The following is a 56142-nucleotide window of genomic DNA, read 5'->3' on the forward strand; positions in this document are numbered from 1 at the left end:
CGGAACAATAAGCCCGCGACCAACGCAGCGAGGCGGCCATCCTCCCAAATCAAAGCGACTTCTTCAACAAAATAGGCTCATTGCCGACCTCTGGGCAAGCCCAGCATTTTGTTAGAAAGCCGGTCGCGCTGAGATGAGGACGGCCTAAAGCTGCCACTCAGCTAATCAACCATTGCTGCGAAGGGGCGTCGAAAAAGCGGACGTTAGTCGGTCACCCAGAATTCTTGCTCAAGCAATTGCTGGGTCGCGAGAAGGAAGGGCCATGCCATGGAGCTGCTCGCGAGGTCCAGTTGTGCTCCTCCAACACTGCGTCCAATGCAGATATTGTCGACTGCCTTTATATACTGCTGACGTGAGGTTGTATCGGCGTGATCGCGTCACTCAATATGAAGAACGAAAGTAGGAGTGTTCCGCATGCCAAAGACTACGCCGGATGATCTCCATAGCTAGTTGCTTATCTTAAGCCAGACTCTGACGTTCAGAATTTCCGAATAATCCGCTGTCGAATGCCCTTTCTGAAACGACGTTAGTCCCTTGAACGATTAAGCCGCAACAAACGGCAGTCGCCTTGGGGTCTCTCCGGTCAGTGTCCGCAGAGCGTTACCGACAGCGGGGCGCGATGGGCGGCGTACCAGGCTCCCCGATGCTGGTCGGTTCGATTTGGCTCTCTATGATAGCGATCTCGACTTCCGGCATCTCAGCATTCCGCATAATCCGGTAGGCGTCATAAATCCCCTGATCGACCTCACCGCCTTCCAGCAGTGTGATTTCCTCGAACATCGCGGCGGACAGGCCAAAGCCGAGACCGCCAGTCATCTGGGTTTCGACGATAGACGGGTTAATCGCGATGCCACAATCGACGGTCGCCCAGACCTTGTGCACACGCGGAGTGTCGCGCTCGATCGAGACATCAGCGATCATGGCGACATACTCGGTCGTGGATTTCGAAACTGTGCGGTAGCTGAACTTTAGCGTGCAAATTCTCGTAAAGGGTAAGGTTTTGAAATATAGCCGTTTTCGGCATTCATCAAGTTTACACCTCAGTCTGGCAGGTGTTTCTGAGCTAATGGTGTTAGCATGACACGTGAGGTTAAAAAAAGCCCCGCTTAACAAATAGTTAAGCGGGGCCTGTCGAGCACTTCGTGTTGGTGAAGTTTTACTCTCTGTTTCCGAAGAGCTGCAGCAGCATCATGAACATGTTGATGAAGTTCAGATACAGGCTCAATGCGCCCATGATACCCGACTTTTGCAGCCACTCCTGATCACCGTGATGAGCATGGGCCAGATAGGTGTTCTTGATGTTCTGCGTGTCGTAGGCGGTCAGACCTGCGAAGATCAGAACACCGATTGCAGAGATGGCAAACATGATCGCAGGGCTACCGAGGAAGAGGTTTACGATGGATGCCACAATCAGACCGATCACGCCCATGATCAGGAAACTGCCCCAACCGGAGATGTCTTTCTTGGTGGTGTAGCCCCAGAGCGACAGACCGGCAAAGGCAATCGATGTGATCAGGAAGATCTGCGCAATCGAGAAACCGGTGAAGGCAACAAAGATCCAGGCGAGGGACAGGCCCATCACGCCAGCAAAGGCGTAGAAGAACAGCTGCGCACCAGCTGCCGACAACCGATTGATGGCTGCACCAAAGGCAAAGACCATGCCCAACGGTGCGAACATCACAATCCAGCCCAGAATATTGGGTTGCAAGGTGATTGGATCACGGAAAACTGACAGCAGCGCGGGCGCGGTACCCACGGCCCAAGCCACGGCAAATGTGATCAACATGCCCACGGACATCGTGCCGTAGACTTTGTTCATATGGGCGCGCAGACCCTCATCAATCTGGGCGGCGCGGGATCCGGCCGTTGACCGGATTGTATTCACGTCAGCCATTGAGACCTCCAAATAATACTTCTTTGATCGCGCGGCAGACCTTCTGCGCGCTCTGTCAAGAATATCGGTCCCTAACGGGTGTATTTCAAGGTTTTTCGGTCGGGAATGTGCCGGTTTGAGCGGAATTGGATAATAAAGTGTTACCAATTCGCTCAAACCATCGCAAAATGCTGCGAAATCACTGGTTTTTCCATGTGTGCGGCACATCCCACAGGTTGCGGTTGGCCTCGAGATCGGCGGCATCGCGGGTTACGCCGATGTCTTCGAGCGCTCTTGCGTCAAGCCGCGCAAGAGCCCGGCGGGATCGCCAGAGTGCCAGATACATCATCAGGCCGGTGCGGCGGGAGCGGTTTGCACCCCGTGAGGTGGTGAAGAAGTGATCAATCAGTGCCATCGTCAGTTCCTTTCGTGATGCATTGGATCTCTTTTATCAATTCTCTTGATGTATATGGCAGGGCGTGTATCATTGTTAAAGCGAATGTTTGTGAAGCTATGCATCAGGATTGTTGATATGAGAAATCTGGACGTCACCACGCTGCGCTCGTTTGTTGCTGTTGCGGATGCCGGGGGGGTGACCCGTGCGGCCGGGTTCCTGCATCTGACGCAATCCGCAGTTTCCATGCAGCTCAAGCGGCTTGAGGAGCTGCTGGGCCTCGAATTGCTGGACCGGTCAGGGCGCACCATCGCGTTGACGGCCTCCGGCGAACAGCTGCTTGTCTACGCGCGCAGGATGGTGGCCTTGAACGATGAGGTGATCAGCCGTCTTACCGATCAGGCCTACGAGGGCGAGATTGTTCTGGGGGTGCCGCATGACATCGTCTACCCCGCCATTCCACAGGTGCTGAAGCAGTTTCACGCCGCGTTTCCCCGCGTGAAGGTGCATCTGGTCTCGTCATATACGCGCGCGCTCAAAGAGCAGTTTGGCCGGGGTGAATGCGATCTCATCCTCACAACCGAAAACAATGTGGAGCCCGGTTCAGAGACGCTCTGCCGCAAGCCCTTGCGGTGGATTGGGGCGCCGGGGGGCGCTGCCTGGCGGCAAAAACCACTCAAACTCGCCTTTGGGCGATTGTGCACTTTCCGTCCCCGTGTGGTTGAAGCCTTGGATGCAGCGGGGATTCCGTGGGACGTGATCGTGGAAACAGAAAGTGACCGGACCATCGAGGCAACGGTGAGCGCTGATTTGGCAGTGCACACGATGATCGAAGGCACCGAACCGCCGCACTTGGAAAGGATTGAGCACGGCGGCGCCTTGCCCGACCTGCCCATGCAGTTGATCAATCTTTATGGCGCTCAATCCAAAAAAGGGGTGGTTCAGGATACGCTTGGCGACTTCCTGCGCCGGGCGTTCGCCGGCGCAGATCCGGTGCGGCTCAAAGCTGTGTGATTTGAGCAAGGGTTTCCCTCGAACAGCGGAATTTCAGAAGTCTCCGACCGACAGATGCGATGCAAATAACCGTTGGTTCGGCGGGTATCCGCCGGATTGCGACTCGGATGGGCGTTTTTTGCCGATGCCTGCGCCTAGGGAATTGGTCGGAACAAGTGGCACTAAAGTGCATTTTTTGGCTCGATTTTCCAAATTTCAAAATGCGTCCTGCAACCTATGGTGGTTATCAATGCGCTAAATTTTGGTGTTTAGTAAAATTTTTTATATAATAGACGCCGAAAGGCCTGAATTGGCAAAGCGTCTGAAAACCTTGAAGAAGACGGCCTGAAACTGTTTCGACGCTGTTTACGCTCACGTCAATGAGATGGGTTTGTTATTGATTGCAACCCGATTTTGATTATTGTTTGACCTCGTAACGGTTTTGTGGTGATCGCGGCTAGGTTGTGCCAAGAAGCAGTCCGGTCGATTGACCACCTTTTGACAAGGTAAATGCGAGGAATAATCAGATGGTACATGTCGTAGACGTTCATGTTGGAAAGCGCATCCGCCAGCGCCGCTGGCTGGTTGGCATGACACAGCAGAAGCTTGCGGAGTGTGTGGGCATCAAGTTCCAGCAGATCCAGAAATATGAAACAGGCGCGAACCGGGTCAGCGCTTCTCGCTTGTGGGATATTGCGGATGCGCTTGAAGTTGATGTGGCCTTTTTCTTCGAGGGCCTCAAATCCGAGACGGATGTCGAAGCAGCAAGCGAGTCCATCCCAGCCGATATGATGGGCGACAAGGAAGCGATGGATCTGGTGCGCTCCTATTACGCAATTCCGGAAAACCAGCGTCGCCGGCTGTTTGAATTGGCGCGCGTCCTCAGCGACGTCGCTTGAACAGCAAAAACATATAATACGCTAAATTTTGGGGGCGGCGCTTTGGAATAAGGAGCGCGGCCCTTGCCTCTTTTGGATGGGGCTGGCACGTCTTGTGAATGACCAATATGCCCCGAAATCACACCCACGATACCGCAGCGCTGGATGCGACGGCACAGCGTATGGCGGATGCCGCCCGGAACGTGATCCTGCCGTATTTTCGGCGCCCGGACCTCTCCGAGCACAACAAGCTTGCTGGCGGCTATGATCCGGTCACCGAAGCCGACCGCGCCGCGGAGCGGGCGATGCGAGATATTCTGGCCCAGGAGCGCCCGGAGGATGCGATCCTGGGTGAGGAATACGGGTTAAAAGCGGGAACCAGCGGGCTGACATGGGTGCTTGATCCCATCGACGGAACACGCGGGTTTGTCAGCGGCACGCCGACCTGGGGGGTGCTTATCGCCATCTCGAATGATCTGGGGCCATTCTACGGGCTGGTCGATCAACCCTACATCGGCGAGCGATTCATTGGCCATCACGGGCATGCACAGATGACTGGGCCAAATGGGCAGGCGGCGCTGCGTACCCGGGCAACCAGCATGCTGGGCGATGCCGTCGTGTTCACCACTTTTCCTGAAGTTGGCACGACACAGGAGGGGGCCGCCTTTCACGCGGTTGCGAAACACGCGAAGCTGACGCGTTATGGGATGGATTGCTACGCCTACGCTTTGCTGGCCGCCGGGCAGGTGGATCTGGTGATCGAGGCCGGGTTGCAAGCCTATGATATTCAGGCGCCCCTTGCATTGGTCGAGGCGGCGGGCGGCATCGTCACCGATTGGCAAGGTGGACCTGCGCATCGGGGTGGGCGCGCGATTGCAGCGGCTAATACCGAAATTCACGCGCAGGCGCTTGCGATTTTGAAAGACGCGATGTCATGACAAAGCTGCTGCTTAGGGGCGCTGCGCATATCTTGACAATGGATGATACGCGGCGCGAGCTTGAGGTCGCGGATATCCTGATTGCGGATGGGCAGATCGGCGCGGTTGGCGCCTCTTTGCAAAGTGATGCGCCCGTGTTGGATGTGAGCGGCTGCGTCGTCACGCCGGGTCTCGTAAACACGCATCATCATCTTTATCAGTCGCTGACCCGCGCGGTGCCGGGGGGGCAGGACGCGCTGCTCTTTGGCTGGTTGCAGACGCTCTATCCGATCTGGGCGCGGTTCACGCCGGATCATGTCTTCACCTCGGCGCAGGTTGGGCTGGCGGAACTGGCGCTTTCAGGCTGCACGCTCAGCAGCGATCACCTCTATCTCTATCCGAACGGAACGCGGTTGGAGGATACAATTCACGCCGCAGCCGAGATCGGTGTGCGGTTTCAGCCCACCCGGGGCGCCATGAGCATCGGGATATCGGATGGGGGGCTGCCGCCCGACAGTCTGGTCGAAACCGAAGAGGCGATCCTGCAAGACTGCATCCGGGTGATCGACGCTTTCCACGATGCTTCGCCGGAGTCGATGTGTCGGGTGGGGGTCGCGCCTTGTTCGCCTTTTTCCGTCAGCCGGGATCTGATGCGCGAGGCGGCACATCTCGCGCGGGACAAAGCGGTGATGATGCACACGCATCTGGCGGAGAACGACGAAGACATCGCCTACTCGCTGGAGACATTCGGCTGTCGGCCTGGGCAATACGCGCAGGATCTGGGCTGGGTTGGCCCGGATGTCTGGCATGCGCATTGTGTGAAGCTCGACGCCTCGGAAATTGCCCTTTTTGCCGAGACGCAGACCGGCGTGGCGCATTGCCCCTGTTCCAATTGCCGTCTTGGCAGTGGCATCGCGCCGGTCAAAGCGATGCGCGCGGCGGGGGTGCCGGTTGGGCTGGGCGTGGATGGCTCGGCGAGCAATGATGCGGGCAATCTGGTGGCCGAGGCGCGGCAGGCGATGCTGTTGCAGCGCGTGGCGCAGGGGGCCGATGCGATGAGTGCACGGGCGGCGCTGGAGATCGCCACACGCGGCGGCGCGGATGTGCTGGGGCGACCGGAATGCGGGCGGATCGCGGTGGGGTGTCGGGCCGATATTGCGGTCTGGGATGTCTCCGGCATTGAAAGCGCGGGCAGTTGGGACCCTGCGGCGGTTTTGCTGGCGGGGCCGACGACGGTTCGGGATTTGATCGTGGAGGGGCGTAGGATTGTACAGGACGGTCAGGTGACATCGGTGGATATGGGCGCACTTTTGACGCGGCAAAACCAGATGGCGCGCGACCTTAGGGGCGCGCTGTGAGGCGGTTTCTTTGCGCCCTGTGCGTCATGGTCATTGCCGGGAGCGTGTCGGCCAACGAAGCAGCGGTTCAGGCGTTGAACGATTACCGCGCGGGCCAAGGTCGTGCTGCTCTGGGCTACTCACCGGCGCTCGAAGCTGCGGCGCGCGCGCATGCGCAGGACATGGCTCGCGTTGGGTTCTTCGATCACACCGGCAGCGATGGCTCGACCGTCGGCCAGCGCGTCACGCGACAGGGCTACGGGTGGTGTTTTGTGGCAGAGAATATCGCGCAGGGGCAGCGATCTTTGGCAGAGGTCATGCAAGGCTGGGCGGCTTCACGCGGGCATCGGCGCAATATGCTGTCGCGCCAGGCAACGGAGTTCGCTTTGGTTGAAGGGCCTGCGCGTATTTGGGTGATGGTTTTGGCGGCCCCGGGCTGCTGATGCGGTTTCCCATGCCGAAATCGGCCCTCCGGGGGGATATTTTTAGCCAGAAGAAACAGGGCCGCGTTTTGATCCGGCGATCCAGACATCTGCAATGGCGCGGTCGTCCCCCATCATGATGGTGGGAAAGAGGGCTTCCCAGATCGTCTCCGCTTCGTCGGTACGTTGCGCAATTGCCGGGGTGGCGGCCAGATCGAGCACGGTGATGTCCGCCTCCATGCCGGGTGCGAGGGTACCGATCCGATTTTCTAGATGCAGGCTGCGCGCGGAGCCGGCCGTGGCGAGCCACAGCAATTGCGCGGGGTGCAGGGCGGTCCCCCGCAGCTGCGCGATTTCATAGGCTGCGGCCATGGTGCGCAGCATCGAAAAAGAGGATCCACCGCCCGTATCGGTCGCCAGCCCCAGTGGAATGGCGCGGGCAGCAAGGCCCGCCAGATCCATCAGGCCTGACCCGATGAAGCTGTTGGAGGTCGGGCAGTGTATCAGCGCGGCACCTGTCTCCGCGATCCGGTCAATCTCGCGGGGCTCCAGGTGGATGGCATGACCGAAGACCGCGCGCGCGCCGATCAGCCCGTGGCTTTCATAGGTATCCAGATAGTCGCGCGCCGCCGGGTAAAGCTCTTGCACCCAGGCGATCTCGGGCAATTGCTCGCTGATATGTGTCTGCATCAGGCAGTTGGGGTGCTCCGCCCAGAGAGCGCCGAGCGCACTCAGTTGTTCCGGTGTTGATGTCGGCGAAAACCTCGGGGTGATCGCGTAGTGCGCGCGCCCCTTGCCATGCCACTTCCGCAGCAGTGCCTTGCTATCATCGTAGGCGGCTTGAGGTGTGTCGCGCAGCCCATCGGGTGCGTTACGGTCCATGCAGGTTTTTCCCGCCACGGTGCGCATATTGCGCAACGCGGCCTGCTCGAAAAACGCATCCACGCTGGTGGGGTGGATCGTGGCGTAGGAACACATGGTCGTGGTGCCATGATCCAGCGCCAGATCAAGGTAGCGTGCGGCAATGGTTCGGGCGTAGTCTGGATCGCTCAGGCGCATTTCCTCTGGGAAGGTATAGGTGTTCAGCCAGTCGATCAGCTGCTTGCCCCAGCTGGCAATGATGGCCGTCTGCGGGTAATGCACATGGGCATCGACAAAGCCCGGGCAGATCAGATGCTGGCCGTAATCTTGGACCTCTGCGTCGGGATGGTTTCTGCGCAGAATGCTTGCGTCGCCCACCTCGGTGATCTTGGTGCCCTGGATCAAAACGCCCCCCGATGAATTGACGGAAGTGACGTCCTGCCGGGGGCGCGTAAAAGGGTTGCCACGGGCCTCAAAGGTCTGACCCAACAGAAGTGTTTTGGTGTTCATGCCTTCTGTCTAGGCGCTTGCGCGCGCGGCGACAACTGGCAGACGTGTGAGGGTCTGGCGCAGCATTGTATCCAATCCGGTGCCCGCTTATGGTCCGCGCCAGAGCAGGGGAGGCGCGCCAATGTCAGATCAGACCGCAGAGCTGGAGACAGAGACCGACGACGACGCCTATGTGCTGGGTCCCAAGGCGATTGCCGCTATCCTTTATGCGGTTGATATTGACGATGCCGTAAAGCTCACCGAGCTGATGGATCCGCTGCACCCGGCGGATATTGCGGACCTGCTGGAACAGATCAACGCCTTTGACCGCTCACGGTTGATCCGCCTTTACGGTCGTGAGTTCGATGGCGAAATACTGTCTGAACTGGACGAATCCCTGCGCGAAGAGGTGATCGGTGTCCTGACCCCACACGTGCTGACCCAGGCCGTGCGCGACATGGACAGCGACGATGTTGTCGATCTGGTCGAGGATCTGGAGGACCACCAGCAGGAGGCCATTCTAGAGGCGCTAGAAGACGCGGACCGTGTCGCCGTACAGCAGGCGCTGGGATATCCGGAATATTCCGCGGGCCGTCTGATGCAGCGCGAAGTGGTCATGGCCCCGGAGCATTGGACGGTGGGGCAGGCGATTGATCATCTGCGCGGCACGCCCGAAGAAGAGCTGCCCGCGCAATTCTATCATATCGTCATCGTCGATCCGCGCCTGCACCCGATTGGCAACGTGACGCTGGGCAAGCTGATGCGGTCCAAACGGGAAACCCGGCTGCTCGACATCAAGGAGGAGACCTTCCAGGTCATTCCGGCGCTACAGGACGAATCCGATGTGGCCTATGCGTTCAACCAGTACCATTTGATCTCTGCCCCGGTGGTGGATGACGAGGATCGTCTGATCGGCGTGATCACCATCGATGACGCCATGGCGGTGCTGGACGAGGAACACGAAGAGGATATTCTGCGCCTCGCGGGCGTGGGCGAAGGATCGCTGTCCGACCGGGTGATCGAGACCACGAAACAACGCCTGCCATGGTTGGCGGTCAATCTCGTCACGGCCATTGCCGCCAGCCTGGTGATTGCGCAGTTCGAGATGGCGATTGCGCAGATCGTGGCGCTGGCCGTGCTGATGCCCATCGTCGCGTCGATGGGGGGCAATGCCGGCACGCAATCCCTGACCGTGGCGGTGCGCGCCATTGCCACCAAGGATCTGACCGGTGCCAACGTCTGGCGCGTGATCCGGCGCGAGGTATTGGTGGGCCTGGTGAATGGCCTGATTTTCGCGGTGGTGATGGGTATTGTCGGCGTGATCTGGTTTGGATCGCCCGCGCTGGGCTATGTGATCGCCGCGGCGATGGTGATCAACCTCGTGGTGGCGGGGCTTGCTGGCACGGCGATCCCGGTTGTGCTGGAACGTGTGGGTGTTGACCCGGCGCTGGCCTCCGGGGCCTTTGTCACAACGGTGACCGATGTGGTTGGCTTTTTCGCCTTTCTCGGACTGGCCGCTCTGGTGCTGCTGTGAGCGATCTGGCCGAGATCAAGGCCGCAGCGCGCAAGGCCGGGTTTGCACGACGTAAACAGGCCCATGCCGCCGACCCGGGTACTGGGGCGGGGGTGTTGTCAGAAGTACTTGCGGGCTACCGCGGCGTCCCTTTGTCGGGCTACATGCCTATCCGCACCGAAATCGACCCCCTGCCTGCCATGGCCGAAGCCGCCGCGCATGGCCCTGTTGGCATCCCGGTCATCATCGGGGCAGGGCAGCCGTTGAAATTCGCGCAATGGGAGCCGGATATGCCGCTTGTTGAGGGGGCCTTCGGCGCGCGCATCCCCGAAACCCCCAGTTTTTTCGAACCGGAGATCCTGATCGTGCCCCTGGTTGCCTTTGATGCTGCGGGCGGAAGACTGGGGTATGGCGGCGGCTTTTATGATCGCACGCTGGAACGGCTGCGCGCCAGGCGTCCGACACTTGCCATTGGCTTTGCCTACCGTGCGCAAATGGCTGACCGTTTGCCGCTTGAAGAGACCGATCAAAAACTGGACATCATCGTGAATGAGCATGAGGTGATCGATCTGCGCGCCTTGCCGATCTGAACATTTTGAAGTGTTTCGCACAGGAATTTCGCGCGCCGTAAGGCTTCTGTTGAGGAAATGCGCGTAGCTACGCATTCTACGAAACTGATGCGTGGAAACCGTCATGACTGATACCAACGACTTGATTGCCGCCGCAATGATTGAGGATGACGCTGGGGACGTTATTCAGGAAGCGCTTGAATTCGTGCGCAGTCATATGGACATGGAGGTTGCCTATCTGTCCGAGTTCGTTGGCGACAATCTGACCTTTCGAAGAGTTAGTGCCCCGGGTCTGGAAGAGATGATCGCGGTGGGTGACAGCATGCCGCTCGATCAGGTCTATTGCCCGCATATTCTGGCGGGCCGCCTGCCGGAACTGATCCCGGACACCGATCAGGAGCCCTTCGCGCAGACCATCCCGCTCACCCAGGCATTGCCCATCAGGTCGCACGTCAGCATCCCGATCCGCAAACGCGACGGTTCGCCCTACGGCATGTTTTGCTGTCTGAGCCGTGAAGCAAGACCGACGCTGAACGGACGCGATCTGGATGTCATGCGCGCCTTTGCGACGCTGTCGAGCGAAACGATCAACAGCGGCCTGACCGAGCAGGCATTCAAGGACGAACTGCGCCAAAAACTGACAAAAGTGATGGACGAGGCGGGTTTTGACATTGCCTATCAGCCGATCATGGTGGGTGAGGCGCGCAAGCCAGCGGGTTTCGAAGCGCTATGCCGTTTCAAAAGCGAGCCTTACCGCTCGCCGGATCTGTGGTTTGCCGAGGCCCATAGCGTTGGCCTGCAGGCAGAGCTGGAAGTCTGCGTTATCGAAAAAGCACTGCAGGCTCTGGAGGTTCTCCCGCCACATCTCTACCTCTCCGTGAACGCGTCACCTGAAACGGTCGCTGAAGGCAAGCTGCGGGATGTATTTGCCAAGTTTGCCCCGGAGCGTATTGTGCTCGAGATTACCGAGCATTCGATTATCGGCAATTATGACGCGCTGCTTAAGGAAGTGGAGCGGCTGCGCTATATCGGGGTGCGGATTGCCATTGATGACGCTGGCGCTGGCTATGCCGGTCTGCAACATATTGTCAAACTCTGTGCGGATATCATCAAGCTCGATATGTCGCTGACATCAGGCATCGATCAGGACGTGGTGAAGCGCTCGCTGGCCTCCGCAATGGTGGGGTTTGCCGAGGAAACGGGCGCGAAAATCGTGGCAGAGGGTGTCGAAACCGAAGGCGAACTGGGTATCCTGCTGGATCTCGGGGTGGAGCTGATCCAAGGGTATCTTCTGGGGCGGCCTGCGGATCTCGATAGCGCATTGGCGCTTTGCCAAACGAGCGCGGCGCCGCGGCGGCGCGCCTAAGGACCGGTTTTGCCTTTTTCAAAAGCCGCGAAAGCATCCGTCCAGTCAGGATGCCAGCGCGACAGGGCCGGGCGGTTTTCTGCAATATCGCCCGCCGCCCACAGCACGCGGCGCGCATCGACCGCTTCATCGACCATGTTATCCGGGCACAGGATATAAAAATCACCCTGCGCCACACGGCCAAAAAGATAGTCAACGCATTCTTCGCTCGTCCAGGCACCCGCTGGCTTTTCCGGCATGACGGCGGCAATCATGCCAGTATAGGTGAAGCCAGGGACAAAGAGATGGGCGTCGATGGGCGCACCGGCTTGCCGCAATTCATGGGCCAATTGCTCGGTCAACACCTTCACGGCGGCTTTGGATGCATTGTAGGCCGGGTTGCCGGGGGGCGTCGTGATCCCCTGTTTCGAGCCGGTGTTGATCACCGCCGCAGGTCGTCCGGCGTCGATCAGGCCCGGTACAAAGGCCTGCACGCCATTCAGAACCCCAAAGAAATTCACATCGAATGTTTTGCGCCAGACCGCTGGCGCCTCCCAGGTCGAGGAGCCGATCCCGACGCCTGCGTTGTTCATCACCACGGCCACAGGTCCGATGGCGAATGCCGTCTCCGCCAGCGACGTGACAACATCGGCATCCGACACATCGGTGACCATCGTGTGCACAGCTGCGCCCAGGGCGTGCAGGTCATCGGCGGCTTTTGCCAAATCTTCTTCGGCGACATCCGCCAGCAGGATCTCGAACCCGTCACGCGCCAGGTGATGGGCGGCCGCCAAGCCGACACCACTGGCCGCCCCTGTGATCACGGCAAGGCCGCCTGCTGATCTGATCTCTTCCCACGCCATGATGCCACCCTCGCTGTTGCATCTGGCCAGAATAGCCCGACATTGCGGATCGGGCTATTGCAATGCGCGCCAAATTTATTGGTGCTGCCCCTTGCCCTGAACGGTCCTGCGCCCTACCCAAAGAACATGAAAATCTTGTTCCTCGGCGATGTCATGGGGCGGGCCGGACGGCGCGCCATCACGGAAAACCTCTCTCGCTTGCGCGAAGCGTGGAAACTGGATTTCGTGGTGGTCAACGGCGAAAATGCAACCTCTGGGGCGGGGCTGTCCGGGGCCCATGCCAGGACCCTCCTTGAGGCTGGCGTCGATTGTCTGACCCTCGGCGATCATGCGTTTGATCAAAAGGATATGCTTCAGTTCATCGAGCAGGAGCCCCGCGTCATCCGCCCGCTGAACTTTTCCAAATCCGCACCCGGCAAGGGCGCGCGGCTCTTTACCTCCAAAAGCGGGCGTAAGGTGCTGGTGGCGCAGGCGCTGGGTCAGGTCTTTATGAAGCGCCCGTTTGATGACCCGTTTTCGGCCATTGACCCAGTGTTGAAAACACATCCGCTGGGCGGCATGGCCCAGGCGGTGATCGTGGACATGCATTGTGAGGCGACGTCGGAGAAAATGGCCATGGGTCATTTCTGTGATGGGCGTGCCAGTCTGGTTGTCGGCACCCACACCCATGTGCCCACAGCGGACGCCATGGTGCTGGCGGGGGGCACGGCCTATCTGACGGACGCAGGCATGTGCGGTGACTACAATTCCGTCATCGGGATGGATAAGGCAGAACCCCTGCGGCGTTTCATCACCGGTATGCCGCGCGAACGCTTCACGCCCGCCAATGGGGAGGCGACGCTGTCGGGCGTGTATATCGAAACCGATGACCGCACAGGGCGCGCGACCAAAGTGGCAATGGTGCGCAACGGGGGGCTGTTGCAGGCCGCTGCACCGTGAGCCCCCTGTCACGCCGCGAGGTGTTCTTCTTGACCGCCATGCTGGTAGTCATGGGCGCGGGGTGGGGCATGACCCAGCCGCTGACCAAAATCGCCGTTTCCACCGGGTACAAACACTTTGGTTTGATCTTCTGGCAGCTCTTCATCGGCGCGGCCTTGATGGCCCTATTTTGCTGGGCGCGGGGCACGAGGCTGCCCCGGGGACGCCGCCAGATCGGCATTTGCCTGATGGTTGCGATGATTGGCACAATGATCCCCAACTCGACCTCCTATCAGGCGGCGGTGCACCTGCCCGCCGGGATCTTGTCGATCTTGTTGTCAATGGTGCCGATGTGGGCCTTTCCCATCGCGCTGCTGATGGGGTTGGATCGCTTCTCTTGGCGGCGCATCACGGGCCTGGCGCTTGGGCTTTTCGGCGTCTTGCTGATTGCAGCGCCTGGCGCGTCCGCCATGGACCTGGCCGTTTTCTGGGTGCTGGTCGCGCTGGTCAGCGGCATTTGCTATGGGTTGGAAGGCAACCTGGTGGCCAAATTCGGCACCGCTGGCATGGATCCGTTTCAGGTGCTTTATGGGGCCTCGCTGATGGGTGGGATCATCATGCTGCCCGTGGCTCTCCTGTCTGGGCAATGGATCGCAGTTGATGCTGCTCTCACAACCGAAGGGCAGGCCCTGATACTGGCCTCCATCATCCATGTGCTGGTTTACACCGGGTACGTCTGGCTTGTCGGGCGCGCCGGTTCGGTCTTTGCGGTGCAGGTCAGCTATCTGGTCACCGGCTTTGGTGTGCTTTGGGCGAAACTCATTCTGGACGAATCCTATCCGGCGGGGATTTGGGCGGCGTTGCTGTTGATGTTTGCAGGCATGTATCTGGTGCAGCCGCGCCCCAAAGCGGCGCTTGCCCCGGCCTGAGCAATCGGCGACACTCACCTCTGGTTGAATGCAAGGAACAGGCTGCCGTCCCGTGATACCTTTCATAGAATTTTCACCAACCGTCGGCGCCCTGCTGACCCTCGGGGTGGTCGCCGTGATGTTCATCCTCTTTGTGCGGGAGGTTTTCCCGACAGAGGTTGTGGCCATCGCCGGTGCGGCGCTCATGCTTTTGCTGGGCGTATTGCCCTACGATAACGCCCTCGCGGTGCTGTCCAACCCGGCGCCCTGGACCATTGCGGCGATGTTCATCGTGATGGGGGCGCTGGTGCGCACCGGCGCGCTTGAGGTGCTGACTCAACTGGCCGAGCGCTATGCCAAAACCCACCCCAAATCTGCTGTCGTGGGGGTGATCCTGTCGGTGATGGGGGCATCGGCGATTATGAACAACACGCCTGTTGTCGTCGTGATGATCCCGGTGGTGGTGCAATTGAGCAAGACGCTCGGGGCAAAAGCGTCCAAATTCCTGATCCCGCTGAGTTACGCCGCGATTATGGGCGGGTCGCTGACACTGATCGGGACCTCGACCAACCTGCTCGTCGATGGTGTGGCACGCGGGCAGGGGCTGGCCCCCTTCACGATCTTCGAAATCATGCCCATTGGACTTGTCGTTTGCGTCTGGGGCCTTTTGTACATGGCCGTCCTTGCGCCCCGGCTACTGCCGGAACGCGACAGCATGGCGAATATGCTCTCGGATCGCTCCAAGATGAAATTCTTCACCGAAGCCGTGATCCCGCCCGAGAGCAACCTGATCGGGCGCGAGGTGCTGAGCGTGCAGTTGTTCAAACGCGAGGGCGTGCGGCTGGTTGATGTGATCCGCGGCGATGCCTCATTGCGCCGCAACCTGCAGGGTGTGACCCTGCAGCTGGGCGACCGGGTTGTCCTGCGCACGCAGATGACCGAACTCCTCAGCCTGCAGGCGACTAAAGAGCTGAAACGGGTCGATCAGGTTTCTGCCGTGGAAACCACGACCGTGGAGGTGTTGATCACGCCCGGTTGCCGCATGGTGGGGCGGCTGCTGGGTGCCATGCGGTTGCGGCGGCGGTATGGGGTCTATCCCCTGGCGGTGCACCGGCGCAATCAGAACATCGGGCGGCAACTCGATGATCTGGAAGTGAAAATCGGCGATACCCTGCTGCTTGAAGGCGCGCCTGAGGACATTCAACGCCTCGCGGCGGATATGGATATGGTCGACGTCTCGACCCCCTCTGCACGGGCCTTCCGGCGCAGCCATGCCCCGATCGCCATTCTGGCGCTTGTGGGCATCGTGGTGCTGGCGGCGTTCAACGTGGCCCCGATCCTGCTCTTGGCAGTGCTGGCCGTCGCCTTGGTTCTTGTCACGGGCTGCATTGACGCGGATGAGGCGTTTTCCTTTGTCGAAGGGCGCCTGCTTGCGCTCATCTTTGCCATGTTGGCGGTGGGCGCAGCCTTGCAGAACTCCGGCGCTGTGGCGCTGATCGTCGATGCGGTGTCGCCAACGCTGATGACGCTGCCGCCAACGCTGGTGGTGCTGGTGGTCTTTGTAATGACCTCCACCCTGACGGAGGTTGTGTCCAACAACGCGGTGGCCGTGATCATGACACCGTTGGCCATCGGGTTGGGCGCGGCGCTGGGGCTCGACCCGCGCCCGCTTGTCGTGGCGGTGATGATCGCGGCCTCCTGCGCTTTTGCCACGCCCATCGGCTATCAGACCAATACGCTGGTCTATGGTCCCGGCGGGTATCGCTTCACGGATTTCATGCGGCTTGGCATTCCATTGAACCTGTCCACCGCCGTGATCGTGTCGATGATGATCCCGCTGATCTGGCCGCTTTGAGGCTCATGCTGCTATGCAGCATTTGCAGGTCTGCTTTTCACTTTTGAACGTTGTCCGTTAAGCTTTTCGATATCATGTTGGCGCTATCAGAACATCTGGTTTTGATGAATGGAGAGTCATATGAACAGTATCATGACACAACTGAAAAACGCGGCCGCGAAACGTGCCGAGTTCAACCGCACCTATCACGAGCTGCGGTATATGCCACGCGCAACAGCGATTGATCTGGGGATGTTCCCGGAAGACGCATATCAAGTGGCCTATTCTCACGTCTACGGACGCTGAGGCAAACGGGCGTCACCCCGGCGCCCTCGAAATTCCCGAACCCGCGCCGTCGTCCATTTTGGGCATGACGGGCGCGGGTTTTTCATGTGGTGGGCTAGAGCGGCCAAACAATCAGGATGACCGGGATTGAGACGGCAATCACAATGATTTCCAGGGGCAGACCCATACGCCAGTAGTCGCCGAATTTATACCCACCGGGGCCCAGGATCAGCGTGTTGTTCTTATGTCCGATCGGGGTCAGAAACGCGCTGGAGGCGGCAACGGCCACGGCCATCAGGAAGGGGTCGGGCGAGACGTCAAGGGATTGTGCCATCTGGATGCCCACCGGCGCTGCGACGATTGTCGTGGCGGTGTTGTTAAGGACATCTGACAAGGTCATGGTCACCACCATCAGCACGGTCAGTACCGCCCAGGCGGGCAGTCCACCGGTCCAGGACACCAGCGCCCCCGCAATCAACTCCGTGCCGCCCGAGCTTTCCAGCGCGGCACCCAGCGGGATCATCGAGCCCAGTAAGACAACCACGGGCCAGTTGATGTGATCGTAAAGCTCACTCAGAGGCACGATGCGGGTCAGGACATAGGCCACAACCACGAGCCCCAAGGCGATGGGCAGATAGAGCAGCCCAACACTTGCCGCCGCGACCGCACCAGCAAAAAGACCGATGGCCAACCAAACCTTGCCGTTTTCCGTGACCGCCAGGCCGCGATCCGCAAGCGGCAGACACCCCAGCCAGTCGGTGACATCCGGCCCGGTATCGCGCGGCACCAGCAACAACAGGATGTCGCCGGTTTTGATCTCTGTCTTGCGCAGATGTTTCGTGATCCGCTTGCCTTGTCGTGACACGCCGAGCAACACTGAGCGCTGCCGCCATGCCAAGCCAATCGATTGCGCGGTTTTGCCGTTGATGCGTGCGCCATCCGGCACCACCACTTCGATGATTTCGACGCCTTCTCCGTCGGCGCGCAGGGCTTCTTCGCGTTGGGTGTCGGCGACAGCCAGATTGAGACTGGTGCGAAATTCGTCCAACGCCTCGGGCGAGGCTTCGATCACGAGGGCGTCCCCGGCTTTCAGCGGGGTATTGCGAGCCTGTCCGTAGCGCCGTTTGCCATCCCGGATCAGGCCAAGAATTGCCACATCGGCCTTGTCTGCGGCGTCATCCAACTCCGCGACCCGTTTGCCGATCTGCTTGCTGTCATCGGGGATGATCAATTCCGCGATGTATTGAGAGATGTCTTGCGAGGTCGCGCCCGCCTCGGCGCTTTGGGGGATCAGTCGCCAGCCGATCAGCGCGACAAAGACCATCCCCGCCAGCGCCGCCGCACCACCCACCGGTGCGAAATCGAACATCGCAAAGGGGGCGCCCAGCGCATCCTCCCGGATCGAGGCGATGATGATATTGGGCGGTGTGCCGATCAGCGTGGCCATGCCGCCAAGGATGGTTGCAAAGCTGAGCGGCATCAGGCTGAGCCCCGGTGGCCGCCCGGCCTTTCGGGCGGTTTGGATGTCCACGGGCATCAGCAGGGCGAGAGCCGCGACATTGTTCATGAAGGCAGACAGCACGCCACCAATCGCCCCCATCAGCGCGATATGCGCGCCCAAGGAGCGCGAGGCATCCACCAGCGTGCGGGTGATCAGGAAAACCGCCCCCGACCGCACCAGCCCGGCAGAAACGACCAGAACCAGCGCCACAACAAGGGTGGCGGGGTGCCCAAATCCGGAGAAGGCCTCTTCGGTCGGTACCACGCCCAGCACAACCCCGATCATCAGAGCGGTGAAGGCCACGATGTCATAGCGAAAACGTCCCCAGAGCAGCAGCCCGAAGACCGCGCCAAAGAGCGTGAAAAGAATGATTTGATCTGTTGTCACCGGGGCCTGCTCCGCGCTCTTGATTTTGCGAGTTGTTTTACCTCAACTGCCGTTATGTCTGATTTGAAGTTTTTTACCACCAATGTATTTCTGGACGCATTGGACCGGGCCGGCAAGCTGGCACCGCGCGCGGCAGCAAAGTCCAAATCCCGGATTTTTGGTCTGAAGAAGTATCTCGATGGGATCGAGTACAGCTGGCGTGACCCGGATCATCTGCGTTGGAGCCATGTGGATGAAGCGCGTCACATCAAAAAGGCATATCCGCCCCCCGAATTCGGCGCGTTTCTCTGCGAGATTGAGAAACCGCTGGTTTTTCAGTCGATTGAAGGGTTGAAGGACCCGGATCCGGAGGGGTATTTCGCACGGTTTCGATCCCGGAAGTTTGAATTGGCCTGCGTGGTTCTCTATACAGAAAAGCCGGATCGCCGGTTGGCTTTTGTGTTGGTGGGTACCCTGGCGGAGTGCAACAAGAAGTTGGCGGCGCTGAAGGAGGCAACCCAGGCAAGGCGGGTCATTTCCGACCTGCGCGCCTTGCCAAAGCCCAAGCGCACCGCGCGGTGAAATCTTGACAGAAGGGGTTTTATCACCTAAGTGTTGCTTTGCAAGACAACAGTTTTCTTAACCGCTAACCCTGAACGGTGACCCATGACTGATGTACAGATCAACGCAGGCGCGGAGGCCAAAACATCCAAGCGGGCTGTTTCGCGGCAGGCTGCGCGGACTTCGCCCACTCCTGAAGCACCGCTGGCGGCGCTTGACGAAACCGCATTTGACGCTGCATTCGATGGGCTGGACCCGGCGGAGAAACACGCGGTGTTCCGGAATGTGGGGGAGGAGTTGGCCCGCACGCTGGGGGCGCAGGTGATTGCGCAGATGCTAAATGGATCAGAGCTCAGCATGCGGGAAATTGGCGCGCAATCCGGGTTCGATCACACGGCATTGTCGCGCATTGCGCGGGGGTCGTCCAAAACCGGCCCCACCTTGTGGAAGGTTTTTGCCCTTGCCGAGGCGCTTGGGTACCGGATTGAGCTGAACGCCGTTAAAAAGTGACGAAGGCGGGTCTGGTTTCCGATGCGCTGATCCTGGCCCCGGCCATCTGGGCGTGCTCCTTCCTGTTGCGGTCACGCTGGTATGAACGCGAGGCGGACCGCCTGCTTGAGCAAGGCGTCGACGATCACACCGTTCAGTTGAAACGCGAAGAGGCGCGGTATTATCAGGATTTTGCCCGTGTCATGCCCAACTACATGCTTGCGGCTCTGACCCTCGGCCTCGCGATCCGGGCTTTTCTGATCCTGAGTGCAATGCTTACGGGCTAGGCAGAGGGGTTGAGCGTCCCGCGCGTCGCGGATACACATCGCCAAAATCAAAGAATGGAGGGTGCCAATGGCCGGACACTCAAAATGGGCAAACATCCAGCACCGCAAAGGGCGCCAGGACGCCGTGCGGGCAAAGCTGTTCTCCAAGCTGAGCAAGGAGATCACGGTGGCCGCCAAGATGGGCGACCCCGATCCCGATAAGAACCCGCGGTTGCGGCTGGCGGTCAAGGAAGCCAAGTCGCAATCCATGCCCAAGGACAATATCGACCGCGCGATCAAGAAATCGCAGGCCGGGGAGGGCGATGAATACGAGGAAATCCGCTACGAAGGCTATGGCCCCAACGGCGTTGCGGTCATCGTCGAGGCGATGACGGACAACCGGAACCGGACGGCATCGACTGTGCGCTCAACCTTCACCAAGAACGGCGGCAATCTGGGCGAGACGGGCAGTGTCGGGTTCATGTTCGACCGCAAGGGCGAGGTCACGTACCCTGCGGAGGTCGGCGATGCCGATACAGTCATGATGGCGGCCATCGAGGCGGGCGCAGAGGACGTTGAAAGCACCGAGGACGGGCATGTGATCTGGTGTGCGGACACTGACCTCAATGAAGTTGCGACGTCTCTGGAGGCGGAACTGGGCGAATCCGAGAGCACCAAGCTGGTGTGGCGGCCCACAACCACGACCGAAATGGACCTCGACAGCATGCAAAAGCTGATGAAGCTGATCGATGCGCTGGAAGACGATGATGACGTGCAGCGCGTGACCACCAATTTCGAGGCAACCGACGAGGTTATGGCAGAACTGTAATCGCAGACTTGGCGATAGCGGTTTCAAAAAATCTTGCTCATCTGACGCTGCCGGAAATCATAGGCTTCAGCGCGTTAAGCGATAAAATACGTAGCAGGCAATTCCGGATATGCCTAAAATGCAAAAGCCGCCCCGGATGCGCGGGCGGCTTTTGGGTGTGTCAGAGGACGGGCGCTTAACGGGTCTGATTACACTCGGTGCAAAACAACATGCGGAGGAAGTTCGACCAGCTTTGTGACGGCTCCGCAGGTTTGCGTATCGTACTGCGATTGATGCGTTTGATCAGGTGCTTGAGATCTACCAATTTCTGGTGCGCGCCACTGCCGCCCGCTTCACTTTGAACCGACAGAATTTTCTTTTGTGTGTGCAGGGCGGACTCGATCAACTCGATGTCTTTTTCCGAGAGCCCCAATTTGTGCAAGTTATCCAACATTCGAAACGCATCCTTTTTACCATTCCCATCATATGGGGTGTAAAACGGTATACGCCAATCATCCCGGATAAGATTTCTGTGAATTAAATTTCTTTCGTAACAGTTGCGTGAGAATTTTTAACAAGATGTTTCGCCGCCGCCGCTCGGATGCCGTGGCTGAGGGGCGCAAGAGCGTCTGACATCAGCCGGCTGGTTTGCCAAAAAAGATCTACATCCAAAGGTTTATCCGGCAGCAAGGGGCAAAGCGTGCCATGATCGAGCTGCTGTTGTACGAGGGGGAGCGGGTTGAGCCCCCACCCGAGCCCCGCACGGGCCGCATCGATGAACGCATGGGTGGAGGGCAGCTGATGCGCGGGCGGTGTCAGCCTTTCCCCGGTGATTTGCGTGATCCACCGATGTTGCAGCGCGTCCTTGGCGTTGAAGGTCAGCACCGGTGCGCGCGCCAATGTGTCGGCATTGACGCCCTGCCCAAACCACGTTGCCATAAACGCGGGGCTGGCGGTTGCGATGTACCGCAATGCGCCCAAGGGCTGACAATTGCACCCGGACACCGCCTGCGCCTGGCCTGTCACGGCAGCGCTGACCGCCCCCCGCAACAGCCAGTCGGTTGACGTGTCCTGATCATCTATCACCAGGTCAAAGAGCATGTCGCCAGCGCCCATCAGGCCCGGCACGAACCATGTTGCAAGGCTGTCGGCATTCACCGCAAGGCGCACACGCGGCGCGGCCTTGGCCGATCCGGGCGCGATGTCGGCCAGGACATGGGACTCCAGCAACGCGATATCCTCCGCATGCCGGGCAAGCTTGGTTCCTGCAGCGGTCGGGGTGCAGGGCTGGCCACGGTTAACAAGTGCGGTACCCATTCGTTCTTCCAGCGCCTTGATGCGTTGCGAAATGGCAGATGGTGTCACGTTCAGATGTGCCGCCGCCGCATCAAAGCTGCCGTGACGCACGATTGCCGACAAAGCGGCCAGCTGACTGGGGTCAATCGACATTAGCTATACTTAATCATCCTCAATTTATTTAATTTGAGTAATCATCTGACCCTCGCTAGTCAATGCGTCACCCTTGGCGGAGATACGGCGTGCTTGATACTTTTCTTCCCGGCTACTTTCTGAGCCTCTCGCTGATCGTGGCCATTGGCGCGCAAAATGCCTTTGTGCTGCGGCAGGGGCTGCGGCGTGAGCATGTCTTCTGGGTCTGCCTGACCTGCGGGGTCTCAGACGCTATCCTGATTGCGGCGGGTGTTGCGGGTTTCGGCACATTGGCCGAGCGTGTCCCGTGGTTCGAGACCGCGATGCGCTATGGCGGGGCCCTGTTCCTGTTATGGTACGGATGGCGCAATGCGCGCTCTGCCTGGGCGGGCGGGCATGCCCTGCAGGCGGATGCGGGCGCGCGCAGACCGCTGCTGACCACGTTGCTGACCTTGCTGGCGCTCACCTGGCTCAACCCGCATGTCTATCTGGACACGGTTGTGCTGATCGGGTCGATCTCCGCGCAATATGACAATCGTCTGGTTTTCGGTACAGGCGCGGTTCTGGCCAGCATCAGCTTTTTCTTTGCCCTGGGATATGGCGCACGTGTCCTCGCCCCGCTCTTTGCGCGACCTTCCAGCTGGCGCGTGTTGGACGGGTTGATCGCCTGCACCATGTGGGCCATTGCGGCGGGATTATTGTGGGCATAACCCCTTGCGGTTTGGGGTGAAACGCGGTGTCTATGGCGCATGGTCACCCGCACCCCCCATCGTCCGGTTGTTGGCATCTTCTGGATGTTGGTGACGGGCCTGTGTTTTGTCGCGGTCACCGCCCTCGTCAAATATATGGGGCCACGGTTGCCTCCGGTAGAGATGGCCTTTCTGCGCTATCTGCTGGGGCTTGTGTTTCTGATCCCGGCGATTGGTGCGCTGCGCGACGCCCGGCTGACAAAGCGCCAGTGGGGGCTCTTTGGGGTGCGCGGGCTGGTGCACGGCTGCGGTGTCATGCTGTGGTTTTACGCGATGGTGCGCATTCCCATCGCCGATGTGACGGCGATGAACTACCTCGCGCCGGTCTATGTGACCATCGGGGCGGCGCTGTTTTTGGGTGAAAAGCTGGCATTCCGACGGATCCTCGCGGTGATCGCTGCTCTGATCGGCGCGTTGATCATCCTGCGCCCGGGGTTTCGCGAGGTCAGCAGCGGCCATCTGGCGATGCTCTTTGCGGCCATCGTCTTTGGCGGATCCTACCTGACGGCAAAGGTGATGGCAGATGAGGTCAAACCTTCGGTCGTTGTCGCCATGCTGTCGATTTTTGTGACCCTCGTCCTGGCGCCCTTCGCGATCATGCAGTGGGTGACACCTACGCCCGGTGATCTGGTTTTGCTGTTCTGTGTGGCCTGCTTTGCCGTCGCTGGGCATTACACGATGACGCTTGCCTTTGCAGCGGCCCCGCTGACGGTGACCCAGCCTGTGACCTTCACCCAACTCGTTTGGGCGGTGCTGCTGGGCTATCTGATCTTTGATGAAGCCGTCGACATCTGGGTGGTTCTGGGCGGCATTGTCATCCTGAGTTCGGTTGTCTTTATCACCTGGCGCGAGGCTGCGCTGAAACGCGGCGAAACCACCCCAACCGTGCACGCCACCAAGGTGTGAGTGCGGTGCTAAGTTTTTTATTGATTGACTGATCAATAAAAAACCCGATATCTGACCTGCGATGCAGCCAGAGGAGAGTCGCGTGCCAAAACTTGGAATGGAACCGATCCGCCGATCGGCCCTGGTCGAGGCGACGATTGCGGAGCTTGCCTCCAAGGGATCCATGGATATCACCGTGGGTCAGATCGCCAAACGCGCGGGCATGTCGACCGCCCTGGCGCATCACTATTTCGGCGGCAAGGATCAGATTTTCCTCGCGGCCATGCGCCAGATCCTGCGGGACTTCGGGGTGGAGGTCCGGCGCGGGCTGGCCAATGCGGCGACCCCCAAGGACCGTGCGGTGGCTTTGATCGAGGCGAGTTTTTCACCGACCTGCTTTGCGCCCGATACGGTCAGCGCCTGGATGACACTTTATGCGCAGGCCCAGACCAACCGCGAGATGCTGCGTCTGCTGCAACTCTACCAGCGGCGACTGGCCTCCAACCTCACCCACGCGTTGCGCCCGCTGATGGGTCAGCCGGAGACGGCTGCCGAAACCCTGGCGGCGCTGATCGATGGGCTTTATCTACGCGCGGCGCTGTCGCGCTCGCAAAGCCCGGATGTGGCGCGTCGTACCGCGCTCGACACCTTGAATATCTTGCTGGAGAACCGCTCATGAGCCGCCCGAACATTCTCATCCTGATGGTGGATCAGCTGAACGGGACGCTCTTTCCCGATGGGCCGGCGGAGTGGTTGCACGCGCCCAATCTGAAGAAACTGGCGGCGCGTTCGACGCGGTTCCGCAATGCCTATACGGCCTCGCCGCTTTGCGCGCCGGGGCGGGCGGCCTTCATGTCAGGGCAACTGCCCTCGGCCACCGGCGTTTACGACAATGCCGCGGAATTCCCGTCTTCGGTGCCCACCTACGCCCACCACCTGCGACGGGCGGGCTATCAGACCTGTCTCTCCGGCAAGATGCATTTCGTCGGACCGGACCAGTTGCACGGTTTTGAGGAGCGCCTGACAACCGACATCTATCCCGCCGATTTCGGCTGGACGCCGGACTATCGCAAACCGGGTGAGCGCATCGACTGGTGGTATCACAACATGGGGTCCGTGACGGGCGCCGGTGTGGCCGAGATTTCCAATCAGATGGAATATGACGATGAGGTTGCGTTTAATGCGACGCGCAAGCTCTACGATCTGTCGCGCGGCGCGGATGATCGCCCATGGTGTCTGACGGTCAGCTTCACCCATCCGCATGATCCTTACGTGGCGCGCAAGAAATACTGGGACCTCTATGAAGATTGCGACCACCTGCTGCCCGAGGTGCCCGCCTTCGACTACGACGACCAGGACCCGCACAGCAAACGCATTTTCGACGCAAATGACTGGCGCAGTTTCGACATCAGCGAAGAGGATATTCGCCGGTCCCGCCAGGCCTATTTCGCCAACATCAGCTATCTCGATGACAAGATCGGTGAGATCCTGCAAACTCTCGAAGACACCCGGCAGGAGGCCATCATCCTTTTTGTCTCAGACCATGGTGACATGCTGGGTGAGCGCGGGCTCTGGTTCAAAATGTCTTTCTTCGAGGGCTCTTCGCGCGTGCCTTTGATGATCGCCGCACCGCAAATGACACCCGGGCTGCAAACGACGCCCGTCTCCAACATCGACGTCTGCCCGACGCTTTGTGACCTCGCTGGCGTCTCCATGGCTGAGGTGATGGACTGGACCACGGGCGTCTCATTGGTGCCCATGGGGCAGGGGGTGGCGCGCACCGAACCGGTTGCGATGGAATATGCCGCCGAGGCCTCCTACGCGCCGATGGTGTCCCTGCGCTATGGCAAGTGGAAGTACAACCGCTGTGTGCTGGACCCCGACCAGCTCTTTGATCTGGATGCCGATCCGCATGAATTGACCAATCTTGCCGAGGTGCTGGCCCATCAGGGAACCCTGGCACAGCTCAAGGCCAAATCCGAGGCGCGCTGGGACCTGGAAAGCTTTGACGCAGATGTGCGCAAGAGCCAGGCGCGGCGTTGGGTTGTCTATGATGCGCTGCGGCAGGGTGGCTATTACCCCTGGGATTATCAGCCTCTGCGCGATGCGTCCGAGCAATATATGCGCAACCACATGGACCTGAACGTTCTCGAAGAGAACAAACGGTTCCCGCGTGGCGAATAACCTCTCTCATCTTTTCCTCATTTGTCGCCGGAGGCGCGCATGACCTATCCCACCCAACCCACCGCAAGCCATTTCATCGATGGTGAGTATGTCGAAGACACTGCCGGTACGCCGATCGATGTGATCTACCCGGCAACGGGCGAGAAAATCGCGACCGTGCATGCGGCGACGCCCGCGCTGATTGAGCGCGCCATCGAAAGTGCGCAGACCGCGCAGGCCGCTTGGGCCGCGATGACCGGCACGGAACGGGGTCGTATTCTGCGGCGCGCGGCGGATATGATGCGCTCGCGCAACCATGATCTTTCGGTGCTCGAAACCTACGATACCGGCAAGCCCTATCAGGAAACCAGTGTGGCGGATGCCACCAGCGGGGCCGATGCGCTTGAATACTTTGGCGGTATGGCAGCTACGCTCACGGGGGAGCATATTCAACTGGGCGAAGATTGGGTCTACACCCGCCGCGAACCCTTGGGCCTTTGTGTGGGCATCGGCGCGTGGAACTATCCGACACAGATTGCGTGTTGGAAGGGTGCGCCAGCGCTGGCCTGCGGCAACACGATGATCTTCAAACCCTCCGAGACGACGCCGCTCTGCGCGCTGAAAGTTGCAGAGATCCTGCATGAAGCCGGACTGCCCGCGGGCGTTTATAATGTGCTGCAGGGGCTAGGTGAGGTTGGCAGCGCTCTGGTCACAGACGCACGGGTCGACAAGGTATCTCTGACGGGTTCAGTGCCCACTGGGCGCAAGGTCTATGCAGCAGCGGCGCAAGGCATCAAGCATGTGACGATGGAGTTGGGGGGTAAATCCCCGATGATCGTTTTCGAAGATGCAGATATCGAAAATGCGGTCAGCGGCGCGATCCTGGGGAACTTCTATTCCTCCGGTCAGGTCTGCTCGAACGGGACGCGCGTCTTTGTGCATGCGGATATCAAGGAGGCGTTTCTGGAGCGCTTGAGTGCCCGGCTGGACAAGGCCGTGATCGGCGATCCGATGCAGCCCGAGACCAGCTTTGGCCCGATGGTGTCCGAGCGGCAGATGAACATCGTGTTGGACTACATCGAAAAGGGGAAATCCGAAGGCGCGCGGTTGGTCTATGGCGGTGAACGCCTGGACCGCGACGGTTTTTATCTGCAGCCCACGGTTTTTGCGGATGTGCGGGATGAGATGATCATCGCCCGCGAGGAAATCTTTGGTCCGGTGATGGCGGTGCTCGACTTCACGGATGAGGCGGAGGTGATGGCCCGTGCAAATGATACGGAGTTTGGTCTGGCGGCGGGTGTTTTCACCCGGGATCTGGCACGGGCGCATCGTGTGGCCGCGGGGTTTGAGGCAGGCACATGCTATATCAACACCTACAACGACGCCCCGGTAGAGGCCCCCTTTGGCGGATCAAAAGCCTCGGGCGTTGGGCGGGAAAACTCCAAGGCCGCAATTGCCTACTATAGCCAGCTGAAATCGGTTTACGTGCGCATGGGCGATCTGGAAGCCCCCTTCTGAACAGATGTGATCCAAAGGAGCGCTGACGCGCACGCCATGATTTACGCGCGTGCCGCGCGGCGCATTCCGGAGAAGTGAGACGAGTTATGCAAGCGGATTTTGTAATTGTGGGCGCGGGAAGCGCGGGGTGCGCCGTCGCGTACCGGTTGGCGGAGGCCGGATCCTCCGTGATCGTCATTGAGCATGGCGGCACCGATGTGGGGCCATTCATCCAGATGCCAGCGGCGCTGTCCTATCCGATGAACATGAAGCGGTATGATTGGGGGTTTTCATCGGAGCCCGAACCGCATTTGAACAACCGCCGTCTGGCCTGTCCGCGCGGCAAGGTGATCGGGGGATCGTCCAGCATCAACGGCATGGTCTATGTGCGTGGCCATGCGATGGATTTTGACCATTGGGCGGAGCAGGGCGCCGACGGCTGGGCCTATGCGGATGTGCTGCCCTATTACAAGCGCATGGAGAGCTGGCATGATGGTGGCCATGGTGGTGATCCTGCGTGGCGCGGGACGGATGGCCCGCTGCATGTCAGCCGGGGCCCGCGCAAGAACCCGCTTTACCAGGCTTTCGTGAATGCCGGGCGTCAGGCTGGGTATGAGGCGACCGACGACTACAATGGCGAGAAGCAAGAGGGTTTCGGACCGATGGAGCAGACGGTCTGGGAAGGTCGGCGGTGGTCCGCGGCCAACGCCTATCTGCGCCCAGCGCTGAAACGCGAAAACTGCGAGCTGATCAACGGGTTGGCGCAGCGCATCGTGATTGAAGAGGGCCGTGCCACTGGCGTAGAAATCCGTCGGGGCGGTCGTGTGGAGATCATCACGGCGCGCCGCGAGGTGGTTCTGGCGGCCTCTTCCATCAACTCGCCCAAACTGCTGATGTTGTCAGGCATCGGACCCGCAGCGCATCTGGCGGAACATGGGATCGCGATTGCCGCAAATCGCCCAGGCGTCGGGCAGAACCTGCAGGACCATCTGGAGCTTTACCTGCAGATGGCGGCCAGCCAGCCGATCACGCTTTACAAGCACTGGAACCCGATCTCCAAGGCGATGATCGGGGCGCAATGGCTCTTTACCAAAACCGGTATGGGGGCGTCGAACCAGTTTGAAAGCACCGCTTTCATTCGCTCGCAACCGGGTGTGCCCTATCCGGACATTCAATACCATTTCCTGCCCATTGCGGTGCGCTATGACGGCAAGGTGGCGGCGGAAGGTCACGGATTTCAGGCGCATGTGGGGCCGATGCGGTCGCCCTCGCGGGGGGCCGTTTCGCTGGCATCGAATGATCCGGCCGCGGCGCCGAAAATCTTCTTCAACTACATGTCCACGGAGGAAGATTGGGTCGATTTCAGGCGCTGCATCCGCCTGACCCGCGAGATTTTCGCGCAGGATGCTTTCAAGCCCTTTGTCAAAAACGAGATCCAACCGGGCCAGGCGGTGCAGACGGATGATGAGCTCGACGCCTTCATCAAAGAACATGCGGAGAGCGCCTATCACCCCTGTGGCACCTGCCGCATGGGCCGCGCGGATGATCCCGATGCCGTGGTCGATCCGGAGGCGCGGGTGATTGGTGTTGACGGGTTACGCGTCGCCGACAGCAGTATTTTCCCGCGCATCACTAATGGCAACCTGAACGCGCCGTCGATCATGGTTGGCGAAAAGGTCTCTGATCATTTGCTGGGGCGCGATCCGTTGGCGCGGTCCAATGATGTGCCCTGGGTGCATCCGGCCTGGGCGACCTCGCAACGTTAACCTCTTGGTAACCTTGGTTAACAATTCTGCTTGTGTGGCCCGATGGATCAGGCCATATCGCGGGCATGCGAGTATTCATGTTTTGTTTATGGGCGGCAGCACTTGCCCTGCCCAATGGTTCGTTTGCAGCCCCCGGCTTGTCCGGAACGGTGCGTGTGATTGATGGCGATACCCTTGATGTGGGTGGGGCGCGTGTCAGGCTCTTCGGCATCGACGCGCCAGAGGCGGATCAGATGTGCACCACGGAGCAGGGACAATCCTGGGCCTGTGGCGCCTGGGTCACTGATCAGGTCACCACACTTTTTGCTGGCAGACGGGCGCACTGCGTCGCAGTGGACACGGACCGCTATGGCCGCATCGTTGCACAGTGCGAGGTCCGGGGGCAGGATCTGGGTGAGGTCATTGTGAGCGCTGGTTTGGCTTTCGCTTATCGCACGTATTCGGACCGCTATGTCTTTGCCGAAAAAGGAGCTGCGGTGCGCGACGTTGGCCTGCACGCGAGCCGCGTGCAAGATCCGTCGCAGTTTCGCCAGACCCGTGCGGTGGGGCGGATCCCACCCGATCGCAATTGCAAGATCAAGGGCAATATTTCCAGGAAGGGCACCCGCATTTTCCATGTGCCCGGTCAGCTATATTATGAGCGCACGGGGATACGTCCTGAAACAGGCGAACGCTGGTTTTGCACCATATCAGACGCGCAATCCGCAGGTTGGCGCGCGGCCAGGCGCTAATCCACCTGATAGGGCAGGACGTCCCGTAGGTTTGGATCGACACGCAGCTTGCGCTCCAAAGGCGGGACCGCCCGTTGGTGGCAATTGGCTCGCTCGCAAATGCGACATGAAATGCCAATCGGCTCAAATGCCCCATCGCGGCCCAGGTCCATGCCATCGGCGTAAATCAGATCGCGCGCATGCCGCACTTCGCACCCCAGTGCAATCGCGTAACGCCGCACTGGAGCCCCGAAACGGCCAGCGGGTTTTGAGACGTCACGCGCCAGATTGATGTAACGCACCCCATCGGGTGTTTCCGCCAGTTGACGCAGGAAACGCCCGGGCAATTCAAAGGCGCGGTGCACATTCCACAAAGGGCATGCGCCCCCGAAACGGGCAAATTGCAGGCGGGTGGCAGAATGGCGTTTGGTGATGGTTCCGGCCTGATCAACGCGCACAAAGAAAAACGGGATGCCCTTTGCGCCGGGGCGTTGCAGGGTCGAAAGCCGGTGCGCAACTTGTTCGATTGACGCGCCGAAGTGTCCTGCCAGGGCTTCTACGTCATGTCGGCAGGCGCGGGCCTCTTGTTGAAAGGCGCCGTAGGGCATGAGGGCGGCCCCGGCGAAGTAATTGGCGAGGCCAATCTTGGCAATGGCGCGCGCTTCGGCGGTGTGAAACCGCGCCAGATCAAGCGTTGCCTCCAACAGGGCCTCCTGCTTGACCAGTGCGACTTGCAACAGCAATTGAAAGGTCTGGCTTTCCGGCGGTGCGCGGCGGGACAGGGTGAGGGTCTTCGTGTCAGGATCCAGCCTTCGCAATTTGTCAGTATCCGCAAAATCCACTGTCACACCACTGTTGCCTAGTGCGGAAACTGCGGCGACCCGGATGTTGCGGTGGCCGCCTTCCTTATTGGCAAAGTGTTCCGCCGCACGATCCACCGCGTCGATGTAGTTGTCGCAGTAGTGAAAGAAATCACGCACTTCCTCCCACGGGCTGGGGGTTGCACGCGCGTCTTCTCGGCCAAGTGCTTCGTCCAGGGATGCGAGGCGCTCCTGCATTTGCCGGTAGCTGCGATGCAGTTCCAGAAAGGCATGGGCAAAGGCCGGTGCGTTTGAGGCCGCCAATCGCAGATCGGCGATGGGGGGCAGCGCGTCGGCAAAGAGCGGATCGGCCATGGCCTCGCGCATATCGCTGACCAGACGCTCACTGTCACCCGCGCTCAATTCAGTCACGTCGAGCCCGAATTCCTGCGCCAGCGCCAGCACAACCGTTGTCGAAACCGGGCGGTTGTTGTTCTCCATCTGGTTGAGATAGGGCAGGGACACGCCAAGCTTGGCCGCGAAATCCTTTTGGGTATGCCCCAACCGGGTACGCAATTCGCGCAGTTTCGCCCCGGCATAGAGTTTTTGTGTGGCCATCCCCCGCGCCCTTTCCAGGTTGCTTTGCAACTTTGCAGATTCGCAAACGCTATCTTTGCAAACCCGCTGGGGCAAGGTGCCGGGTCTTGGTTAACGCGGTCCTAACGTTCCTGTCAGATGGTGGGGTTTTGCAAGGCAATCCGACGTTCGCGCCGGTAGACCATCAAAATCGAGACCACGGCGGCAGTGGAGGTCGCCAGCATGATATAAAGCAGCGGAAAGGCGCCCGTCGCTTCGCTGAGCGAGGCGCCTGCCAGCACGCTGAGCGCGGCGCCACCGCCAATCATGATCGCGCCCCCAAGTCCCGATGCAGAGCCCGCCAGATGCGGGCGCACCGAGAGCATGCCAGCCGTTGCATTCGGGATCACAAGGCCATTGCCCAACCCGACGAATGTCATCAGGCCAAAGAAACTGAACGCGGATCCGTGACCTGCGACAAAAATCAGCAGCGACAGCAGCACGCCGCTGGCGTTGATCAGGCTGCCGATGAGCACCAGCTTGTTGATGCCGACGCGTTGCGCCAGCATGCCCGTGGCCATGTTACCAAAAAAATAGCCTAGTGCCGGTGCGCCAAAGTAGATGCCAACCCAGAAGGGGGACATGCCGAAGACAACGGATCCGACGAACGGACCCCCGCCGAGATAGGCAAAAAACGCGCCAGAACAGAACCCGGCCGCCAGCGAGTAGCCCCAAAACCGCGGTGAAACGAGGAGGGCGGGGTATTCGGCGAATTGCTGCGGCAATGTCTTGCCGCTTTTGCGCGCGGTTTCACCCTGGTCGGCCCAGGCCAGCCAGAGGGTCATTGCGCCGAGCACGAAAAGCGCCCAGAAATTCGCGTGCCAGCCAAAAAGCTCGTCCAGCACACCCCCCAGCATCGGGCTGATCATCGGGACGACCGCCATGCCCATGGTGACATATCCGATCATCGAAGCCGCCTGATCCTGATCAAACATATCGCGGACTGCGGCGCGGCTCAGCACCATGGCGCTCGCCACGACCGCCTGACAGACCCGGAACGCCAGGAAAATCTCTGCTGTGGGTGCAAAGATGCAGCCCACTGTCGCGACCAAAAAGATGACCAATCCCCATAGAACAATTGGGCGCCGCCCGTATTTGTCCGAAATTGGTCCAATCAGGATTTGCAGCCCCGCGCTGACCCCGAGATAGAGGCCAACAGAGAGCTGCATCAATCCGTAGTCGGCCTGGAAATACTCGGTCATATTGGGCAGACTGGGCAAGAACATGTTCATGACCATCGCCGACATGCCAGCAAGCAGAATGAGCGTCACGATATGTGGGGGTGTCGTGCGATCCAGAAATCGAATGACCGGAGGGTTTTGCATCCCCGAGAAGTAAGTGCTTGCCGCCTTGTTGTCCACGCATAGCCGGTATGCGCTGACTGCAATTTTGCAGTTTTGCAATTTGCGACTGTCTTGTTGAAAAGAGTTTGCAAATTTGCGAGATTCCCCTTCGATCCGATGCAACATAACGATATGGTCGCGCAAAATTACCAATGGGGTCACCATGAAAGATATTCTGCAGCAGCTGGAAGAACGCCGTGAAACCGCCCGCATGGGGGGCGGTCAGAAGCGGATCGATGCCCAACATGGTCGTGGCAAGCTTACGGCCCGGGAACGCGTGACCCTGCTGCTGGACGAAGGCAGCTTCGAAGAATTCGACATGTTCGTGACCCACCGCTGCACCGACTTTGACATGGAACAGCAAAAACCTGCGGGTGACGGGGTCGTCGCTGGATGGGGCACGATCAACGGGCGTCTGGTCTATGTGTTCAGTCAGGATTTCACCGTGCTGGGCGGATCGGTCTCTGAAACCCACGCGCGCAAGATCTGCAAGATCATGGATATGGCCGTGCAAAATGGTGCGCCGGTGATCGGGATCAACGATTCAGGCGGGGCCCGCATTCAGGAAGGCGTGGATTCGCTCGCCGGATATGGCGAGGTGTTCCAGCGCAACATCACGGCGTCGGGCGTGGTACCGCAGATCAGCGTGATCATGGGCCCCTGCGCCGGTGGCGCTGTTTATTCCCCGGCAATGACCGATTTCATCTTCATGGTCAAAGACAGCTCTTACATGTTCGTGACCGGCCCGGATGTGGTCAAAACCGTGACCAACGAACAGGTCAGCGCGGAGGAACTGGGCGGGGCAACAACACATACCCGTAAAAGCTCCGTGGCGGATGCTGCCTTTGAAAACGATGTCGAAGCGCTGGCCGAAGTGCGCCGCCTGGTGGATTTTCTGCCCGCCAACAATCGTGAAAGGCCGCCCGTACGCCCGTTTTTTGACGACCCAAACCGGGTGGAATCCTCCCTGGACACTTTGGTGCCGGAGAACCCGAACACGCCTTATGACATGAAGGAGTTGATCCTCAAGCTGGCGGATGAGGGCGACTTCTACGAAATTCAGGAAGATTTTGCCAAGAACATCATCACGGGCTTTATCCGTCTTGAGGGGCGCACGGTGGGTGTGGTGGCCAACCAGCCGATGGTCTTGGCCGGGTGTCTGGACATTGACAGCTCGCGCAAGGCGGCGCGGTTTGTGCGCTTCTGCGATGCTTTCGAGATTCCGCTGCTGACGCTGATCGACGTGCCTGGGTTCCTGCCTGGTACCAGCCAGGAATATGGCGGTGTTATTAAGCACGGGGCGAAACTGCTCTTTGCCTATGGTGAGGCGACGGTGCCGATGGTCACGGTGATCACGCGCAAGGCCTATGGCGGGGCTTATGTGGTGATGTCATCCAAACACCTGCGCGCTGATTTCAACTATGCCTGGCCCACGGCCGAGGTGGCGGTGATGGGGGCTAAGGGGGCCACCGAAATCATCCACCGTGCCGATCTGGGCGATGCCGACAAGATCGCCAAACACACCGCGGATTACGAAGATCGGTTCGCCAATCCCTTTGTGGCGGCAGAACGTGGGTTCGTCGACGAGGTGATCATGCCGCGCACCACCCGCAAACGGATCGCCCGTGCCTTTGCCTCCCTGCGTAACAAGCAGGCGCAGATGCCGTGGAAGAAACACAACAACATCCCGCTTTAGGCGACGCCGGTAATGCCCGTTTTTCACAACATTGACGATGCCCCGACGCATGTTGCGCCTTTTTCGCATGCGGTGGAGGCGGGCGGCTGGGTGATGCTGACCGGGCAGATGCCCACGGTGCCGGGGGCGCCGGACGCGCCGTTGGTGGATGGGATCGAGGCGCAGACGCGGCAAGTCATGGAAAACCTGATAACGGTGCTCGCAGGCGTGGCACTTGATCTGAGCGATGTGGTGCAGTGTCGGTGCTATCTGACCGAATTCGAGCGGGACTATGATATGTTCAACAGCACCTACAAAAGCTACTTCCCGGCGGATCGCCTGCCAGCCCGCACGACCATTGGCGTGACGGCATTGGCGGTAGGGGCGTTGGTTGAGATCGATTGTCTGGCCAGACGAAGGGATGCGGAATGACCCGGCTCTGGAAAAATCAGGCATTCACAATTGCCCATGCGGATGAGGGTAAGTTCGAAGGCGCAGGGCTGCGACCCTTCTTTGAATACCGTGATCTGGGGATAAACGCGGCGACCAAAGGCGCCTATGGGGCGCATGTCATCCGCGCCGTGCTGGGCATGGAAAGCCCTGCTGCCTGGCACAGCCATGATCTGGATTTCCAAATGGTCTATGTCACCCGCGGCTGGGTGGTCTTTGAGTATGAAGGCACGGGCGAGCACATTCTGCGTGCGGGATCCTGTGTGCTGCAACCCCCGGGGATCAAGCATCGTGAAGTGCGCCATTCCGATGATCTGGAATTGCTGGAGGTAATTTCGCCCGCCGGTTTTGACACCCATGACGAGGCCGCGCCATGAGCCTGCTGGCCACCATCGCATTTGCCACGCATATGGTCGCATTGCCCGTGCTGGAGGTGCCGTCCGGCCAGCCAATCGAGCTTTATGAGGTATTGATCGACGAAGTCGGCGCTGAAACATGGCTGCGGTTCCGTTTTCTGGCACCGGAAATCGCACGTGACACAGGTACCGTCGATTTTGCACAGGCCGAACCAGATCTAGAGCATCTCTGCGTGCAGGTAGCTTTGCCCTACCTGGCGGAATTCAATCTCAGCCCGGAGATCGTGGCGGTGACCTTGCTGGACCGGCCTGTTGAATTCGGGGTCACCAATCCCGACGCCACGCAATTCATCGATCTTTTCCGTGTCACCTCCGGCGCCTGCGTCTGGGAGGGATTTTAATGCCGGTTCATCATTTTTTTCGGCCAAGCGACTGGCGCACAGGCCCTGCGGCATTGGCGTCACAGAACGGCGGATTGGCGCCGCGCGCGTTTCCATTCGCAGCGCGGGCGCCTATGCTTCGCGCGGGATCGCCGCTCGGCGGGCTCACACAAAAAACAGAGATCCGTTCAGGCCAGATGCTTCTGGCGGGCGGAAATTGTGACAGGAGATACAGATGTCAAAGAGCATCAAATTGCTGGCGACACTGGGCTTTGTTGCCCTGGTGGCCGCTTGCGCAAACGAGCAGCAAGAAGAATTCGTTGTGGTCGACCCTGAGCCGATCTCGACCGAGCCGACCTACACTGGCAAGTACAACTAGACCTGTTACAGGGCGGGCTTCCGGGCCTGCCCTGACAGATGGCCGCCCGCTGCAAAGGGGGCTATCATGTTGAAACACCGCGGTTTCCCGGGCCGCTTGCCGGGCACAGACTACCATTTCACCCTGCGCAGATTTAACCCGCGTGGCGTGACGCCGCTGACGGAGCGTGCCCGCTTCAAGGACCGCAAACCTGCGGATCGCCGGGCGGATGCCGCCTTTTTCAAAGCCCTGTGGGAGCATTTTGGCGCTGAACCCTTTGAGCGCGGCAATCTGGACGCCGGCCGTTTGTCCTGGTTGTTCGGGCGGGAGGTGGTACCAGCGACCGATCCCTTTGATCCTGCTGATTATGAAGCCATTTTGAGGATCGACGAACGTGTCGCGCGGCAGTCCTTTCCTGAGGCATTTGAACCATGATCGGCGCTTTTTTGCTTGTGGCAGCGCCAAACCGGCGGCAGATGGCTCATTCACGCCGATGCGGGTTTAAAAGGGTAGATAGTTCAACCCCTGCGAGTAATGGTGCTCGGGTAGGCACTCGCGAATATCCCCGCAGTGTGTCTGCATACACTATTCGTACCCCTTCCCCTGGCGGGCAGTACGGCGGTTATACGCCTAAACTGCCCGCCTTTTTCTTGGCCTGGCGGAGGGCTTCGGAACAAACCGGATCAACCCACGTTCTTCAGGTGTCAGCGGTGAACCTGAAAGGACGTAGATCATGCCTGTCAAAAAGTTACTTCTTATTCTGGGAGCCTGTGCAAGCCTTGCTGCATGCGGCGCGACATTGGGTCAGCAAGCGGTCGGCGGCGCAGCCGTCGGCGCGGGCGCATCTGTGCTTACCGGCGGCAGCGTGCTCAGCGGCGCGGCCCTCGGGGCAGGGGCAAACGTGCTTGCCTGCCAAACTGATCTCGCGGATTGCTAACCGCGCCCAAAGCACATGGGCGCCTTGTGCCCAGATGGTGCATCCTCCCGGATATATCTACAAACCTCCCGCACAGCGATGGCTGTTGCGGGGGTTTTGTTTTGGAACCCAATCAGATTCCCTGAAAGTCAAAAGGACATCCCATGTTTAACAAGATCCTGGTCGCCAACCGGGGCGAAATCGCCTGCCGTGTCATCAAGACTGCCCGGAAGATGGGAATTAAAACCGTTGCGATCTATTCGGACGCCGACAAACAGGCGCTGCATGTGCAAATGGCAGATGAGGCCGTCCACATCGGGCCACCACCAGCCAACCAGTCCTACATCGTGATTGATAACGTCATGGCGGCGATCAAGTCCTCAGAGGCCGAGGCCGTCCACCCCGGGTATGGGTTTCTGTCTGAGAACGCGAAGTTCGCCGAAGCCCTGGCCGATGCTGATGTCGCCTTTGTCGGCCCGCCCAAAGGTGCGATCGAAAAGATGGGGGACAAGATTACCTCCAAGAAAATCGCGCGGGAGGCGGGTGTCAGCACGGTACCGGGATATATGGGGCTGATCGAGGACGCGGATGAAGCCGTGAAGATTTCCAATGAAATCGGATATCCGGTGATGCTCAAGGCCTCCGCGGGCGGTGGCGGCAAGGGCATGCGGATTGCCTGGAACGACGCGGAAGCGCGCGAAGGCTTCCAGTCCTCCAAGAATGAGGCGGCGAATTCTTTTGGCGACGACCGGATTTTCATCGAGAAATTCGTCACCCAGCCGCGACACATTGAAATCCAGGTGCTGTGTGATGCGCATGGCAACGGGATCTATCTGGGGGAGCGTGAGTGTTCAATCCAGCGCCGCAACCAGAAGGTGGTCGAAGAAGCGCCGAGCCCGTTTCTGGATGAGGCGACTCGCAAGGCAATGGGCGAACAGGCGGTCTCGCTGGCCCAGGCCGTGGGCTACACCTCTGCCGGTACGGTCGAATTCATCGTCGATGGCGACAAGAATTTCTACTTCCTCGAAATGAACACGCGGCTACAAGTGGAGCATCCAGTCACGGAGTTGATCACCGGTGTTGATCTGGTGGAACAGATGATCCGCGTTGCCAATGGTGAGGCGCTGACACTCAAACAATCAGACGTGAAACTGAACGGCTGGGCGATTGAAAACCGGCTCTATGCCGAAGACCCATACCGTGGGTTCCTGCCCTCCATCGGCCGCCTGACCCGGTACCGCCCCCCCGCCGAGGTCGCCGAGGCCAGCCATGTGGTGCGCAATGACACCGGCGTCTACGAGGGCGGCGAGATCAGCATGTATTACGACCCGATGATCGCCAAGCTGTGCACCTGGGCGCCGACGCGGGGCGAAGCGATTGAACGGATGCGGGTGGCGCTGGACAGCTTTGAAGTGGAGGGGATCGGGCACAATCTGCCATTCCTTTCGGCGGTCATGGATCACCCCAAATTTGTCTCGGGCGACATGACAACGGCCTTTATCGCTGAAGAATACCCCGACGGGTTCGAGGGCGTGACCCTGGCGGAAAGTGAGCTGCACCGGATTGCGGCGGCCTGTGCGGCGATGCACCGGGTTGCTGAAATTCGCCGCGCGCGGGTGTCGGGCCGTATGGACAACCACGAACGCAAAGTCGGCAGCGATTGGAATGTACGCCTGCAAGGGCAATCCTATGATGTCTGCATCGATGCGGATCAGGAGGGTTCCACCGTACGGTTCGAGGATGGCCCGGAATTGCGCGTCAGCGGCGCCTGGACACCGGGCGACCAATTGGCGGAGATGACGGTGGCCGATGCGCCGTTGGTTTTGAAAGTGGGAAAGGTCAGCGGCGGGTTTCGCATCAGAACGCGCGGGGCGGACCTGAAAGTGCATGTGCGCACGCCGCTTCAGGCGGAACTGGCGCGTAAAATGCCGGAAAAACTTCCGCCCGATACCTCGAAAATGCTGCTCTGTCCGATGCCTGGACTGGTTGTGAAACTGGACGTGGCCGTGGGCGACGAGGTGCAGGACGGGCAGGCGCTCTGCACAATTGAGGCGATGAAGATGGAGAACATCCTGCGCGCCGAGCGCAAGGGCGTTGTGTCCAAGATCAACGCTGCTGCGGGCGATAGCCTGGCCGTGGACGATGTCATCATGGAGTTCGAATGATCCGATGATCAGGCGTAAACGCGACACCCCAAGGCAGAATCAGCGCGTGATGGCGCGTTCTTTCTGTTCGCGGATTTCGCGTTGGCGCATTGGCATCTTGTCGATGCTGCGGGTGATTTCGCGTACGTCCCAGGGGAAGGGTTTGCGCAGTTTGACCTCACCGTCCTTGCCAAGAATGACAAGCATGAATTCACGCGGGCGCAATCTGCGCCGCAAATCGGATTGCGCGTCAGGGTCGGTATCGGTGATCACAACCACGTCGCGTTCCAGCAATTCACCGGGACGCTCCTCCAGCAATCGCATCTGTTCGATGAAGGCAGGGTTGTTTTCACTGTCGGAAAAAACAACGATGGGGCGATTTTTCCACTTAAATTGGTTCAAATCCACCTCTTCCATCGTCGTAAACAGTGTTTTCGGGGGCTCTGCCTCGGCTGTTTGCGCTGCCGTACCGGTCGCAAAAAAGCACGCTAAAACAAGGGGTAATATCGGTTTCATCGTATCTCCTGTTACGACCAATATAGGGCTGCGTGCAGGATATGCGATGGGTAATACACGCAAATTTACCATTAAATCTGCGGCAAGGGATTGCGTGTAATGATGACGCTCACCCCAACCTTCGGACCGGCAGGGGCGGTCGTTAAACATTGGGTCACACGCGTCATGGACGTTATTCTTCACGTAGGTGCACATCGCACTGGGACAAAGACATTTCAGGACTACATGCATCGCCATGCCGAACCCTTGGCAGAGGCGGGTATCGGCTATTGGGGCCCAGGTCGCACGCGGCGCGGGTTGTTCGCGGGCATCGTGCCAAAGCCCGAGGTGGCCAAGGGGCGGGATCTGCGGCGGCGTGCCGAGGGGCGGGTGCAATTGCAGCTCACGGCGGCCCGCGCGCGCGGACTCAAGACGCTGGTGGTGAGTGACGAGAGCATGATCGGTTCCGTGCGCGACAACATCAGCGCGGGCAGTCTTTATGCCGGGATTGGCGAGCGCATGGCCCGCTTTGCACGTGCCTTCGAAGGACAGGTGACAACGGTGATGTTCAGCCCGCGTAGCTTGGAGCTCTATTGGAGTTCCGCGCTGTCTTATGGCGTGGCGCGTGAACACGCGGTACCGGAACGGGACAAGTTGCGCAGCATTGCCTACGCGCGCCGTGGCTGGCGCGACGTGATCACCGATCTGGGATGTGCGGTACCTGACGCAGACATCAAGGTGCTGCCGTTTGAATACTATGCGGGTCGACCTGAAGTCCTGCTGGAGCGTGGCGCAGGTGTTGAGGCGCCCAGAGACAGCGATCGCGCGTGGTTGAACCGGACACCCACATTGCCGGAATTGCGTCGTGTTCTGGCGGATCGTGGCACGTTGGGCGCAGTCTTGCCCTTTGGCATGGAACGCTGGAACCCCTTTACCCCCGACGAACACGCCGCCCTGCGCGAAACATATGCAGACGACATGATGTGGCTCACCGCCGGTGCAGACGGCATCGCCACACTGACAGAGGATCACGCCCGGACAAGAGCAGGAAAAATCCTGCCAGCCGGTGCACAGACGGAAGGACATGGAGATGAGCACGAAGAAAGACAAGTGGCGCGACCTGGCTGAGGCCGAGTTGCGCGGCAAACCTTTGCAGGACCTGACATGGCAGACCCTTGAAGGGATTGCGGTGCAGCCTCTCTACACCGCAGAGGATGTTGCGGGACTGGATCATCTTGGTACGATTCCGGGGGAGGCCCCCTACACCCGTGGCGTCAAAGCAACGATGTATGCCGGTCGCCCCTGGACCATTCGCCAATACGCAGGCTTTTCTACCGCCGAAGAAAGCAATGCGTTTTACCGCCGTGCGCTGGCGGCCGGACAACAGGGGGTTTCCGTTGCCTTCGATCTGGCCACGCACCGGGGATATGACAGCGATCATCCCCGTGTGGAGGGCGATGTCGGCAAGGCGGGCGTGGCCATCGACAGCGTCGAGGACATGAAAATCCTCTTTGACGGCATTCCGCTGGATAAAGTGTCCGTCTCCATGACGATGAACGGCGCGGTGATCCCGATCCTTGCGAATTTCATCGTGACAGGAGAAGAGCAGGGGCACGACAAATCCGTGCTTTCCGGTACGATCCAGAACGACATCCTCAAGGAATTCATGGTGCGCAACACCTATGTCTACCCGCCGGAGCCGTCGATGCGGATCATCGCGGATATCATCGAATACACCTCCGATCACATGCCGAAGTTCAATTCGATCTCAATCTCCGGCTATCACATGCAGGAAGCGGGGGCGAACCTGGTGCAGGAGCTGGCCTTTACCCTGGCCGATGGGCGCGAATACGTGCGGGCCGCCATCGCGCGCGGTATGGATGTGGATAAATTCGCCGGGCGGCTGTCGTTCTTCTTTGCCATCGGCATGAATTTTTTCATGGAAGCGGCCAAGCTGCGCGCGGCGCGGTTGCTTTGGAGCCGGATCATGGAGGAGTTCGAGCCGAAAAACCCCAAATCCTCCATGCTGCGGACCCATTGCCAGACCTCTGGCGTCAGCCTGCAGGAGCAGGACCCCTATAACAACGTGATCCGCACCGCCTATGAGGCAATGAGTGCGGTTCTGGGCGGCACCCAGTCGCTGCACACCAATGCCCTGGATGAGGCGATTGCGCTGCCCACGGAAAATTCCAGCCGTATCGCGCGGAATACGCAGCTGATTTTGCAGGAAGAAACCGGGGTGACCAATGTGGTCGATCCATTGGCCGGATCTTACTATGTAGAAAAGCTGACCGCGGATCTGGCGGAGGCGGCCTGGAAGCTCATCGAAGAGGTTGAAGAGATGGGCGGCATGACCAAGGCGGTGGCCTCAGGCATGCCAAAACTGCGGATCGAAGAGGCGGCGGCGATGCGTCAGGCGGGGATCGACCGCGGCACCGAGGTGATTGTTGGCGTCAATAAGTACCGGCGCGACAGCGAAGATCCGATCGACATTCTCGACATCGACAATGCCGCCGTCCGGGGCAGTCAGATCGCACGATTGGACAAAATCCGGGCCACCCGGGATGAGGCCGCCTGCGAGGCGGCCCTGGCGGCGCTGTCCAAATGCGCGGCAGAGGACGGCAATTTGCTGGCGGCTGCGGTAGAGGCGGCGCGGGCGCGCGCGACAGTTGGAGAGATCAGTATGGCAATGGAAAAAACCTTTGGCCGCCACCGTGCGGAAGTCAAAACGCTCGCCGGTGTCTATGGCGCGGCCTATGAGGGCGACGAAGGGTTTGCGACCATTCAGAAATCAGTCGAAGCCTTTGCGGAGGAAGAAGGCCGCAGGCCCCGTATGCTGGTGGTGAAAATGGGCCAGGATGGGCACGACCGGGGCGCCAAGGTGATCGCAACCGCCTTCGCCGATATCGGGTTCGATGTGGATGTCGGGCCCTTGTTCCAGACCCCGGCAGAAGCGGCCCAAGATGCCGTCGACAACGACGTGCATGTGATCGGCATCAGTTCGCAGGCCGCGGGGCATAAGACGCTGGCCCCGCAGTTGGTGCAAGCGCTGAAGGACGCGGGCGCAGAGGATATTCTGGTGATTTGCGGCGGGGTGATCCCCCAGCAGGATTACCAGTTTCTCTACGATGCCGGGGTGAAGGCGATCTTTGGCCCAGGGACAAACATTCCGAAAGCGGCCCAGGACATTCTCAAACTCATCTCTGCTGCACGGTCCTGACCGAGCCCGCTCGCGGGGGTAGCTATTTCGAATTTTGTCGATCTTCTGTCTTGCGCATGTCTGGGTTTGCGGCGCATGTTTGCGCCATCAGGCTTGCAATGCTGCGGCTGCGCCTGATCGCATTCACAGTTGAAAAGAGAAGAATATCGTGGACTTTGATCACATTGCGATAGCCGGTGAAACACTGGAAGAGGCGAGAGAGCATGCTGAAGCTGCACTGGGGATGAGCCTCCAGCCGGGGGGACAGCATGACGTCTTTTCAACCCATAACGCGCTCCTGGGTCTGGAAGACGGCCTCTATCTGGAGGCGATTGCGATCGACCCCGATGCGCCGACGCCCTCTCGTACGCGCTGGTTCGATCTGGACCGTTTTGTAGGGCCCGCCCGCCTGACAAACTGGATTTGCCGATCTGATAACATGTTGGAAGAGCTGGAGAAACTACCGGATCAGATGGGAAATCCTGTGGCTTTGCAACGTGGCGACTTGCAATGGCGCATGTCCGTGCCGGACGATGGCATTCTGCCCTTCGACAATTGCGCGCCGGCGCTCATTCAGTGGGACACGTCCCTGCATCCCGCTAAGATGCTGCCTGCTTCAGGCGTGCGCCTGCGCCGCTTGACCGTTCGGCACCCCGACGCGGAGGCGATCAACAACCTCTTTGCCCCGATGTTGCAAGACGACCGGGTGTCATATGAAACCGGGGAAAAAGGTCTGGTCGCAGAATTTGACACGCCCCATGGCGTGCGCATGATTGCGTGAAGGTTCGGGCGGCAATTCCCGAGGACGCTGCCGTCGTGGCGGCGCTCTGGAACGTCATGATCCGGGAGACGCTTTCAACCTTCACGACGGTCGAAAAATCCTGCGCCGAGGTTCAGGCGTTGATCGAGACCAGAGCGGCGACGTCATTTATTGCTGAAAAGGCCGGGCAATTCGCCGGTTTTGCAACATTTGGCCCGTTCCGTTCTGGTCCCGGCTATATCGCGACGGTGGAGCACACCGTGCTGGTGGATGCGCGCCAGCAGGGCGCGGGTGTCGGGCGGATATTGATGGCAGAGCTTGAGGCTGCCGCGCGCCAGCTTGGGTGTCACGTAATGGTTGCCGGGATCAGCAATACCAACACGGGCGCGCAGAAGTTTCATAAACGTCTCGGTTTCACTGAAGTCGGTCGAATGCCGCAAGTCGGTCAGAAGGCCGGGCAATGGCTCGATCTTGTTTTGATGCAGAAAATTCTCTGACGCGACGCTTCGCCACCTGACATGCTGCGGGGTAACGGGTATGGTCGCCCCCATGTCCATCTGGTCCCGCATCTCTGACGCGTTGTCGGCCCTTGCTGCGGGTGAAAGCCTGTCGCAGGTCTTTGATCGTTTGCGCAGCCCGCGTGAACGATCTGTCGCATTTGCCATCGCGGTCATTGCCTTGGGGGCCAAGATGGCCAAGGCGGACGGACAGGTCACGCGCGACGAAGTCACGGCCTTTCGCGAAGTCTTCCATATTGCCGCCCAGGACGAAGCGGGTGCCGCAAAGGTTTTCAATCTGGCACGTCAGGACGTCGCGGGGTTCGAGGTCTATGCCGCGCGCATCAAGGCGATGTTCTCCGGGGAGCCGGAGACGTTGCGTGATTTGCTGGAAGGGCTCTTTCACATCGCGATGGCGGATGGGTTTTACCACCCCAACGAAGACGCCTTTCTTGAACGGGTGACCGAAATTTTTGAGCTGCCGCAGGCGGAGTTCAAGGCCTTGCGCATGCGGTTTGCCCCTGAAACACATCAGGATCCCTACACCGTTCTGGGCGTGACGCCGGACACGCCACCCGATGAAATTCGCAAAGTCTGGCGCAAGCTGGTCCGCGAAAATCACCCGGACGCGATGATCGCGCGCGGGGTGCCTGAAGAGGCTGTGCACCTTGCACAAAAGCGCATGGCGGACATCAACCGCGCCTGGGATGAGATCGCCGGTGTCATGAGCTGATGCGGCTGGCGACGTATAATGTCGAGTGGTTCACCACGCTTTTTGACCGGGAAAACCGGCTTGAACCCAATGGTGAATGGTCTGCGCGCCATAACGTGACAAGGGCCGAGCAGGCCGAAGCCCTGGGGCTTGTTTTCCGCGCGATGGATGCGGATGCGGTCATGATCATCGAGGCGCCGGATGCGAACAGCAAACGACAAACCGTGCCCGCGCTGGAAGATTTTGCGGCGCATTTCGGGTTGCGCACCCGTGCTGCGGTGATGGGGTTCATGAATGATACGCAGCAGGAGATTGCGCTGCTCTATGATCCGGAGGCGCTGACGGCAAAACACGCGCCGCGATCCGGCACCGCGGATGTCCCGCGGTTTGATGGGACCTTCGAGATTGATCTCGACATCGATGCCACGCGCGACAGTGTCACGTTTTCCAAACCGCCGTTGGAGCTGGAGATCACAACAAAAGCCGGTTTCACCTTTCAGATGGTTGGCGCGCATCTGAAGTCAAAAGCCCCCCACGGCGCGCGCAACCCAGCCCACGCGATGAAGCTGGCGATTGCCAACAGGCGCAAGCAATTGGCGCAGGCGGTCTGGCTGCGCGCCCGGATCGACCAACACCTGAACGAAAAAACACCGCTGGTGGTTCTGGGCGATCTGAATGACGGTCCGGGCCTGGATGAGTTCGAGGGGCTTTTTGGCCGCTCTTCCGTTGAAATTGTCATGGACGGGCCGGCGGGCGCGCTTTTTGATCCGCATGCCAGCCGGGCGCTGACCACGCGGCTGGGGCCCGTGCCGACAACCGCGCGTTTCTGGATCAAGCCGGAGAAGCGCTATTTGCAAGCGCTGTTGGACTACATCATGATCACGCCAGATTTGCGGCAGAAGGGGGCTTCCTGGCGCATCTGGCATCCGCTGGATGATCCGGCCTGCTGGGCCGATGTTGAGCTGCGCGAGGCGCTGGTCATGGCCTCGGACCACTTCCCCGTCACGATGGATTTGGACATCTGACCTCGAAGAATCGCCTATGGGTGGCTATATTGGTCGCATGAAACAGGTTCTAATTGCCCTTGCTGTGCTGCATTTCGCTGTCCACCCCGCGCGGGCAGAGGACAAGGACGCGCCGTCAATGATGGAACGCGGGGCGCAGCAATTCCTCGAAGGATTGCTGCTTGAAATGGAACCCGCATTTGAGAGCATGCGTGGTTTCATGGATGAAATGGGGCCCGCCTTTGCGGACCTGATGGGACAGATCGAAGACTGGTCCGCCTATGAAGCGCCGGAGATATTGGACAACGGCGACATCATCATCCGCCGCAAGCCGGAAGAGATATCGCCAGAAGAAGAGCCACCGCAGATCGAGCTTTAGCTCCGAGCCGAGCGTACTTTCTTGATCTGAACCGCCGCCCCGAGAGATGACGCCAGCGACATCAACCTTGCCTCGGCGACCTCGCCGAAAAGCGGCACCATGTCAGGTGTCAGCCGCAGATGCAGTTCCTTTTTCTTGGGAAACCAACGCAACGTGCCGCGTTCCGCGTCCTGCGTCATCCACAACATCGCGCCAAAGCGCATGGCCTTGCCGAGAATCTCTGCTTCGAGCTGAGACTTTTCGTCAATCAAATCATAGAGATCCGCAAAACGGGTGCCTTCGCGTTTGTTGGAATAGCGGTGCAGCAGCGCCAGCCCGAGAAAGACCCGTTCCGAGTGTTTCAGACCGCCCAGATTGGCGCGGGTGGCATTGTCAAAACAGGTTTCTGCCCGGTAATCGGGATGTGCCCGCCAGCTGACGTCATGCAGCAGGCAGGCGGCCTTGATCAACCGGCGGCGCGGCAGGGGCACCGACTTGAAAATCGGGTGAATGAAGGCATAGAGCGATTTGCCAAACCCGGGCATACGCGCATCCTTGGCCTCGGCGAAACGGCAGGCTTCGATCAGGGGGTCCCGGTCGCGCAAGCGTTGCGGCATTTGTTCATAGAGCATGCCCTCACGGATGCCGTAGCTGGAAATCGCGATGTCCTTGGGCCGAAAGCTTTTGATCAGGCGCCCCAGAACTTCGGTCGCGAGTGGGACCAGGCTCATCCGTGCCGAGGAGATACCGCAGGCGCTGCGCAGCTCTTCCAGATCGGCCTTTTGGATGAAATTGACGGTCTCGCTAACCGTGCGCGCCGTCATGCGGTATTCATGCAGAACTTGCAGGGGGTAGCCGCGCCGATACATGTCGATCCGGGCGATGGCGCGCCAGGAGCCCCCCACCAGAAACAGCCTGTCACGCTGCTTGCCCATGACATCCTGAAGCTGCGTCATGGTCTGTTTGATATGGGCTGCACGGCCCTTTTTGCCGCCTTTCAGTTCGCGCAGTTTCAGCGGCCCAAGGGAGGATGTCACCCGCCGCCCGACGCGCCCGTCGGAGATTTCGGCCAATTCCATCGACGATCCGCCGATGTCGCAGACCAGCCCGTAGGAGCCAGGCCAGCCGAGCAAGACGCCCTGTGCGGACAGGCGCGCTTCTTCTTCACCGTCGATGACCCAGATCCGCAGCCCGGTTTCGCGCCTGACCTCCTCCCTAAAATCAGCACCATCGCTGGCGTCGCGCACCGCGGCGGTGGCCACGACGGTCAGCTCCGGCAGGCCCATGCCCTGGGCCAGATGCTGAAAGCGGCGCAGGGCGCTGAGCGCGCGCACGCGCCCCTCGGGGTTCAGTTTGCCGCTTTCCGACAGACCGGCACCCAGCGCACACATGATCTTTTCGTTGTAGAAATAGGCCGGCGACCGCGCCGCGCCGTCAAACACCACCAAGCGCACCGAGTTCGATCCGACATCGACAACACCCACACGCGACAGCGCCCGTGCGCTGGGGTCATCAAAAAGGGGCCTGCCAAAAAATCCCATGTCCGGGTGGTCTGTCTGCGACGCCGCGCGTCCGGGAAGTGTGGTGGTTTCAGTCATGCAGACATCCGGTATTTTGCAGGGACACCCTGTTCAATAATCGCGCTTGGGTCAATGTTCCTGACCCCGCGCCAAAGGGGCGATGTCGGATCAGTCTTCGGTGTGGGTCAATTTGGGCACATCGGACGCGCCCGCAGACCCCCGTCCGGAAAGCGAGGGGTTCTCCATGAAGAACCGGTGGCAGTTGAAAGCAAAAGCACCCTCAGGCACCGGTGGGCGGTCGAAGACACCATCAGGCCCCATGACCCAGCTTTGCGCCACGTCGGCGAGGTTCGCGGCCATGATCTGGCTGACAATCTGCGCTTTGACCGTGGCGTTTTCGATCTCAACCAGGGTTTCGACGCGGCGGTTCAGGTTGCGCCCCATCCAGTCCGCGGATGAGATGAAGACGCGGGCTTTTTTGTGCGGCAAACCGTGGCCATTGCCAAAACAGACAATGCGGGAATGCTCCAGAAAGCGCCCGACAATCGATTTCACCCGGATATTGTCGCTCAGACCTTTGACGCCGGGTCGCAAGCCACAAATCCCGCGGATCACCAGGCTGATTTTCACACCCGCCTGGCTGGCGGCATAGAGCGCGTCGATGACTTCGCTGTCGATCAGCGAGTTCATCTTGGCCCAGATCACTGCGGGTTTGCCCGCGCGCGCGTGTTCGGCCTCCGCCGCGATCAGCTCCAACAAACGTGGTTTCAGAGTCGTCGGAGAAATCGCGAGGTTATCGAGGCTTTCGGGCAGCGCATAGCCAGAGAGATAGTTGAAGACCTTGGTCGCATCCCGCCCCAGACGCGGGTCGCAGGTGAAAAGCGACAGATCGGTATAAATCCGTGCCGTGATCGGATGATAATTGCCGGTGCCATAGTGGGTGTAGGTGACAAGCTGGTTGCCCTCACGCCGCACCACGGTGGAGATCTTGGCGTGCGTTTTCAGGTCGAGAAATCCGTAGACCACATGCGCGCCTGCCCGTTCCAACCTGCGGGACTGGCGAATGTTCGCGGCCTCGTCAAAGCGGGCCTTCAGTTCAACCAGCGCGGTCACGGATTTGCCGTCCTCCGCCGCCTCGCAGAGCGCCTCGACAATCGGGCTGTCGCGCGAGGTGCGATAGAGCGTCTGTTTGATCGCAACGACCTTGGGGTCGCGGGCGGCTTGCTGCAAAAACCGCACCACCATATCGAAGGTTTCATAGGGGTGATGCAGCAACATGTCCTTTGACCGGATCGCCGCGAGCAGATCCCCTTCGTGATCGGTCACCCGTTCAGGCACGCGCGGCGTGAACAGCGACCACAAAAGATCGGGGCGACTGTCCAGAACAAGCTCCTTGAGATCTGCCGCGCCGATCATGCCATTGATCTCGATGACCTCGCTCTGCTCCACACCGAGCTCTTCCATGATCACCGCCTTGAGCTTTTCCGGCGCGCCCGGGGAATGGGTCAGCCGTACGACCTCCCCACGTCTGCGGCGTTTCAGAGCGACCTCGAATTCGCGCACAAGGTCTTCGGCCTCTTCTTCCACTTCCAGATCGCTGTCCCGCAGCACGCGGAACTCGAAATAATCCTTAAGCTTGTAGCCCGGAAACAGGCCGGAAATGTTCAGCACCAACAGTTCTTCGAGGGGCAGGAAACGGCTGTTCCCGTCTTCGGCAGGCAGGGCAATGAAACGGTCAATCTGCGCGGGGATCGGCAAAAGCGCCTGCAGCGGGCGCTTGTCAGACGTGCGCTCAAGCTGCAGCGCCAGCGCGTAGCCGGTGTTGGGGATGAAGGGGAAGGGATGCGCGGGATCAATTGCCAGCGGTGACAGGACTGCGAATACCTGTGTGAGAAAAACCTCTTCGAGGTATTTGCGATCCTTTGCCGACAGATCAGCGCTGCGCAGCAGCGAAATGCCTTCGCCTTCCATCTCTTTCAGCAGGGCGACCAGCACCCGTTGCTGGGTTTCCAGCAGCTGGCGGGCGTTTTCATCAATCAGGGCCAATTGCTCCGTCGGGCTCAAACCGTCTGCCGCCGGGGTGGTGTTCCCGGCATGGGCAAGCTCGCGCAGACCGGCGACGCGCACCGTATAGAATTCGTCCAGATTGGTGGCTGAAATCGACAGAAACCGCAGCCGTTCCAGCAAGGGAACGCGGGGATTTTCGGCCTCCTGCACCACCCGCCAGTTGAACCCCAGCCAACTGAGTTCTCGGTTGAAAAAACGGGCGGGTCCGCTGGCATCAAGATCTGGCATCTCGGTGGCGGCGGGGAAATCGGCAGTCAGAAAATCGGCTTGTGTCATGCAGGCCTTTTAGGGGGTGCTGTGTGAAACTTGTGTGACATTTATCAACCGGCCCCCTTGTCATTGTCCAGCAACTGGGCTGCAAGTGCCCGTGATACTGGGCGTTTTTGTGCCAATGAGGCTGCGTCGAGCTGATCGACCAGCGCACGGGCATCGGCAAAAGACCGGGGCATGCGGCGGATCAGATAGGGAATGAGGTCTGCTTTTGGGGTGAGTTGCCGATCCGCAAAGAGTTTGGCCAACACCGCGCTCAACAAGGTGTCATCGGGAGCCTCCAGCGCGGCGGTGGGGGCGGCGGCGATGCGGCTTGCCAGATCGGGCAGGGTGAGGCCCCAGTCACGTACCGGCGCCCGACCGGTGAACAAAAGCGCGTGGCCTTCTGCCAGCGCCAGATTGTGCAGGTGAAAAAGCGCGGTTTGGGCCGCAGGATCATTGGCGATCAAGGGCACATCTTCCACCGCAACGGCACCCTGGGACAAAAGCGGTACGTCTTCGTCACGGATGTCTTTTGCAGCTCTGATCGTGGCGTTCATGCGGCTGGCCCAGACATGAACCAGATGGGTTTTGCCGGCACCTTCCGGCCCGGTCAGCACCAGCTTGCCGCGCTGCAGGCTTTCGACCATGGCCAGAGCCATCGCGTTTGATGGCGCGACCATAAAGTCGGCGCGCCCCAGCGCCGGAACGCTTGGCAGATCAAATCCGAGTTGCTCAGGCATGTCAGTCCTCGTCGCGTCCGGAAAGGCCGCGGTAGAGCAGGGATTGCTTGTATTGATCGACCGCAAACCGTGCGATCACGCCGATTGCGGCGGCGACGGGCACCGCCACCAGCATGCCCACGAACCCGAACAATGCCCCGAAAACCGAAAGCGCGAGGATCAGCCAGACCGGGTGCAGCCCGACGGAATTGCCGACCAGCTTCGGGGTCAGGATATTGCCTTCAACGACCTGACCGATCGCGAAAATCCCGGCGACCATCCCGATCGACAGCCAGTCCCCCCAGAACTGGAAAAGTGCAAGTCCGATGGCGAGCGCCCCACCGATCAGCGCGCCAAGGTAGGGAATGAAGGTCACCAGCCCGGCAATGAAGCCCACAACCAACCCGAATTGCAGCCCGACGATCATCAGAGCGACGGCGTAATAGGTGCCGAGGATCAGGCAGACGGTGCCCATGCCGCGGATGAAAGAGGCCAGCGTCCTGTCGATTTCTCCGGCGAGTTGGCGGATCGTTGCCGCATGATCGCGCGGCAAAAGCTCATCGATGCGGGCCACCATGCGGTCCCAATCCAGCAGCAGATAGACCGAGACCACAGGAACGATGACCAGTAGCACCACCACATTGAGGATCGACGCGACCGACCCCAGAGCGGTTTCCAGCAGTTCCGCGCCCCGGCTCTTGATGGTCTCGCCGACGGTATCGATGGATTGGCGCAGGGTCGAGCCTGCGTCCAAAAGCGATGGGAAACGTTCGATGAGGAACGTGCTGATGCTTCTGGCGTATTCCGGGGCCACGTTGAACAGCTGCAGCGCCTGATTGGTCAGTGTCGGGATCACCAGCAGGGCCATCATCACAAAGACCAGGATACAGGCGATGGTGATAATACCTGTCGCAGCGATACGGCTCAGCCCCAGGCCTTCCAGCCGGTCCGCAACCGGGTCCAGGAAATAGGCGATGGCACCGCCCAGAACGAAGGGCAGCAACACATGCCCAAGCGACCACATCAACACCAGAAAGACCGCCATGGCGATCCCCCAATAGGTCAGCTGTTTGTGTACGGGCAGGGCCATAAGCGCTCCATGGATCGGGATACTGGTGACATCGCCCATGCGTGCGGGTGTTTCAAGCCAATAAAGGAACAGGCCGCTTGCGGCCCCGCGATCACTGCACCGCCAAAACACATGAAAAAGGCCCCGCACATTGCGAGGCCTATATGTTTCTGTGTCTTAGGATCAGTTGCAGTCGGGACGTGTCCCTGGCAGCAGCACCTTGTCCACGACGTGGATCACACCGTTGTCTGCTTCGATGTTGGCCACAACAACCGTAGCAGTTTCGCCCGTGCCATCAGCGATGGAGACGCCATCCGCCCCTTTGGAGATGCACAGGCGCTCGGAGGCCAAGACCGGTTTGAAGTAGGTGGAGCCGTTCGGGATCATCTCTGCCGTCAGCTTGCGGTCATCGACGTGGTAGAGCAGGACGTCGGTCAGTTGCCCCTTGTTTTCGGGCTTGAGCAGGGTTTCAACCGTGCCCTCTGGCAGCGCTGCGAAGGCATCGTTGACCGGCGCGTAAACAGTGAAGGGGCCGGGACCCTGAAGCGTTTCCACCAGACCTGCTGCGGAAACCGCTGCCACCAGCGTGGAGAAGCGCTCGTCACCCGAAGCAATCTCAACAATGTCGGCGGCCTGAGCGGCGGTGCCGAGGGTCAATGCGGTTGCAGCGGCGGCTGCGATTTTACGAAAATGTGTCATGGGGTGGTCCCTTTGCTGAAGTTCATACATGCCTGTCTGACATGAAAGGCTTACGGCGGGTCGGGTGCCCCGGATCAGCGGCCTCGCGGCTTTGTGAAAAACGTGTAATATTTGCACACGTCATGAATTGCCGCCCGCTTCTGGCCGCTTGGGGATTTGGAAGGGGCCGGTTTCGCGATTGCGGGCCTCCTTGCTTTGGCCTAATCAGGGCGGGATCGAAACACGAGAGGACGTCCCATGCGTTTGACCCGTTACTTCCTGCCCGTGCTGCGCGAAAACCCAGCGGAGGCGCAGATTGTGAGCCACCGGCTGATGCTGCGCGCGGGCATGATCAAGCAGAATGCCGCGGGGATCTATTCGTGGCTGCCGCTGGGGTTCAAAGTGCTGCGCAAGCTGGAAAACATCGTGCACGAAGAACAGGCGCGCGCGGGCCACATCGGGATGCTGATGCCCACGCTGCAATCGGCGGATCTCTGGCGTGAAAGCGGGCGCTATGATGCCTATGGCGATGAGCTGCTGCGCGTCCGGGACCGGCAGGACCGCGATATGCTCTACGGGCCCACCAATGAGGAAATGATCACCGACATCTTCCGCAGCCATGTGAGCAGCTACAAGGATTTGCCGCTGACGCTCTATCACATCCAGTGGAAATTCCGCGATGAGATGCGCCCGCGGTTTGGTGTGATGCGAGGCCGCGAGTTCTTCATGAAAGACGGGTATAACTTTGATCTGACGAAGGAAGACGCGCTGCACGCCTACAACCGGCATCTGGTCAGCTATCTGCGCACCTATGAGCGCATGGGGCTGCAGGCGATCCCAATGCGGGCGGACAGTGGCCCCATCGGTGGGGATGACACCCATGAGTTTCTGGTTCTGGCCGAAACAGGCGAGTCGGAGGTCTTCTATGACAGCGCCGTGACCGACCTGACATTTGGAGACCGCGAGATTGACTATGACAGCGTGGAGCAATGCGCAGGTGTGCTGGAGGAGTTCACGTCCAAATATGCGCGCACGGATGAGACCCATGATGAAGCGCTGTTCCATCAGGTCCCTGAAGAGCGTCGCCGCACCGCTCGCGGGATCGAGGTGGGCCAGATTTTCTACTTTGGCACCAAATATTCCGATGCCATGGGTGCAACCGTGCAAGGCCCCGACGGCAAGCCAACACCCGTACACATGGGGAGCCACGGCATCGGGGTCAGCCGCCTTGTTGGTGCCATCATCGAGGCCAGCCATGATGACAAGGGCATCATCTGGCCCGAGGGTGTGACGCCCTATCACTGCGGGATCGTGAACCTGAAACAGGGCGACGCTGAGGCGGATGCTGCCTGCGAAAGCCTCTACGCCAGTTTGCAGGCGCTGGGGCTTGAGCCGCTCTATGATGATCGCGACGAACGCGCTGGCGGCAAATTCGCAACAATGGACCTGATCGGGCTGCCATGGCGCATCACGGTCGGCCCGCGTGGCCTGAAGAACGGTGTCGTGGAGTTGACCAGTCGGCGCACGGGAGAGAGCGAAGAGCTGCCGCCCGAGCAGGCGGTCAAGAAGATCGCAGAAATCTACAGCGGCCATCACACCAGCGAGCACGTTCAGATGATGGGCAACAGGTCGTTCCACACCTATATCTAAGGCTTTGCGGCGAAGACGCAGTCTGTTAGGGTCTGCGCCATGCCGCCGGGGGGCGAGCAGGAGCGCAGATATGATCTTTCGCGCAATCACGCTGGCCGTCGGGCTGGCAGGGGGCTTTGGCGCCGCCCAGTTCCCGGCCTATTCACAGCAATACATGCAGCGTCTTGGCGGCGCGGTGGACGCCTTGCATCAGGTCGTCGCCGATTTTGACGCCTCGGCTGCGGCGGTGGGGCTGACACGGCAGGAGGCGCTGGCGCAGATGCAGGGCACCGCCTTTGTAGAGCGTCGGCGCGCCGATATGAGCCGCGCCATCGGGCGCTATGAGGCCCTGCGGGCTGATCTCCTGGCGTTGCAGGGGCACGGGCCCTTCATGCGCGCCTATCATGCCGGTCATTTGACCGACGGGGAAATCGCAAAACGGGCCTGGCAGGCGTTTCAACCTGCGCTGCCGCTGACCTTCGCCACTGCGCTTTTTGCCGGGGTTGGTTTCTTGCTCTCAGCCTCTGGCGCCAGCCTGCTCCTGGCGGCGCTGCGCGGCCTGCTGCGACGTAAACCATTGCCTGCTTGACCCTCCGGGGTCAAAGCCTCAGGTTGCGCGCAACGCCTCACGAAGGAACCTGCATGGCCCGTTCGACCGCTCCTTTTGCTCCTTTTGAATGGATGATCGCCTGGCGGTATCTGCGTGCCCGCCGGGCCGAAGGGGGCGTCAGCGTGATGACCTGGATCAGCCTCATCGGGATCACGCTCGCCGTTTTTGCTCTGATCGCCACGCTGGCCGTGCGCTCGGGGTTTCGCGCGGAATTCGTTGATACCATCCTGGGGTCGAACGCGCATGTGACGGTCTATGCCATTGGGCAGGTCGCCGAAAATGGGCAGGTGGATCGCAGCATCAGCGCCTATGAAGCGCTGGCAGAGCGGGTTGCTCAGGTGCCCGGGGTGATCCGCGCTGCGCCGCTGGTCCGGGGCCAGGTCATGGCCGCCTATCAGGGGCGTAACGCCGGCGTGGAAATCTACGGCATCGCCCCTGAAGACCTGTTGTCCCTGCCACGGATTGCCGATCCCGAAACCGCCCGTGGGGACATCAGCGACTTTGAAAAGGGCATCGCTTTGGGGTCAGGCGTTGCCCGGGAGTTGGGCGTGGGCGTCGGTGACAAGATCAAACTGATCTCCCCCAACGGGGTAAAAACCGCCTTTGGCACGTCCCCCCGTGTGAACGCCTATGATGTCACTTATGTCTTTACCGCCGGGCGGTATGACATCGACCGGACACGTGCCTATCTGCCATTCTCTGATGCGCAATCCTTCTTTAATCGCGAGGGGGTAGCAGATGAAATTGAAGTGATGGTTGAGGAGCCCGAGAACGTGCGCTCGATGTCCCCGACGCTGTTGCAGGCGGCGGGAGAGCGGGCGCAGGTCTGGACATGGCAGGACGCCTCGGGCGGGTTTTTGCGCGCGCTGGAGGTGGAGGATAACGTGATGTTCATCATCCTGTCGATCCTTGTGCTGATTGCGGCGATGAACATCGTTTCCGGCCTGATCATGCTGGTCAAGAACAAGGGACGCGACATTGGCATCCTGCGCACCATGGGGCTCAGCCAGGGATCCATTCTGCGGGTTTTCTTCATCTGCGGCGCGTTCACGGGCATTCTCGGCACCTTTTTTGGTGTCATTCTGGGCTCGCTCTTCGCGCTCTACATCGATCCGATCTTTGGTTTCGTGAACATGGCCATGGGGGGCGGGGTCTGGGATCCGTCCATCCGAGGTATCTACGCGCTGCCCGCCGAATTGCATCTGAGCGATGTACTCTCAGCCATGGCCTTGTCGTTGGGGCTTTCCTTTGTCGTGACCATCTTTCCCGCTCGCCGGGCGGCGCGCATGAACCCGGTTGAGGCGCTGCGCTATGAGTGAGACTGTGCTGGCGTTGAACGGGATTGAGAAATCCTACAACCGTGGCTTGGCCAGTGAGGTCACCGTCTTGCGCGGCGTTGACCTGACGGTGCCGCGCGGTGAGGTTGTGGCACTGGTGGCCCCGTCGGGTGCGGGCAAATCCACGCTTTTGCATATTGCCGGGCTGCTCGACACGGCGGATGCGGGCAAGGTCGAAATCGCTGGTCAGGACATGACGAACCTGTCCGACAACAAACGCACGGCGGCGCGCCGCTCGGATGTGGGGTTTGTCTACCAGTTCCATCACCTGCTGCCGGAATTCTCGGCGCTGGAGAACATCGTGCTGCCCCAGCTTGCCAATGGTGTGACGCGGGGTGCAGCGCAGGACCGCGCAATGGATCTGCTGGGCCGTGTCGGTGTGGCAGATCGCGCCAGCCATCGCCCTGCCGCGCTCTCTGGCGGTGAACAGCAACGCGTGGCCTTTTGCCGCGCGCTTGCCAATGCACCGAAACTGTTGTTGGCGGATGAGCCCACCGGCAACCTCGACCCCGGAACATCGGATCAGGTCTTTGAGACGTTGATGGAGCTTGTGCGCGGTACCGGGCTCTCTGCTTTGATTGCGACGCATA

General features: G+C 60.0%; 58 protein-coding genes (1 of these 58 only partly in view). 42 read left to right on the forward strand and 16 right to left on the reverse strand.

The genetic code is table 11. The features are described from left to right. Positions 1-600: 600 nt before the first annotated feature. From Q1A20_RS16415 to Q1A20_RS16425, 3 genes are all read right to left on the reverse strand, one after another. Positions 601-1113 carry a molybdopterin cofactor-binding domain-containing protein gene (locus Q1A20_RS16415; RefSeq protein WP_299406475.1) on the reverse strand — a complete coding sequence of 171 codons (513 nt, stop codon included), beginning with the start codon at positions 1111-1113 and terminating at the stop codon, positions 601-603. 43 nt (positions 1114-1156) lie between these two features. Next, positions 1157-1894, reverse strand: a complete 738-nt coding sequence (locus Q1A20_RS16420) for a Bax inhibitor-1/YccA family protein (protein WP_299406472.1) — start codon at positions 1892-1894, stop codon at positions 1157-1159. A 178-nt stretch (positions 1895-2072) separates the two neighbouring features. Then, positions 2073-2288: a DUF1127 domain-containing protein gene (locus tag Q1A20_RS16425; RefSeq protein ID WP_299406470.1), complete on the reverse strand. Its 216-nt coding sequence runs from the start codon at positions 2286-2288 to the stop codon at positions 2073-2075. 117 nt (positions 2289-2405) lie between these two features. Between Q1A20_RS16425 and Q1A20_RS16430 the strand changes: the two genes are divergently transcribed. The 5 genes from Q1A20_RS16430 (at position 2406) to Q1A20_RS16450 (ending at position 6835) form a co-directional block, all read left to right on the forward strand. Then, entirely contained in the window at positions 2406-3281 is an 876-nt protein-coding gene (locus Q1A20_RS16430) for a LysR family transcriptional regulator (RefSeq protein WP_299406467.1), read from the forward strand. A gap of 506 nt (positions 3282-3787) precedes the next feature. Then, entirely contained in the window at positions 3788-4159 is a 372-nt protein-coding gene (locus Q1A20_RS16435; RefSeq protein WP_299406465.1) for a helix-turn-helix transcriptional regulator, read from the forward strand. A gap of 107 nt (positions 4160-4266) precedes the next feature. Beyond that, positions 4267-5076 carry a histidinol-phosphatase gene (hisN, locus tag Q1A20_RS16440; protein ID WP_299917953.1) on the forward strand — a complete coding sequence of 270 codons (810 nt, stop codon included), beginning with the start codon at positions 4267-4269 and terminating at the stop codon, positions 5074-5076. Then, positions 5073-6413 carry an 8-oxoguanine deaminase gene (locus Q1A20_RS16445; RefSeq protein ID WP_299917691.1) on the forward strand — a complete coding sequence of 447 codons (1341 nt, stop codon included), beginning with the start codon at positions 5073-5075 and terminating at the stop codon, positions 6411-6413. Before hisN ends, Q1A20_RS16445 begins: the two co-directional genes overlap by 4 nt. Next, complete coding sequence (locus Q1A20_RS16450) at positions 6410-6835, forward strand: CAP domain-containing protein (RefSeq protein WP_299917694.1); 426 nt, start codon at positions 6410-6412, stop codon at positions 6833-6835. Before Q1A20_RS16445 ends, Q1A20_RS16450 begins: the two co-directional genes overlap by 4 nt. 42 nt (positions 6836-6877) lie before the next feature. On the opposite strand, the gene guaD is transcribed toward Q1A20_RS16450, so the two are convergent. Continuing rightward, positions 6878-8185, reverse strand: coding sequence for a guanine deaminase (gene guaD, locus Q1A20_RS16455; RefSeq protein WP_299917696.1), 1308 nt, complete (start codon positions 8183-8185; stop codon positions 6878-6880). A gap of 121 nt (positions 8186-8306) precedes the next feature. Here guaD and mgtE point away from each other — a divergent pair, with 121 nt between their 5' ends. The 3 genes from mgtE (at position 8307) to Q1A20_RS16470 (ending at position 11612) form a co-directional block, all read left to right on the forward strand. Continuing rightward, a complete protein-coding gene (gene mgtE / locus Q1A20_RS16460; RefSeq protein WP_299406454.1) occupies positions 8307-9698 on the forward strand; it encodes a magnesium transporter in 1392 nt (463 codons plus the stop codon). After that, positions 9695-10267: a 5-formyltetrahydrofolate cyclo-ligase gene (locus Q1A20_RS16465; RefSeq protein WP_299406451.1), complete on the forward strand. Its 573-nt coding sequence runs from the start codon at positions 9695-9697 to the stop codon at positions 10265-10267. The genes mgtE and Q1A20_RS16465 overlap by 4 nt, the downstream gene beginning before the upstream one ends. 103 nt (positions 10268-10370) lie before the next feature. Next, positions 10371-11612, forward strand: coding sequence for an EAL domain-containing protein (locus Q1A20_RS16470; protein WP_299406449.1), 1242 nt, complete (start codon positions 10371-10373; stop codon positions 11610-11612). On the opposite strand, the gene Q1A20_RS16475 is transcribed toward Q1A20_RS16470, so the two are convergent. Continuing rightward, entirely contained in the window at positions 11609-12454 is an 846-nt protein-coding gene (locus Q1A20_RS16475) for an SDR family oxidoreductase (RefSeq protein WP_299406446.1), read from the reverse strand. The genes Q1A20_RS16470 and Q1A20_RS16475 overlap by 4 nt on opposite strands. Before the next feature lie 126 nt (positions 12455-12580). On the opposite strand from Q1A20_RS16475, the gene Q1A20_RS16480 reads away from it, so the two are divergent. The 4 genes from Q1A20_RS16480 to Q1A20_RS16495 all read left to right on the forward strand — a co-directional run bounded on the left by Q1A20_RS16480 (position 12581) and on the right by Q1A20_RS16495 (position 16420). Beyond that, positions 12581-13393 carry a TIGR00282 family metallophosphoesterase gene (locus Q1A20_RS16480; RefSeq protein ID WP_299406444.1) on the forward strand — a complete coding sequence of 271 codons (813 nt, stop codon included), beginning with the start codon at positions 12581-12583 and terminating at the stop codon, positions 13391-13393. Continuing rightward, a complete protein-coding gene (locus tag Q1A20_RS16485; RefSeq protein WP_367180917.1) occupies positions 13390-14301 on the forward strand; it encodes a DMT family transporter in 912 nt (303 codons plus the stop codon). The genes Q1A20_RS16480 and Q1A20_RS16485 overlap by 4 nt, the downstream gene beginning before the upstream one ends. 28 nt (positions 14302-14329) lie before the next feature. After that, positions 14330-16135 (forward strand): SLC13 family permease, encoded by a 1806-nt coding sequence (locus Q1A20_RS16490; protein ID WP_299917699.1) that lies wholly within the window; start codon positions 14330-14332, stop codon positions 16133-16135. A gap of 120 nt (positions 16136-16255) precedes the next feature. Beyond that, entirely contained in the window at positions 16256-16420 is a 165-nt protein-coding gene (locus tag Q1A20_RS16495) for a hypothetical protein (protein ID WP_298971987.1), read from the forward strand. Positions 16421-16514: 94 nt separating this feature from the next. On the opposite strand, the gene Q1A20_RS16500 is transcribed toward Q1A20_RS16495, so the two are convergent. Further along, a complete protein-coding gene (locus tag Q1A20_RS16500; protein WP_299406439.1) occupies positions 16515-18287 on the reverse strand; it encodes an SLC13 family permease in 1773 nt (590 codons plus the stop codon). Positions 18288-18341: 54 nt separating this feature from the next. Between Q1A20_RS16500 and Q1A20_RS16505 the strand changes: the two genes are divergently transcribed. The 4 genes from Q1A20_RS16505 (at position 18342) to Q1A20_RS16520 (ending at position 20411) form a co-directional block, all read left to right on the forward strand. Further along, positions 18342-18848, forward strand: coding sequence for a hypothetical protein (locus Q1A20_RS16505; protein ID WP_299406437.1), 507 nt, complete (start codon positions 18342-18344; stop codon positions 18846-18848). An 84-nt stretch (positions 18849-18932) separates the two neighbouring features. Beyond that, positions 18933-19337: a helix-turn-helix transcriptional regulator gene (locus Q1A20_RS16510; protein WP_298971994.1), complete on the forward strand. Its 405-nt coding sequence runs from the start codon at positions 18933-18935 to the stop codon at positions 19335-19337. After that, entirely contained in the window at positions 19334-19603 is a 270-nt protein-coding gene (locus tag Q1A20_RS16515; RefSeq protein WP_298971995.1) for a hypothetical protein, read from the forward strand. Before Q1A20_RS16510 ends, Q1A20_RS16515 begins: the two co-directional genes overlap by 4 nt. Before the next feature lie 67 nt (positions 19604-19670). Further along, positions 19671-20411: a YebC/PmpR family DNA-binding transcriptional regulator gene (locus tag Q1A20_RS16520; protein WP_298971998.1), complete on the forward strand. Its 741-nt coding sequence runs from the start codon at positions 19671-19673 to the stop codon at positions 20409-20411. A 175-nt stretch (positions 20412-20586) separates the two neighbouring features. On the opposite strand, the gene Q1A20_RS16525 is transcribed toward Q1A20_RS16520, so the two are convergent. Next, positions 20587-20844: a hypothetical protein gene (locus tag Q1A20_RS16525; RefSeq protein WP_298972001.1), complete on the reverse strand. Its 258-nt coding sequence runs from the start codon at positions 20842-20844 to the stop codon at positions 20587-20589. Between the two features lie 83 nt (positions 20845-20927). Next, complete coding sequence (locus Q1A20_RS16530; protein WP_299917702.1) at positions 20928-21839, reverse strand: LysR family transcriptional regulator ArgP; 912 nt, start codon at positions 21837-21839, stop codon at positions 20928-20930. Between the two features lie 89 nt (positions 21840-21928). Here Q1A20_RS16530 and Q1A20_RS16535 point away from each other — a divergent pair, with 89 nt between their 5' ends. From Q1A20_RS16535 to Q1A20_RS16565, 7 genes are all read left to right on the forward strand, one after another. Next, a complete protein-coding gene (locus tag Q1A20_RS16535; protein WP_299917704.1) occupies positions 21929-22528 on the forward strand; it encodes a LysE/ArgO family amino acid transporter in 600 nt (199 codons plus the stop codon). A 39-nt stretch (positions 22529-22567) separates the two neighbouring features. After that, positions 22568-23473 carry a DMT family transporter gene (locus Q1A20_RS16540; protein ID WP_298972007.1) on the forward strand — a complete coding sequence of 302 codons (906 nt, stop codon included), beginning with the start codon at positions 22568-22570 and terminating at the stop codon, positions 23471-23473. Between the two features lie 82 nt (positions 23474-23555). Continuing rightward, entirely contained in the window at positions 23556-24131 is a 576-nt protein-coding gene (betI, locus tag Q1A20_RS16545; RefSeq protein ID WP_299917707.1) for a transcriptional regulator BetI, read from the forward strand. After that, on the forward strand, positions 24128-25636 hold the full coding sequence (gene betC, locus Q1A20_RS16550) for a choline-sulfatase (RefSeq protein ID WP_299406420.1): 1509 nt from the start codon (positions 24128-24130) through the stop codon (positions 25634-25636). Before betI ends, betC begins: the two co-directional genes overlap by 4 nt. Before the next feature lie 39 nt (positions 25637-25675). After that, positions 25676-27133, forward strand: coding sequence for a betaine-aldehyde dehydrogenase (betB, locus tag Q1A20_RS16555; protein ID WP_299406418.1), 1458 nt, complete (start codon positions 25676-25678; stop codon positions 27131-27133). An 86-nt stretch (positions 27134-27219) separates the two neighbouring features. Then, complete coding sequence (gene betA / locus Q1A20_RS16560) at positions 27220-28878, forward strand: choline dehydrogenase (RefSeq protein ID WP_299406416.1); 1659 nt, start codon at positions 27220-27222, stop codon at positions 28876-28878. A 77-nt stretch (positions 28879-28955) separates the two neighbouring features. Further along, the gene (locus tag Q1A20_RS16565; protein WP_299406414.1) at positions 28956-29609 is read left to right on the forward strand and encodes a thermonuclease family protein; all 654 of its coding nucleotides are present in this window, start codon (positions 28956-28958) and stop codon (positions 29607-29609) included. On the opposite strand, the gene Q1A20_RS16570 is transcribed toward Q1A20_RS16565, so the two are convergent. Both Q1A20_RS16570 and Q1A20_RS16575 read right to left on the reverse strand, forming a co-directional pair. After that, on the reverse strand, positions 29606-31006 hold the full coding sequence (locus Q1A20_RS16570) for a short-chain fatty acyl-CoA regulator family protein (protein WP_299406411.1): 1401 nt from the start codon (positions 31004-31006) through the stop codon (positions 29606-29608). The two genes, Q1A20_RS16565 and Q1A20_RS16570, sit on opposite strands and share 4 nt — an antisense overlap. 113 nt (positions 31007-31119) lie before the next feature. Further along, positions 31120-32349 (reverse strand): multidrug effflux MFS transporter, encoded by a 1230-nt coding sequence (locus Q1A20_RS16575; protein WP_298972022.1) that lies wholly within the window; start codon positions 32347-32349, stop codon positions 31120-31122. A 181-nt stretch (positions 32350-32530) separates the two neighbouring features. On the opposite strand from Q1A20_RS16575, the gene Q1A20_RS16580 reads away from it, so the two are divergent. The 8 genes from Q1A20_RS16580 (at position 32531) to Q1A20_RS16615 (ending at position 38667) form a co-directional block, all read left to right on the forward strand. Continuing rightward, positions 32531-34063, forward strand: coding sequence for an acyl-CoA carboxylase subunit beta (locus tag Q1A20_RS16580; protein ID WP_298972024.1), 1533 nt, complete (start codon positions 32531-32533; stop codon positions 34061-34063). 12 nt (positions 34064-34075) lie between these two features. Next, entirely contained in the window at positions 34076-34474 is a 399-nt protein-coding gene (locus Q1A20_RS16585; protein ID WP_299406409.1) for a RidA family protein, read from the forward strand. Then, complete coding sequence (locus Q1A20_RS16590) at positions 34471-34869, forward strand: cupin domain-containing protein (protein ID WP_299917711.1); 399 nt, start codon at positions 34471-34473, stop codon at positions 34867-34869. The genes Q1A20_RS16585 and Q1A20_RS16590 overlap by 4 nt, the downstream gene beginning before the upstream one ends. Continuing rightward, positions 34866-35249 (forward strand): DUF6497 family protein, encoded by a 384-nt coding sequence (locus Q1A20_RS16595; protein ID WP_298972033.1) that lies wholly within the window; start codon positions 34866-34868, stop codon positions 35247-35249. The genes Q1A20_RS16590 and Q1A20_RS16595 overlap by 4 nt, the downstream gene beginning before the upstream one ends. A 214-nt stretch (positions 35250-35463) precedes the next feature. Next, positions 35464-35607 carry a hypothetical protein gene (locus Q1A20_RS16600; protein WP_298972035.1) on the forward strand — a complete coding sequence of 48 codons (144 nt, stop codon included), beginning with the start codon at positions 35464-35466 and terminating at the stop codon, positions 35605-35607. Positions 35608-35673: 66 nt separating this feature from the next. After that, positions 35674-36021, forward strand: a complete 348-nt coding sequence (locus Q1A20_RS16605) for a hypothetical protein (RefSeq protein WP_299406401.1) — start codon at positions 35674-35676, stop codon at positions 36019-36021. 298 nt (positions 36022-36319) lie between these two features. Continuing rightward, positions 36320-36523: a hypothetical protein gene (locus tag Q1A20_RS16610; RefSeq protein WP_299406399.1), complete on the forward strand. Its 204-nt coding sequence runs from the start codon at positions 36320-36322 to the stop codon at positions 36521-36523. 143 nt (positions 36524-36666) lie between these two features. After that, a complete protein-coding gene (locus tag Q1A20_RS16615) occupies positions 36667-38667 on the forward strand; it encodes an acetyl/propionyl/methylcrotonyl-CoA carboxylase subunit alpha (protein WP_299917715.1) in 2001 nt (666 codons plus the stop codon). Between the two features lie 39 nt (positions 38668-38706). On the opposite strand, the gene Q1A20_RS16620 is transcribed toward Q1A20_RS16615, so the two are convergent. Further along, on the reverse strand, positions 38707-39162 hold the full coding sequence (locus tag Q1A20_RS16620) for a DUF4174 domain-containing protein (RefSeq protein ID WP_298972046.1): 456 nt from the start codon (positions 39160-39162) through the stop codon (positions 38707-38709). Positions 39163-39261: 99 nt separating this feature from the next. On the opposite strand from Q1A20_RS16620, the gene Q1A20_RS16625 reads away from it, so the two are divergent. The 7 genes from Q1A20_RS16625 to Q1A20_RS16655 all read left to right on the forward strand — a co-directional run bounded on the left by Q1A20_RS16625 (position 39262) and on the right by Q1A20_RS16655 (position 45692). After that, positions 39262-40269: a hypothetical protein gene (locus Q1A20_RS16625; protein ID WP_299917718.1), complete on the forward strand. Its 1008-nt coding sequence runs from the start codon at positions 39262-39264 to the stop codon at positions 40267-40269. Continuing rightward, positions 40232-42361: a methylmalonyl-CoA mutase gene (gene scpA, locus Q1A20_RS16630; protein WP_299406391.1), complete on the forward strand. Its 2130-nt coding sequence runs from the start codon at positions 40232-40234 to the stop codon at positions 42359-42361. The genes Q1A20_RS16625 and scpA overlap by 38 nt, the downstream gene beginning before the upstream one ends. Positions 42362-42506: 145 nt before the next feature. Further along, positions 42507-43121, forward strand: coding sequence for a VOC family protein (locus Q1A20_RS16635; RefSeq protein WP_299406647.1), 615 nt, complete (start codon positions 42507-42509; stop codon positions 43119-43121). Beyond that, positions 43118-43597 (forward strand): GNAT family N-acetyltransferase, encoded by a 480-nt coding sequence (locus tag Q1A20_RS16640; protein ID WP_299406388.1) that lies wholly within the window; start codon positions 43118-43120, stop codon positions 43595-43597. The genes Q1A20_RS16635 and Q1A20_RS16640 overlap by 4 nt, the downstream gene beginning before the upstream one ends. 52 nt (positions 43598-43649) lie before the next feature. Further along, on the forward strand, positions 43650-44330 hold the full coding sequence (locus Q1A20_RS16645) for a molecular chaperone DjiA (protein ID WP_299406385.1): 681 nt from the start codon (positions 43650-43652) through the stop codon (positions 44328-44330). Next, positions 44330-45334 carry an endonuclease/exonuclease/phosphatase family protein gene (locus Q1A20_RS16650; protein ID WP_299406383.1) on the forward strand — a complete coding sequence of 335 codons (1005 nt, stop codon included), beginning with the start codon at positions 44330-44332 and terminating at the stop codon, positions 45332-45334. Before Q1A20_RS16645 ends, Q1A20_RS16650 begins: the two co-directional genes overlap by 1 nt. A gap of 16 nt (positions 45335-45350) precedes the next feature. Beyond that, positions 45351-45692, forward strand: coding sequence for a hypothetical protein (locus tag Q1A20_RS16655; RefSeq protein WP_299917722.1), 342 nt, complete (start codon positions 45351-45353; stop codon positions 45690-45692). Here the strand turns inward: Q1A20_RS16655 and Q1A20_RS16660 are convergent. The 5 genes from Q1A20_RS16660 to Q1A20_RS16680 form a co-directional block, all read right to left on the reverse strand. Continuing rightward, positions 45689-47269 (reverse strand): Ppx/GppA family phosphatase, encoded by a 1581-nt coding sequence (locus Q1A20_RS16660; RefSeq protein ID WP_299406378.1) that lies wholly within the window; start codon positions 47267-47269, stop codon positions 45689-45691. The genes Q1A20_RS16655 and Q1A20_RS16660 overlap by 4 nt on opposite strands. 90 nt (positions 47270-47359) lie before the next feature. Further along, entirely contained in the window at positions 47360-49534 is a 2175-nt protein-coding gene (locus Q1A20_RS16665) for an RNA degradosome polyphosphate kinase (RefSeq protein ID WP_298972062.1), read from the reverse strand. Positions 49535-49578: 44 nt separating this feature from the next. Then, positions 49579-50250 (reverse strand): chromosomal replication initiator DnaA, encoded by a 672-nt coding sequence (locus tag Q1A20_RS16670; RefSeq protein ID WP_299406374.1) that lies wholly within the window; start codon positions 50248-50250, stop codon positions 49579-49581. A gap of 1 nt (position 50251) precedes the next feature. Next, complete coding sequence (locus tag Q1A20_RS16675) at positions 50252-51319, reverse strand: AI-2E family transporter (RefSeq protein ID WP_298972605.1); 1068 nt, start codon at positions 51317-51319, stop codon at positions 50252-50254. A 162-nt stretch (positions 51320-51481) separates the two neighbouring features. Next, entirely contained in the window at positions 51482-51997 is a 516-nt protein-coding gene (locus Q1A20_RS16680) for a fasciclin domain-containing protein (protein ID WP_299917725.1), read from the reverse strand. Between the two features lie 237 nt (positions 51998-52234). Here Q1A20_RS16680 and proS point away from each other — a divergent pair, with 237 nt between their 5' ends. The 4 genes from proS to Q1A20_RS16700 form a co-directional block, all read left to right on the forward strand. Then, the gene (gene proS / locus Q1A20_RS16685) at positions 52235-53626 is read left to right on the forward strand and encodes a proline--tRNA ligase (RefSeq protein WP_299917727.1); all 1392 of its coding nucleotides are present in this window, start codon (positions 52235-52237) and stop codon (positions 53624-53626) included. 70 nt (positions 53627-53696) lie between these two features. Then, the gene (locus Q1A20_RS16690) at positions 53697-54194 is read left to right on the forward strand and encodes a DUF2937 family protein (RefSeq protein WP_299406366.1); all 498 of its coding nucleotides are present in this window, start codon (positions 53697-53699) and stop codon (positions 54192-54194) included. Between the two features lie 53 nt (positions 54195-54247). After that, the gene (locus Q1A20_RS16695) at positions 54248-55534 is read left to right on the forward strand and encodes a lipoprotein-releasing ABC transporter permease subunit (protein WP_299406363.1); all 1287 of its coding nucleotides are present in this window, start codon (positions 54248-54250) and stop codon (positions 55532-55534) included. Then, a protein-coding gene (locus tag Q1A20_RS16700; RefSeq protein WP_299917729.1) for an ABC transporter ATP-binding protein crosses the window boundary here: on the forward strand, positions 55527-56142 show its 5' portion. Its footprint extends 68 nt past the window's final position; 616 of the gene's 684 nt are visible here — the first part of the coding sequence; its start codon is at positions 55527-55529; the stop codon falls past the right edge of the window. Before Q1A20_RS16695 ends, Q1A20_RS16700 begins: the two co-directional genes overlap by 8 nt.

Source organism: uncultured Roseobacter sp. (genome assembly GCF_947501835.1).
GTDB lineage: Bacteria > Pseudomonadota > Alphaproteobacteria > Rhodobacterales > Rhodobacteraceae > Roseobacter.

Coding starts and splice junctions, on each gene's coding strand:
- Q1A20_RS16590 (WP_299917711.1), top strand. CDS start 34,471: ATGACCCGGCTCTGGAAAAATCAGGCATTCACAATTGCCCATGCGGAT.
- betA (WP_299406416.1), top strand. CDS start 27,220: ATGCAAGCGGATTTTGTAATTGTGGGCGCGGGAAGCGCGGGGTGCGCC.
- Q1A20_RS16605 (WP_299406401.1), top strand. CDS start 35,674: ATGTTGAAACACCGCGGTTTCCCGGGCCGCTTGCCGGGCACAGACTAC.
- Q1A20_RS16595 (WP_298972033.1), top strand. CDS start 34,866: ATGAGCCTGCTGGCCACCATCGCATTTGCCACGCATATGGTCGCATTG.
- Q1A20_RS16575 (WP_298972022.1), bottom strand. CDS start 32,349: ATGCAAAACCCTCCGGTCATTCGATTTCTGGATCGCACGACACCCCCA.
- scpA (WP_299406391.1), top strand. CDS start 40,232: ATGAGCACGAAGAAAGACAAGTGGCGCGACCTGGCTGAGGCCGAGTTG.
- Q1A20_RS16610 (WP_299406399.1), top strand. CDS start 36,320: ATGCCTGTCAAAAAGTTACTTCTTATTCTGGGAGCCTGTGCAAGCCTT.
- Q1A20_RS16495 (WP_298971987.1), top strand. CDS start 16,256: ATGAACAGTATCATGACACAACTGAAAAACGCGGCCGCGAAACGTGCC.
- Q1A20_RS16430 (WP_299406467.1), top strand. CDS start 2,406: ATGAGAAATCTGGACGTCACCACGCTGCGCTCGTTTGTTGCTGTTGCG.
- Q1A20_RS16490 (WP_299917699.1), top strand. CDS start 14,330: ATGCAAGGAACAGGCTGCCGTCCCGTGATACCTTTCATAGAATTTTCA.
- Q1A20_RS16445 (WP_299917691.1), top strand. CDS start 5,073: ATGACAAAGCTGCTGCTTAGGGGCGCTGCGCATATCTTGACAATGGAT.
- Q1A20_RS16680 (WP_299917725.1), bottom strand. CDS start 51,997: ATGACACATTTTCGTAAAATCGCAGCCGCCGCTGCAACCGCATTGACC.
- Q1A20_RS16650 (WP_299406383.1), top strand. CDS start 44,330: ATGCGGCTGGCGACGTATAATGTCGAGTGGTTCACCACGCTTTTTGAC.
- betC (WP_299406420.1), top strand. CDS start 24,128: ATGAGCCGCCCGAACATTCTCATCCTGATGGTGGATCAGCTGAACGGG.
- Q1A20_RS16540 (WP_298972007.1), top strand. CDS start 22,568: ATGGTCACCCGCACCCCCCATCGTCCGGTTGTTGGCATCTTCTGGATG.
- Q1A20_RS16530 (WP_299917702.1), bottom strand. CDS start 21,839: ATGTCGATTGACCCCAGTCAGCTGGCCGCTTTGTCGGCAATCGTGCGT.
- Q1A20_RS16660 (WP_299406378.1), bottom strand. CDS start 47,269: ATGACTGAAACCACCACACTTCCCGGACGCGCGGCGTCGCAGACAGAC.
- Q1A20_RS16675 (WP_298972605.1), bottom strand. CDS start 51,319: ATGGCCCTGCCCGTACACAAACAGCTGACCTATTGGGGGATCGCCATG.
- Q1A20_RS16435 (WP_299406465.1), top strand. CDS start 3,788: ATGGTACATGTCGTAGACGTTCATGTTGGAAAGCGCATCCGCCAGCGC.
- Q1A20_RS16470 (WP_299406449.1), top strand. CDS start 10,371: ATGACTGATACCAACGACTTGATTGCCGCCGCAATGATTGAGGATGAC.
- Q1A20_RS16695 (WP_299406363.1), top strand. CDS start 54,248: ATGGCCCGTTCGACCGCTCCTTTTGCTCCTTTTGAATGGATGATCGCC.
- guaD (WP_299917696.1), bottom strand. CDS start 8,185: ATGAACACCAAAACACTTCTGTTGGGTCAGACCTTTGAGGCCCGTGGC.
- betB (WP_299406418.1), top strand. CDS start 25,676: ATGACCTATCCCACCCAACCCACCGCAAGCCATTTCATCGATGGTGAG.
- Q1A20_RS16615 (WP_299917715.1), top strand. CDS start 36,667: ATGTTTAACAAGATCCTGGTCGCCAACCGGGGCGAAATCGCCTGCCGT.
- Q1A20_RS16655 (WP_299917722.1), top strand. CDS start 45,351: ATGGGTGGCTATATTGGTCGCATGAAACAGGTTCTAATTGCCCTTGCT.
- Q1A20_RS16475 (WP_299406446.1), bottom strand. CDS start 12,454: ATGGCGTGGGAAGAGATCAGATCAGCAGGCGGCCTTGCCGTGATCACA.
- Q1A20_RS16505 (WP_299406437.1), top strand. CDS start 18,342: ATGTCTGATTTGAAGTTTTTTACCACCAATGTATTTCTGGACGCATTG.
- Q1A20_RS16665 (WP_298972062.1), bottom strand. CDS start 49,534: ATGACACAAGCCGATTTTCTGACTGCCGATTTCCCCGCCGCCACCGAG.
- proS (WP_299917727.1), top strand. CDS start 52,235: ATGCGTTTGACCCGTTACTTCCTGCCCGTGCTGCGCGAAAACCCAGCG.
- Q1A20_RS16600 (WP_298972035.1), top strand. CDS start 35,464: ATGTCAAAGAGCATCAAATTGCTGGCGACACTGGGCTTTGTTGCCCTG.
- Q1A20_RS16480 (WP_299406444.1), top strand. CDS start 12,581: ATGAAAATCTTGTTCCTCGGCGATGTCATGGGGCGGGCCGGACGGCGC.
- Q1A20_RS16420 (WP_299406472.1), bottom strand. CDS start 1,894: ATGGCTGACGTGAATACAATCCGGTCAACGGCCGGATCCCGCGCCGCC.
- Q1A20_RS16690 (WP_299406366.1), top strand. CDS start 53,697: ATGATCTTTCGCGCAATCACGCTGGCCGTCGGGCTGGCAGGGGGCTTT.
- Q1A20_RS16570 (WP_299406411.1), bottom strand. CDS start 31,006: ATGGCCACACAAAAACTCTATGCCGGGGCGAAACTGCGCGAATTGCGT.
- mgtE (WP_299406454.1), top strand. CDS start 8,307: ATGTCAGATCAGACCGCAGAGCTGGAGACAGAGACCGACGACGACGCC.
- Q1A20_RS16510 (WP_298971994.1), top strand. CDS start 18,933: ATGACTGATGTACAGATCAACGCAGGCGCGGAGGCCAAAACATCCAAG.
- Q1A20_RS16670 (WP_299406374.1), bottom strand. CDS start 50,250: ATGCCTGAGCAACTCGGATTTGATCTGCCAAGCGTTCCGGCGCTGGGG.
- Q1A20_RS16525 (WP_298972001.1), bottom strand. CDS start 20,844: ATGTTGGATAACTTGCACAAATTGGGGCTCTCGGAAAAAGACATCGAG.
- Q1A20_RS16565 (WP_299406414.1), top strand. CDS start 28,956: ATGTTTTGTTTATGGGCGGCAGCACTTGCCCTGCCCAATGGTTCGTTT.
- Q1A20_RS16625 (WP_299917718.1), top strand. CDS start 39,262: ATGATGACGCTCACCCCAACCTTCGGACCGGCAGGGGCGGTCGTTAAA.
- Q1A20_RS16425 (WP_299406470.1), bottom strand. CDS start 2,288: ATGGCACTGATTGATCACTTCTTCACCACCTCACGGGGTGCAAACCGC.
- Q1A20_RS16585 (WP_299406409.1), top strand. CDS start 34,076: ATGCCCGTTTTTCACAACATTGACGATGCCCCGACGCATGTTGCGCCT.
- hisN (WP_299917953.1), top strand. CDS start 4,267: ATGCCCCGAAATCACACCCACGATACCGCAGCGCTGGATGCGACGGCA.
- Q1A20_RS16645 (WP_299406385.1), top strand. CDS start 43,650: ATGTCCATCTGGTCCCGCATCTCTGACGCGTTGTCGGCCCTTGCTGCG.
- Q1A20_RS16620 (WP_298972046.1), bottom strand. CDS start 39,162: ATGAAACCGATATTACCCCTTGTTTTAGCGTGCTTTTTTGCGACCGGT.
- Q1A20_RS16580 (WP_298972024.1), top strand. CDS start 32,531: ATGAAAGATATTCTGCAGCAGCTGGAAGAACGCCGTGAAACCGCCCGC.
- Q1A20_RS16520 (WP_298971998.1), top strand. CDS start 19,671: ATGGCCGGACACTCAAAATGGGCAAACATCCAGCACCGCAAAGGGCGC.